This is a genomic window from Kribbella sp. NPDC006257, assembly GCF_040613535.1.
GTDB lineage: Bacteria > Actinomycetota > Actinomycetes > Propionibacteriales > Kribbellaceae > Kribbella.
The window spans coordinates 54,036-100,048 of the sequence record NZ_JBEXSJ010000031.1 but is presented as its reverse complement, the minus strand read 5'-3'; the positions used below and the strand labels follow the sequence as shown (position 1 = coordinate 100,048).

Here is a 46,013-nt window from a genome sequence, read left to right as displayed (position 1 = left end):
GCCGGACCCCGGGCGGGTGCCGGACCCCGGGCGGGTGCCGGTCCCCGGGCCGGGTACCGCAACCGGGGGGGGTGCCGGAGCCGGGGGTGTGTGGTTAGGCGGCGGGGGTTCGGCGGCGGGGGTGGTCGGTGGGGGGTGCTTGGCCGGTGAGGCGGGCGTTTTCGGCCATCCGGTCGAGGCGTTCGCGGCGGCCTGGGGGGAAGGTGACGATCATGATGACGAAGGCGAAGAGGGCGGCGCCGATGATGATCCAGCGGAGGTTGTGGCTCTTCTTGGTGGTGTCGCTGTCGGCGGCCGAGTTCTTCGGGGTGGTGGTGGCCGACGGCTTGGTGGCGCCACCCTTGGCGGCCGGAACCGACATTTGGTAGACCGCTGAGCCCTTGCCTTCGCTGCCTACCAGGACCGAGTCGGTGCCGTCGGGGCCTACCGCGACCGATTCGCCCTGGGCCAGCGGGGTGGCGGCGCGGCCGACGACCTTGGGCGTCTCTCCCCAGGTGACCCGGGCGATGTCCACGTAGCTGCGGAGGACCACGGTCTGGCCGTCTGGCAGGAAGGTGCCGTCGGTGACGCCGGCTGGTCCGTCGGCGAGCTTGGTCAGCTCGTTGGTGCCTTCGCGGGAGGCTTCGTCGGGGGCGGCGTAGAAGCCGCCGAGGCCCTTCGCGACCTTGGTGACGAAGAACATCTGCTTGGTCTCCGGCGCGATCAGCAGCGTCTCCGCATCGTGCGCGCCGTCGGGGTACTTGAAGTCGTAGCGGTGGAACTTCACGTTGGTGGCGTCCGCGAGCTTCATCGGCTCGGGGATCGTGTACACCTCGATCATGTCCCGGTTGGCCTTGTTGTCACCGATGTCGGCGATGTAGATCGTGCCTTCGCTGTCGACTGCGATCGCCTCGACGTCCTTGACCGGAGCCTTGAAGCTGAGCTCCGCCTTGACCTTGCCGCTGGCGTTGATGCCGAAAACGCGGGCGGTGTCACCGGAGTCGTTCACCGTCCACCACAGGCCGACATACTTCTGGCTCTTCGCCAGTCCCGAGGACTCGTCGATCCGCTCGTCGCGGATGGTGAACAGCTTCTTCGGCTCCGGCGGCGGATCAGCCAACGGCACCTGCACCGCGACCTGCTGCCGAGCAGCCGCCTGCTGAGCCGCGGCCGGCTGGCGAGCGAACTGCCGGGGAGCGGTTTGCTGGAGGGTGGTCGCCGTGGCCGAACCGGCGGGTGCCGCGGCACCTGCCAGGCTCAGCAGGGTCACGGCGGTCACGGTCAGGGCGTTTCGCAGCAAGCTCAGAACACCGCCTCGCGGTTGGGATCCAGGACCAGCTCCGCCAGCCTTGGTGTGACTTGCCACTCGCCGGTCAGCGCGGCGTACTCCGCCCGGACCTCCGGACCCACCGGCGCACCCGTCCGGGCAGCCCGCAGCAGCAGATTGCGCGGCGTGTGTTCACTGTCCACGAACTGCACCACCTCTACCCGGTAACCGACCTGACGCAACACGGCTGCTCGCAGCGTATCCGTGAGGACGTCAGCGAACCGCTCACGAACGATGCCATATCTGGTGAGAAGTCCGTAAGGCGGCGGTGGTTCGACGCTCTTGAGCTGCTTTTGGATGTCGTGGTGGCAGCAAGGTGCCGCGAGCACCAGCGGCGCCTGCCAGCCGACCGCTCGGGCCAGCGCGTCGTCGGTGGCCGTGTCGCAGGCGTGCAGCGCCAGCACCACGTCCGGCGGTGTCTCCAGCTCGGCCTCCGCGATCGTCGCGTCGACGAAGCGCAGATGGTCCTGCCAGCCGAGCGCGGCGACGCGGCGGGTGTTCCGCAACCGGGCGGCCGGCGTGCGATCGATACCGGTCATCCGCACGTCGTGACCGGCCTCGGTCAGCAGGTGGTACGCCGCGAGCGTGAGGTACGCGTTGCCGCAGCCGAGGTCGACCACCTGGAGCGGCCGGCCGGCCGGGATCCGCCTGGCGGCCAGTGCCTCGTCGACCGCCGGCGCCAGCAGCTTGCAGAACTCGTCGATCTGCTTGTACTTCGACTGCCGCGACGGCTTGACCCGGCCGAGGTGGTCGCTGATCCCGAGCTCGATCAGGAACGGCGCGGCCGGATCGAGAGCACGCTGCTTGACCCGGTCGTGCCCGGTCTTCTGCTCGTGGCTCTCGGCCTGCCGGTGCAGGAGCGACTTGCCCTTCTTGGTGTAGCGCAGCCGCAGGGTCTCGTCGGTCGTCTCGACATGCCAGTTCCCGTACGGCGCCTCGAGCAGGCTGTCCACCGACTCGGCCGCGACCGTCCCGGCCGCCGCGTTCCGGGTGTGCGCCTGGCGCTCGTCGTACTCGGTGATCTGCAGGTGCCGGACCCCCTTGAGGTCGACGTACCGCAGTTCGACCCGCTGGTACTGCGGGGCGTCCGAGCCCCGGCGGCGGCCGGAACCGATCGCCCGGACCAGCGTCTCCGGAGCCAGCAGCGCGCCACGGATCACGTCCCGTGGGCCGGAGCCGTCGTCCGGCTCGCCGATGGGGTCGCCCGGACCCGACTCTGCCTGCATCGCGCCATTGTCGCTGACCGCTCCAACCGATCACAAAACGGTATCGCCGACCGGCGTCAAGAGCCCACGCCAAAGCACCGGCACCGGATCCCCGGAAGCCGGCGGCAGGGTTGCGCCGGGGCCGGATGGCGGGCGGCCAGGTCATTGCAGGGTCTCGTCTTCGGCGAGCAGGTTGAGGGTGCGCAGGCGGGCCTCGATGCCGCCGGGCTGGCGACCCAGTTCCTTGACCAGGACGTCCTTACCGACACCGTCGTTGAAGAGCTGGGTGAGGCGTTCCTCGTCCTCGGGGACCCAGCGGCGGAACGCGTTCGGATAGGTCTTGCGGGCCTCCTCGATCCGGCGGCCCATCGAGCGGGAGTCGAGCATCTCCAGCGACTGGATCCGGCCCTGGCGATGCCGGCCGACCTCCTCGCCGTCGCGCCAGAACACCACCACACCGTCGTCGAACGTCATCAGATCGGCGGGCACGTCGCAGTAGTCCGTGTCCTCGAGTGTTACCCGCAGCATGGCTGCCTCCTGCTCTCCGCGGCGCCCGGCCCCGATGACCGTGGTCTTTACCGCTCACCGGAGAAGATGCCGCGATCGGGCCGCCCCAGAAAGGCGACTTCCAAGCCTGTGGACAACCAATCGCAAGATCGGTTTGCAAAATCTCTTTGCAAACCGATTTTGCAGTCCTAGACTCACCACCATGAGCGAAGACGCAAAGAAGACGGTCGAGCTGGACGCCCAGCTCCTGCGCACCCTGGCCCACCCGATGCGCAACCGGATGCTCGGCCTCCTCCGCGTGCACGGCCCCGCCACCGCGACCACGCTGGCCACCCGCCTCGGCGTGAACACGGGAGCAACCAGCTACCACCTACGCCAGCTGGCCGAGGCCGGCCTGGTCGTCGAGGACGACACCCGCGGTAACGCAAGGGATCGCTGGTGGAAGTCCGCCCACCAGGGCACGGAGTTCGACAAGAGCCAACTGCTCGAGGAGGAGCCGGAGCTCGCCCTCGGGTTCCTGCACGGCGTCGGACAGATTTACGCCGAGAACATGTTCCAGGCCATAGACGCCCTGCAGACCCAGACGCCCGAGTGGCGCGAGGCGACGCTCATCTCCGACTACTTCTTCCACCTCTCCGCCGCCGAGACGCAGCAGATGCTCACAGAGGTGCTGGCCGTGCTGGAGAAGTACCGCACCGAAGACCTCACTGCACCGATCCCCGAGGGCGCCAAGCAGGTCACCGTCCAGATCCAGGCCTACCCCCGGGAAACCCGATGAGCACAGTCACCGAAGCACCAGAACAGACCACAGCAACCCCGCGTACGCCGTACCGGGTGCCCTTGATCGCCTATCTGGTGGCCAACGTCGTATCGCTCTGCGGCACCAGGGTGAGCGCCATCGCGATCCCCTGGTTCGTCCTGGTCACCACCGGCTCACCGATGAAGACCGGCTTGGTCGCGTTCGCCGAGATGACCCCACTGGTGCTCTGCAAGGCGTTCGGCGGCCCGCTGATCGACCGGATCGGTGGCCGAAGGATCAGTGTCAGCGCCGACCTCGCCAGCACGTTTGTCGTCGCACTGATCCCGCTGCTGCACACCCTTAACCTGCTGTCCTTCCCCGCTCTCCTGACACTTGTGGCCATCGCGGGCGCTCTGCGCGGTCCTGGCGATGCTGCGAAGCACACGCTCGTCCCAGACATCGCCGCGGCCGCCAAGGTCCCGCTGGAGCGAGTGACCGGCCTGGAGAGCACGACGGAAAGGCTGTCGGGCTTCATCGCCTACGGCATCGCCGGTGGACTCATCACGCTGGTCGGCACGGTCAACGCCCTCTGGGTCGACGCCATCTCGTTCGCCGTCTGCGCAGCCCTGATCCGCATCTGGGTACCGAAGCCCACCGAAGCCACCAAAGCCGTCAAAGCCACCGAAAGCACCGAAGATGACAAGCCCAGCTACCTCGAGGAGCTCAGAGAAGGCTGGCAGTTCCTCCGCAAGGACAAGCTGATGATGCCGCTGGTCGTGATGATCGCCGTCACCAACCTGCTGGACGCTGCGATAGGCGCAGTACTACTTCCCGTCTGGATCAAGGACCACGGCTTCGGACCCGGTCACACCAGCCTGATCCTGCTCTCGTTCGGCATCACCGCGACCCTGTTCGCACTGCTGGCGTCCGCGATCGGCAACAAGCTCCCGCGCAAGGTGGTCTTCACAGTCGCCTTCCTGATCTGCGGTGCGCCCCGCTTCGTCCTGCTGGCCTTCGATGCCCCTGTGTGGTCCGTGATGCTCGTCTACGCGATCGGCGGTATCGGCGCCGGCTTCATCAACCCGGTACTCGGTGCGCTCTTCCTGGAGCGGATCCCGCGGGACATGCTCGGCCGGGTCAGCTCACTGAGCAACGCGATCGCCTGGACCGGCGTACCGCTCGGTGGTGTCGTCGCCGGAGCAGCGATCGCAGGGATCGGTCTGGTCCCGGCACTGCTGGCAGGAGGTTGCCTGTACTTCGTGGCGACTACCGCACCGGTTCTCATCGGCCGCACCGAGAACTGGGGCGGCCGCCCGACTAGGAAGGATCGCCAGGGTCCAAGGGGAACCGTGGAGCGTCCGGATCTGGCGGCAGCCCCCACATCTTCGGTGTAACGGCAGGAGCCGCTGCCTGCCTGAGCCGGTTGCGTTCAGCACCGAGCAGTCCGAAGAGAATGAGGTCGAGAGTCATACCACCAACAGCAGCGAACTGCGTCCCGGCGAACTGGAACACCTGAGTCACCAACAGCGAGACCAGCACAGCAAGCTCGAACAGCCGTACTGCGCGCACGCGATCGCCACGACGCAACCGCCATCCACCCCGGACGGTAAAGGTTGCCGAGAGCAAACTTCCCGCAGCCACCCCGAGCACCGGAAGATCCGTCAGCAGCCGGCCGTCGTTGAACCGGATCCCGGCCGCGATCGCGGGCGCACCGATCGCCTGCACCACCAGCACCGCGACGGCGATCGTCGGCGCGTAGGGGTGCGTCGCAAGCCGCTCGAACCCACGCTGCACAGCACGCCAGGCGATATCCACCGGCGCCGCGAGCTCCACCTCGTCAGGCGGACACGCGAGCAGCAACGAACGGGTCTCGGACCACGCCACGACGCCTGGATCGACACGGTTGAGTTGCTCGGTCGCCTCTGCGCTACGACGCTTGGACAATCCACCGGCGACGCCCTCGACGGCATGGTCGACCACATTCGCCAACCGCTCGCGCGGGTCGAGCGGCCGGCGGTTGGTGAAGAACCTCGACGCCAGCACGATCAGCACGAACACGACGTACACGATCGCTGCGGTCGGTTGGTAGAAGTAGTTGTTGTCCGAGGTGATGAACTTGCCGACCTCGTCGATGAACAGGCCGAAGCCGACGCCGCCGACCAGCGCCGCGGCCGGCCGCACCACCGGGCCGACGTACGCGAGCAGCAGGAAGATCGCCACCAGCATCAGCAGGCCGCCGGGCAGCACGTGCGCGATGTGCAGGCCCTTGCCACCGATCTGCGGGTAGCCGCTGAGGCCGAGGATCAGCCGGGTGATCAGCACGGTCGAGACGCCCGAGACCACGAAGGTCGTCAGGTGCTCCCCGGTCCGTACGTTGCGGACCAGCCCCGCCCGCATCAGGTACGCCGACCGCTCGTTCGGGGTGCTCATGGCGCAGAACGTTAGCGGTCCCGCGGTCACCGCACGATGGCAGCGATCACCACGATGGCGACGAGAGCCAGCAATACGACAGAAGTGACGAGCCGTCGGGTCCGGGGGTCCACTGGCTCAGGCTAGTAGACCCCCGACAAAGACACTCAGGCCAGTGGGTAGTTGCCGACCAGTACGCCCGTTGGATCGACCTTCTGCTTGATCTCTCGGAGGCGGGTCAGGTACTGCTCGCCGATGGAGTCCGCCAGTGAGTCCTCTGCACCCAGGAACGACGGCGGGAGCTTCCCCGAAGCCCAAGGCGCCAATGCTTCCTTCAAGGCATGTAGAGCCGCCACAGCCGGCTGCTGCAGTTCAGGGGTCGGCACGATCGCCAGCCCGTTCAGCACGTACTTCGCTGCCGGGTCCACCGCCGCGACACCGGCATGACGGGCTTCTGTGCTCGCCCGCAGGTGCCTGATCTGTGCCTGGAACACCAGCGAAGGCCCTCCCACCTGCTTCAGCAGCGTCCCGATCAGCTCCGGCGTCAACGAGTCGAAGCTGATCGGCACGACCGCGCAGGCCGTTGGCTCGTCAGGCTCCTGGGTGATCCCCGCGATTGACCCAGAAGTCTGTGGCGCGACGCTGTCGACCACGGCGGTCCCGGCGGCCCGGATCGGCGCCAGGGCGGCTTCGAGGGCGGCCGGGTGGAATGGCGCCGCGGCGTCGATCATGCAGAACGACTGCCCGCGGATCGGCTCCGGCATGAACGGTGCGTCCGGGAAGTGGGTCAGGTAGGCCCACAGTGTGACGTGATCGGCAGCAGTAGCCGTCGCCGACGCGTACGCCGTGAGCACAGCCTCCGCCTGGTCGATCGGGAACATCAACCGGCCAGCGGTGATCTCCGGTGCTTCGAACAGCTCCACCTCCACCGACGTCACCACCCCGAAGTTGCCGCCGCCACCGCGCAGCGCCCACATCAGGTCGGAGTCGGTCGTGTCGTCGATCCACCGCCGCGAGCCAGAAGCATCCACCAGCTCCACAGCACGTAGAGACCCTGCACCCGAGCCGTACGGCCGCGAGAACCACGACAGACCGCCGCCGAGACAGAAGCCGACCACCGAGACATCGCCGGTCGAACCCAGCAGGCTCGTGAGGCCGGTGCCGTCCAGAGCGGTCTGCAGGGCACCGAAGCGCACTCCTGCGCCAACCCGGGCGATCCGTGCCTCCGAGTCGACCCAGATGTCGTCCAGTGCGTTGGTTCGCAGCACGATCGTCCCGTTCAGGGACTTGGTCGCGCCGTGGCCGCCGGCCTGAGCGGCCACCCGCAGGCCCCGGGCAGCAGCGAAGGTGACGGTGTGTTCGACGTCGGCCGGCCCGGCGGCTTCGACGACGGCCAGCGGAAGCTGGTCGATGGACAGGTTCCAGGCAGTCCGCACGGACTCCCAGTCCGGATCACCGGGTCCGACGACCCGTCCGGCAAGTGATTCACGCAGTTCTTCGATCATGTCCACAACGGTCCCTGGCACCGCGGACCGGCACCATCCCATGTTTCTGGGGGTCGATCTCCCTCAGATCACTGGGTAGCCGCCAACCAGTACACCGAGTGGGTCGACGTTCTGCTTGATCTCTCGAAGCCTCACCAGGTCAGGCTCCGAGATGGAGTCCTGCAACGAGTCCCCCGCGCCCAGCGACGACGGCGGCAGCTCCCCTGCATGCCAAGGAGCCATTGCGTCCTTCAGTGCGAGCAGTGCTTCCCGAGCGGGCTCCTCGTACTCCGGAAGCGGCACCGGCGCCCAGAGCAGAGCGCAGTACTGCGCAACCGGGTCGGCAGCAGCCACACCGGTATGGCCGATGTCGTCGCTTGCCCGGAGATGGCGGATCTGCACCTGGAAGATCGGTGACGGCTGCCCCAAGTGCTTCAACAGCATGCCAAGTACTTCGGGGCTGAGCTCGTCGAAGGTGGTGGACCCGATCAGTAGCGAAGCCGGATCGCCCGGCGCCGGCGCTATCTCCCCTAGCGAGCCCGGCTCGTGCCTGCGAACCGTGTCGCCCACCGGCGTACCAGCAGCGCGGATAGGAGCCAGCGCTGCCTCCAGCGCAGCTGGTTCATAAGGTGCGATCGCATCGACCATGCAGAACGACTTGCCGCGTACCGGCTCCGGCACGAACGGCACGTCCGGGAAGTGGGTCACGTAGGCCCACAGCGTGACGTGGTCGGCAGCAGTAGCCGTTGCAGCTCCGTACGCCGTGAGCACAGCTTCCGCCTGGTCGATCGGGAACATCAACCGGCCTCCGGTGATCTCTGGTGCGGCGAACAGCTCCACCTCGACCGACGTGATCACCCCGAAGTTGCCGCCACCTCCACGGATTGCCCACATCAGCTCGGGGTCGGTGGAGTCGTCGATCCACCGCCGGGAGCCGGAAGCATCCACCAGCTCCACAGCACGTAGAGACCCTGCACCCGAGCCATACGGCCGGGAGAACCACGACAGACCGCCGCCTGTGCAGTAGCCGACCACCGAGATGCCACCGCAGGACCCAGGCAGCCCAGTGAGCCCGGTTCCGTCCAGTGCCGATTGCAGGGCACCCCACCGCACCCCTGCACCGACCCGGGCGATCCCCGCGTGCGAGTCGATCCAGATGTCGTCCAGCTCGCTCGTCCGCACCAGGATCGTGCCGTCGAGTGCCTTGGTCGCCCCGTGGCCACCGGCTTGAGCAGCGACCTTCAGGTCGTGCGCCGCCGCGAACGCGACGGTGTGCTCGACATCACTCGCGTCAGCAGCCAGTACGACGGCCAGCGGTTGCTGGTCGACGGCCAGGTTCCAGGCAGTCCGGACGGACTCCCAGTCGGAGTTGTCCGGGGTGACGACCCGGCCGGTCAGGACTTCTCGCAAAGGCTCGATCATGCTCATCAGGCTCCTGGCACCGCCTGATGAGCGGTATCCCAGTTTCCTGGGTTCCGCTTCCCCAGGTTGCGGTACGCCCCGGCCACGATCTTCGTCAGCTCCATGCTGACGACGGTCGCCCGATCGGGCGCCGCCCGGTATCCCAAGGTGCAGGGGACTTCGGTTCCCAGAAATCTGGGGTGTGTCGGCAACGACCGGGAGCGCACACTGGTCCGGTGAAGACCTACCACGCCGAATCCGCGCGCGCGGGCCTGCAGGCCGCGGCCGCCGCCGGACTGCCGTGGGACGAGTTCTGCCTGGTCGCGACCGAGTTGCTCGCGCGCGCGATCCCGCACGACTCGGTCTGCCTGGGCACCGCCGATCCGGCCAGCCGGATGCTGACCGGCCGGGTGAAGGTGAACATGGGCTCGGACGAGTCGCAGCGGATGACCGTGGACGAGACAGCCTTCATGCACTACGAGTACGGCGTACCGGACTACAACCACTTCGCCGAGCTGGCCGACCGGCCGATCGCGGTCAGCATCCTGGCCGAGGCGACCGAGGATCAACCGATGCAGAGTCCGCGTTACCGCGACCTGCTCTCGGCCGGCGGATTGACCCAGGAGTTGCGTGGAGTGGTCCGCAGCGACGGCGCGATGTGGGGCTTCTACACGCTCTACCGGCAGGCCGGCCAGAGCGGCTTCTCCCCGGCCGAGGCCGACTTCATGCACCGGATCGAGAGCATCCTGGCGGCCGGCGTACGGCGTGGGCTGATCGCCTCGACCGTCACGGGCCAGGTGCCTGCCGGGACGTCGGCCGCTGTCGTCATCTTCGACGGCACCGGTGCGGTGCTGTCGGCCACCCCCACCGCCGAGGAACGGATCGCCGAGCTCGGCGGTGATCTCTGGTCGCAGCTGCCCGCCCCGGTCACCGCCGTCCGGGTCGCCTGTGCCGCGGCGTCCCGCGGCATCGGCCACCACGTCCCTGCGCTGCGGATCCGCAGCCGGAGCGGCGAATGGCTGTCGTTGCACGCGGCCCCGATCCGCGACCGGGACGGCCGCACCGACCAGATCGCGGTCACCATCGAGACGGCCGGCGCGGCGAAGATCATCCCGTTGATCGTGGCCGCCTACGGGCTGACCGATCGCGAGCGGGACGTCGTACAGCAAGTCCTGGAGGGTGCCAGCACCAACCAGATCGCGGCCCACCTGCACCTGTCGCCGTACACGATCCAGGACCATCTCAAGACGATCTTCGACAAGGTCGGCGTGGCCAGCCGGCGCGAGCTCTCGTCGCAGATCTTCTTCGGCCAGTACGCCGCGCGGATGGGCGACAACCTCGACAGCACCGGATGGTTCGCCGGATGAAGGCCTACCACGCGGAGTCGGCGTACGCCGGGCTCGCGGCGGCCGCGGACGCCGGGCTGTCCTTCATCGAGTTCGCTCATGCTTCCGTCGACCTGCTCGAGCGGGCGATACCGTTCGACTCGATCTGTATCGGGCTCGCGGATCCGGCCACCAGCCTGCTCACCAGCCGGGTGATGATCGATCTCGACCATGCCGACGAAGGCATCTTCGTGCAGTACGAGTACGAGATCCCCGACTTCAACCATTTCGCCGACCTGGCCCGCCAGGAAGTTGCCGTCGGCATCCTTTCCGAGACGACCGCGGCCGCCGGCCGGCACAGCCCGCGACAGCGGGACTACCTGCCGCCGATCGGTCTGGAGCACGAACTGCGCAGCGCCGTCCGCAGCGGCGGCCGGATGTGGGGTGTGCTGACTCTGTACCGCGCGAGCGGACGGGTCGGGTTCTCCCCCGCCGAGGCCCGGTTCATGCACCGGATCGAGACCACGGTGGCCTCCGGACTCCGCCGCGGGCTGATCGCGTCGAGCGTCGACCGCGCCTCCACCGACACCGCCGCCGCGGTGATCATCTTCGACGCCGCGAACCAGGTCGTCTCAGCGACGGCCACCGCCGAGGAGCGGATCGCCCAGCTCGGTGGAAATCTGTGGACCGAGCTGCCGACCGTCGTGCAGACCGTCGCCGCCGCGGCCCGGGCGCATACCGCCGGCGCGCAGCAGGTCGCCAACCTGCGGCTACGCACCAGAACCGGCGAATGGCTCGCCCTGCACGGTACGCCGATCCGCGATCGCGACGGCCTGACCACCCAGACCGCCGTCACCATCGAGACGGCCGGGCCGGCCAAGATCATCCCGCTCATCGTCGCCGCCTACGGGCTGACCGATCGCGAGCGGGACGTCGTACAGCTCGTACTCCGCGGCGACAGCACGAACCAGATCGCCACCGCGCTGCACATCTCGCCGTACACGGTCCAGGACTACCTCAAGTCGGTCTTCGAAAAGGTCGGTGTCTCCAGCCGCCGCGAACTCAGCTCCCGCATCTTCTTCAGCCAGTACACCAACCGCTTCGGCGCCGACATCAACCCCGACGGCTTCTTCGCCGATTAGGTGCGTACTCCGATCCGTTGGGTTGTCAGCAGGGGTTCGGGGCGGTGGACGCCTCGGGGGTGGTAGGCGAGGGCGTCGGAGTGGCCGAGGTAGTCGGCCAGGAGCCAGATGATGGCCAGCCACATCTCGGTTCCTTGGAGGCCGGGGATGGCGTGGTCGTCGGAACCATTGGGGGCGAAGGCGAAACCGGCTCCGTCGGTCCAGTGGTCGAGGATGGTGGTGAGTTGGTGCTCGGCCCAGCGTTGCCCTTCGGCGCGGGCGAAGTCGGTCTGTTTGGCGGCCAGCCAGAGTGGGTGGATGACGTCGAGGACGTTGCAGGCGTTGTAGGCGTTGCCGGTGAAGTGGCGGCTGTCCTGGGTGTGGGTGAGGACGGTTTTGATGGTGGCCTCGGGGTAGGGCAAGGGGAGGCCGAATTGGGCGTAGGTTCCGCGGGTGAGTCGGTAGAAGCCGTTGACTACCTGGAGCCAGCCGTTGTCGGGGTCGGGTTGGCCCCACATGCCGGTGGCTGGGTCGGCGTTGAGGGTGAGCCAGCCCATCAGGGTGGCGAGAGGGCCGGGATCGCTGTGGTCGTTGAGGTTTCGGGCGATCGCCGTACCGAGAGCGTCGATGCCGGCGCCTGCACTCCAGGCATTTCTTGCCCAGGGCAACTGAGCTAACTGGTCCTCCGTGAAGGCCGTGTCAATTCGGCGCTCGAAGCAACTACCGAGGAGCTGGAGGGCATAGCCGACACAGAGGACGTGATAGTTGGTGGGGCCTTGGAGGAGGTCACTGTCGTCTTGGAGAGGGCGGAGCCGGCGTACGAGGTCGTCGCGGGTGTGGCCGTCGGGGGTCCGGCGGAGGAGGAGGTCGGAGATCTCGATCGCGTCGCACCACGGGCGGATCGTGGGCGGGTGGTCGAGGCCGGGACGGTCGACGAAGCGTTCGCCGTCGTAACAACGCTTGAGCAGAACGCTCGTCTGCTCACGCGCCCGGGTGGCGAACGCCGCTAAGCGATCCGAAAGATGTTTTGTTGGGTTGGCTTCTGTGGTTCGTCTGTCGCGGATCTTGCGGGCTGGGTTGCCGACCATGACCGACCATTCTTCGACGTCTTTGGTGACTACTGCGCCGGCGCCGATGATGCTGTGCGGGCCGATGGTGACGCCGTCGACGATGATGACGTTCGAGCCGATCCAGACGTCGTCGCCGACGGTGATGCCGAGGGCGGTGTGCGGCTGCTGGAAGATCGGCCGGTCGGGTGCGGTGCCGTGGTTGAAGGCGATCAAGGAGGCGTGTGCACCGATCCGGACGCCGTCGCCGAGGGTGATCCGGCCGCGCACCACGGCGTACGGATTGATGGTGGTGTCGGCGCCGAGGGTGATCTTGCCGGTGACATAGGCGTGGGCGGCGATGTAGGAGCGCTCACCCATCTCGAGCCGGTCGCAGAACACCGCGGCGGATTCCGCGACGAAGGCATCCGGCGCCAACTCGACGGTGCCGGCCAGCGAGCTCCGGCGCGCGACTTGCCGGGCGCGGTCCTTGTCGGAGGCGGTGGCGGAGTACTCCCAGGGCAGGAAGTCGAGGCGTTCCGGCGGTTCGGCGGTCATTGGAGAACGCTATCCAAGACCCGTGACAGGCCGCAGGTGGCGACCGGTGAGCGGACGGCGCTGCTAATGTCCGGGGCATGCGGGGTGGAGGCACGAGATGACGGCAACCGGATCCAGCGACGGCGAGAACGCCGCCCTCGACGGTCCGCCGAGCAGCGGTGGTCGCCGGAGCCAGCGCGTCACGATCAGCGATCTCGCCCGCCGCCTGGACATCTCCAAGGCCTCCGTCTCGTACGCGCTGAACGGCCGGTCCGGCGTCAGCGAGGAGACCCGGCAACGGGTGCTCAGCCTGGCCGAGGAGCTCGGTTTCCACCCGAACTCGGCCGCCGTCGCGCTGTCCGCGAGCCGGACCCGGACGATCGGCATCGTGATCGCCCGCGACCCGGCACTGATCTCGACCGAGGCGTTCTACATGCGCACGCTGGTCGGCATCGAGCAGTACCTGAACGAGGTGGACTCCTCGCTGCTGCTCCGGCTGACCGGTGAGCACGGCGAAGATCTCGACGTACTCCGGCGCTGGGGCCGGCAGGGTCGCGTCGACGGATTCATCCTGTTCGACGAGCTGAATGACGACCCACGTGTCCCGTTGCTGAAGGAGCTCGGCATCCCCTGTGTCGTGGTGAGTTCGAATGCGCCCGACGACGGCGTCGGGCGGCTGATCAGCTCACCCGAGGAGACCGTGCTGCTCATGCTCGACCACCTGGCCGACCTGGGGCACACCGAGATCGCGCACATCAGCGGTCCGTTCACCTTCGTCCACGAGCAGCTCCGGGTGCGCCTGTTGCGCGAGCACGCCCAGCGGCGCGGCATCCGGGTGAATCACCTGGAAGGCAGTTACGCCTACGAGAACGGTGCGGCGCTGACTCGTTCGCTGTTGACGGGCGAGAACCCGCCGACCGCGCTGGTCCTCGGCAACGACCTGATGGCGGTCGCGGCTCTGCGGGTGGCGATGGATCTCGGGACCAAGGTGCCCGAGGAGCTCTCCATCGTCGCCTGGGACGACTCGCCGCTCTGCGAGCTGGCGCGCCCGGGGATCACCGCGATCGACCAGCAGACGATGGAGCGCGGCCGGATGGCGGCCGACCTGCTGTTCCGGATCGCCGCGGGCGAATCCGGCCTGCACTGGCAGACCCCACCCGGCGTACTCCGGGTTCGCGACTCCACGGGCCCCGCCCACAGCTAGGCCCAAGCAGTGACGCAGCGCGAAATTGCGCTCACGGTCCGCTAATCTGGCGCGCGTAGTACATGTGCCAGATCACGGAAGCCTAACGAACCCGGCTCGGCTGAACCGGTTCGGGTTCACATACTTAACCGGTTAGGCCACTATGGGGCCGACCAGCCTCCCGCTGTCGGCCGGAGGCTCGATGGGACGAGGGAGTCCGACGTGAGACTGCGTTCGTTAGTAGCCGCGGTAGCGGTGTCCGCCTTGGGAATCAGCCTGGCCGCTTGCGGTGGGAACGACTCCGGCGACAACTCGAATGGCGGTGGTGGTGGAGATCAGACGCTGACCTACTGGGCCAGCAACCAGGGCACCAGCCTGGACAACGACAAGCAGGTGCTGACCCCGGTCCTGCAGAAGTTCACCCAGGAGACCGGCATCAAGGTGAACCTGGAGGTGATCGGCTGGAACGACCTGCAGACCAGGATCCAGACCGCGACCACCTCCGGTCAGGGCCCGGACGTGCTGAACATCGGCAACACCTGGGCCGCCTCGCTGCAGGCGACCGGAGCATTCCTGCCGTTCGACGACGACGCGATGAAGGCGATCGGAGGCAAGGACAAGTTCGTGCCGACGGCCCTGGCGACCGGCGGCAAGGAAGGCGAGCCGCCGACGTCCGTCCCGCTCTACGGTCTCGCGTACGGCCTGTACTACAACAAGGCGATGTTCGCCGCCGCCGGACTGCAGCCGCCGAAGACCTGGGAAGAGATGGTCACCGACGCGCAGAAGCTGACCATCCCCGCGAAGAAGCAGTGGGGCATGGCGCTGGCCGCCGGCAGCTACACAGAGAACGTGCACTTCGCGTTCATCAACGCCGCTCAGAACGGCGCCGACTGGTTCGACAAGGACGGCAAGCCCACCTTCGACGGTGACGGCAACGTCCAGGGTGTGCTGCGCTACCTCGACCTGATGCAGAAGGACAAGGTCGCGAACCCGTCGAACGCGCAGTACGACAACGGCACCAAGTCGGTGAACGACTTCGCGACCAAGAAGGTCGCGATGGTGATCAACCAGAACAACGCCGACTCCTCGATCGTCGCCAACGGCATGAAGGCCGGCGAGTACGGCGTGGTGCCGTTCCCCGCTCCGGCCAACGCGGCCGCTCCGGTCGCCAGCCACGTGGCCGGGATCAACCTGTCGATCTTCAAGAACACCAAGCACAAGGACGCGGCGCTGAAGTTCGTCAAGTACATGACGGACGCGACCACCCAGACGACGCTGGGCAAGCCGTTCTCCTCGCTGCCGGTGCTGAAGGACGCCAAGCCGGTGTTCACCACCGACGCAGCCGAGGCCGCGACGTTCCAGGACATCTACAACACCAAGTCGAAGCCGCTGCCGCTGGTGCCTGCCGAGGACCAGTTCGAGAGCACCGTCGGCAAGGCGATGAACGGCATGTTCGGCAAGATCGCCACCGGCGGGACGGTCACCGCCGACGATGTGAAGGCCGCACTCAAGACCGCAGGGGATCAGGTGGCGGCGGGTAGCTGATGTCGGTCGCCACAGCTGAGAAGACAACTCCTGCCGCCAAGGCAAGGAAGCCCGGGCCGGATCGCCGGCCCGGGCTGTCCCGGAAACTCCCCTACCTACTGCTCGCCCCCGCGGTTCTGCTCGAACTGCTGATCCACATCGTCCCGATGCTGGTCGGCATCTGGATGAGCTTCGTCAAGCTGACGAAGTTCTTCATCGCCAACTGGTCGGCCGCGCCGTGGGCCGGCCTGAAGAACTACAGCGTCGCGGTCGACGTCCACAACGCCGTCGGTGAAGGGCTGCTGAAGTCCTTCGGCGTCACCGTCGTCTTCTCGCTCGTCACCGTGGTGCTGTCGTGGTGTCTCGGGATGGCGGCGGCGGTCGCGCTGCAGCCACCGTTCAAGGGCCGGAGCGCGATCCGCACGTTGTTCCTGGTGCCGTACGCACTCCCCGCGTACGCCGGCATCCTGACCTGGAACTTCATGCTGCAGCGCGACACCGGCGCGGTGAACCACATCCTGGTCGACAACCTCGGCCTGGCGTCGGACCGGCCGTTCTGGCTGCTCGGCGGCAACGCCCTGACGTCGCTGATCGTGGTGGCGCTGTGGAAGCTCTGGCCGTTCGCGTTCCTGACCTTGATGGCCGGGCTGCAGAGCATTCCGCGGGACGTCTACGAGGCGGCCTCGGTGGATGGCGCCGGGTCGGTGCGGCAGTGGCGGAACATCACGCTGCCGTCGCTGCGGCCGGTCAACCTGGTGCTCGTGCTGGTGCTGTTCCTGTGGACGTTCAGCGACTTCAACACGCCGTACGTGCTGTTCGGTACGGCGCAGCCGCCGGCCGGGGACCTGATCACGTTCCACATCTACAACGCGTCGTTCCTGACCTGGAACTTCGGCTCGGGTGCGGCGATGTCCGTGCTGCTGCTGATCTTCCTGATGATCGTCACCGGCGCCTATCTGATCGTCACCGGACGGAGGTCACGCCGTGCGTGAGACCAGAGGATTCAAGGTCTACCGGGCCGTCGTACTGACCGTGCTCGGGCTGTTCGTGCTGCTGCCGCTCTACGTGATGGTGACGTCGTCGCTGAAGCCGCTGCGCGATGTGCAGGGCGCGTTCACCTGGTGGCCGTCCAACCTGACCATCGCGCCGTTCGTGGACATGTGGAAGACGGTGCCGCTGGCCCGGTACTTCGTGAACAGCACGATCGTGTCGGTGGCGGCCACGGTCTGCTCGGTGGCGATCGCGATCCTGGCCGCGTTCGCCGTGTCGCGGTTCCGCTTCCGGGGCCGGACGGTGTTCACGACCACGGTGCTGTCGACACAGATGTTCCCCGGCGTGCTGTTCCTGTTGCCGTTGTTCCTGATCTTCGTGAACATCAACAACTCGCTCGGGGTGCAGCTGGTGGGGACCCGGCTCGGGCTGATCATCACGTACCTGACGTTCAGCCTGCCGTTCTCGATCTGGATGCTCGCCGGGTACTTCGACAGCATCCCGCGCGAGCTGGACGAGGCGGCGCTGGTCGACGGTTGTGGGCCGATGGGGGCACTTGCCCGCGTAGTACTGCCTGCTGCCAGGCCGGGAGTGATCGCAGTGGCGATCTACTCGTTCATGACGGCCTGGGGAGAAGTGCTGTTCGCTTCAGTGATGACAACGGAGTCGAACCGGACACTGTCGGTCGGTCTGCGGCAGTACTCGACGCAGACCAACATCTACTGGAACCAGATCATGGCCGCGGCGCTTGTGGTCAGCATCCCGGTAGTGATCGGCTTCCTGCTCGCCCAGCGACACTTCGTCGCCGGCGTCACCGCAGGTGCCGTGAAGTAGCAACTAGGTGTCAGGGCATCCAGGATGCCCTGACACCTAGTACGTCGACGGGCCTCAGCGGGGGAAGGCTGTTGCGCTGTCGACTGTGAAGCTGACGGTCCAGGTGCTGACTAGTTGCCCGGCCGTGGTCGCGCTCACCCTGGTCGGTGGGTCGCACAGGACCTTGTAGCCACCGATCGTGATCGGGCCGTTCGGGCACTTGTCGAGGTTGCCGGTCAGCCAGTTGCGGACCGCTCCCTGCGTCTTGGTCTCCCCCGGCAACAGGTTCGAGAGCAGGCCCGGGGCAGCCTGCTTCAACTGGCCGATCACCCGCTCGCGGCCGGCGTCGTTGTTCCCGGCCGCTTTGCTGAAGACGGTCACGCTGAGGGTGGCCAACTGGTCCAGATCCGCGGCGGCCGCGGTCTGGAGCGACACCTCCGAGCTGTCGGTCCGGCAGGCGAGGTCGCCGCCGTCCTTCTCGCATTTCGCGCCCTGGACCTTCAGCGCGTCGGCCACGCTGGTGACGGTCGCTCGCGGGAAGCAGTACAGCCCCGCGGCGGCCGGCTCGCAGGGCACCGGTCCCCCACGGCCCGCCGCCGTACCGGTACTGCTCGGCCGCGGTGTCGGCCGCTCGGAACCGGCGAAGCTGGACGCCTCGTCGCGGTCCGACTCGAACCGCAGGATCACGAACAGCAACACCACCGCGACCACGACACCGGCGAAGACGCTCAGATACAGCCCGGTACGCGTCGGCCCGACCGGCCCGGTCCGGCCGTACTCACCTCGGTTTTCCCCCATCGGCCGCACCCTACGGCCTCCGGCCGCCTCAGGTGAAGAGTTTCTCGCCCCAGTACGAGCCCGGGGTGACGCCGCCGGGGCAGGCGAAGATGCCGGAGCCGACGTGCCGGATGTACTCGTTCATGGTGTCGGAGCGGGCCAGCTGGTTCTGGATCGGGATGAACTGCTTGCGCGGATCCCGCTGGTAGGCCAGGAAGAACAGCCCCGCGTCGAGCCGGCCGAGGCCGTCCGACCCGTCCACGAAGTTGTAGCCGCGCCGCAGCAGCTCGGCACCGTTGTTGAACTGCGGATGCGCCAGCCGGACGTGCGAGTCCTTGGGCACCTTGAGCGAGCCGTCCGAGGCCTTCGCGGCGAAGTCGATCGCGTCGAACTCGTCGGCCTTGCCCAGCGGTGCGCCGGTGCCCTTGCCACGGCCGATGATCGATTCCTGCTCGCCCAGCGACGTCCGGTCCCAGATCTCGATCGTCATCCGGATCCGCCGCGACACCAGGTACGAGCCGCCGACCATCCAGTCCGGACCGTCCTCGGGCTGCACCCACAGCTGCTGCTCGAGCTTGTCGGTGTCTTCCAGCTTCAGGTTGTTCGTGCCGTCCTTGAACCCGAACAGGTTCCGCGGCGTGCTCTGTGCCCTGGACGTGGAGGAGGTCCGGCCGAACCCGAGCTGCGAGTAGCGCACCGCGACGGTGCCGAACCCGATCCGGGCCAGGTTGCGGATCGCGTGCACCGCGACCTGCGGATCATCCGAACAAGCCTGTACGGCGATGTCGCCGCCGCTGCGATTCGGGTCCAGGTTGTCCCCGATGAAATGCGGCAGGTCCACCAACGCGGCCGGCCGCTTCGCCTTGATCCCGAACCGGTCGTTGCCCGCGGCGTCGACGAAGAAACTCGGGCCGAAGCCGATCGTGATGGTGAGCCGGGCCGGCGGCAGGCCGACCGCTTCCCCGGTGTCCTCGGGCGGCGCCTCACCAGGACCGTTCACCGCGCCGTACTGGCCGATGTCGCGACCGGCCGTCATCAGCGCCGCGGCAGCCGTCCACTCCTTCAGCAACGCGATCACCGCCTCCCGCTTGGTCGCGGTGACGTCGAACGTCGCGAAATGCAGCCGGTCCTGGGCCGGGGTGACGATCCCGGCCTGGTGCGGCCCGTGGAACTCCACCGGACCGGTGTTGTCTGCCGCCTGCGACTCCTCGGTCGAGACGGCCGAGTGCACGGCGTACCCGGCCACGCCGGTCGCTACCGCCGCACTCGCGGCTCCGAGCAGGCCGCGGCGCGAGATGCCCTTCCGTTCGGTCGTCATTTCTTCGCGATCACTCCGGCGACCTTGCTGACCGGCTCGGCCAGCGCGTCGACGACGGTTCCGAGCTGCTTCTTCTCGGCCTCGCTCGCGGTGTAGGGCTTGAAGCCGGCGTCGGTGCGGTACTTGTCGAGCGCCGCGAAGACGGCCTTGAAATTCGTGTCCAGCGTGGTGACGAGCGTGGCGTCCCGCTTCTGCAGGGCCGGACGGAGCGCCTGGATCGCGGCCTGCGAGCCCTCGACGTTGGCCTGGAAGTCCCACAGGTCGGTGTGCGAGTAGCGGTCCTCTTCACCGGTGACCTTGCCGGTGGCGACCTCGTCCAGCAGTTCTTTGGCGCCGTTGGCCAGCTGCAGCGGGGTGAGCTTGACGACCTTGGCCTTCGCGACCACGGTCTTCACGTCGACGAGCAGCTGGTCGGCGTACTTCTCCATGCCCTTGGTCGTGTTGGAGACCCAGAGCGCCTGCTCGATCCGGTGATACCCGGTCCACTCGGTGCCCGGCTCGACGTCGTTCACGCGCGCGTCGATCTTCGGGTCCAGGTCGCCGAACGACTCCGCCACCGGCTCGATCCGCTCCCAGTAGGTGCGGGAGACCGGGAACAGCGCCTTCGCCTTGGCGACGTCGCCGGCCTTGACCGCGGCGACGAACTCGGTGGTCTTCTGCTCCAGCGCGATCGCGTTCGAGTTCACGTACCGCGAGTAGCTGTCCACGGCCTGCTTCAGCGCGGTGTCCTCGTCGACCTGCGCGGCGGCGTCACCGGTGACGGTCAGGTCGCCACGGATGCCGTCGCCGACCATGCCCGGCTTGCAGACCGCCTGGTACTTGCCGGTCGGCAGCTCGACGATCAGGTCCCGCTTGAGGCCCGGGCCGATGTTCTCCACCTCGCCCATCACCCGGTCACCTTCGGCGTACACGTAGAACTCGGTGACCTTGTTGCCGCCGTTGGAGACCGAGAAGGTGCTGGTCCCCGACTTCACGTCGGTCCGGCTCAGCGCGCACTCCGAGTCGGTCGCCTTGACCGCCACCGGACCGGTGGTGTCGCCGGGCTTGGCGGCCGGAGTCTCCTTCGCGCAGCCGGTCACTGCTGCGAGCAGCAGTACTGCGCAGGCTCCGGTGGCCCGGCGGGCCGTGATGGTGAACATTTGGAGGTCTCCTGGACGGGGGTGAGGGGTGGAACAGGGGGCAGTTCAGGCCGCTTTGGCTGCCTGGACGGAAACGGCAGGCGGCGTACTGCGCTTGACCGGGCGCAGGTAGAGCACCAGCACGGGGACGAGATAGGCCAGCCAGGCGAGCGCTTCGATCACGGTCGGGGCCGGGTTGAAGTTGAAGATGCCCTTGAGGACAACGCCGTACCAGCTGTCCGGGGGGATCACGTGCGAGATGTCGAAGGCCAGATGCCCCAGGCCGGGCAGGATGCCGGCCTCCTGCAGGTCGTGGAAGCCGTAGGCGAAGATGCCGGCCGCGACCAGGATCAGGATTGCGCCGGTGTAGTTGAAGAAGGTGCCGAGGTTGATCTTCACGGCGCCCTTGTAGATGCCGAAGCCGAGGCCGACCGCCACCGCGAGGCCGAGCAGCACGCCGATGAACGGCGTCGCCGTGGTCGCGGTCGCGGCCGAGGCGTAGACGATGAAGGCCGTCTCGATGCCCTCCCGGAAGACCGCCAGGAAGGCCAGTACGACGACCGCCCGCGACCCCACTTCGAGCGCGGCGCCCATCCGGTCGCGGAGCTCCTTCGCGATCGTCCGGGACGCCTTGCGCATCCAGAAGATCATCCAGGTGACGAAGCCGACCGCGACGATCGACATCACCCCGCCGATCGTCTCCTGAGTGGTGAACGATTTCGCCGTCAGCGCGGTGATGAACTGCAGCAGCGCCCAGCCGAGCGCCGCGACGCCGATCGCCGAACCGACGCCGATCCAGAGCAGTCTGAGCCGATCACGATGCCCCGACTTCACCAGGAAGGTGGCCAGGATGCTGACCACCAACGAGGCTTCAAGGCCTTCGCGGAGGCCGATCAGGAAGTTGGCGAGCATGGCGGAACTCCAGGGCATTAGGTACGGCTAACCTTCCGAAGGCTAGCCTAAGAACGCCCATTCGCCCACTGTGTCGTACGCCGCACCACGGCTGGGGCCCTCACCGAGCCGCGATGAGATCAATTGCACATGGTCAGCGGTCCAGACCGGTCCCTCGTAGCCGTCGAAGATCCGCACCCAGCGCGCCACGTCCATCGGCTGCCGCATCCTGGCCAGCGTCAGATGCGGGGTGAACTTCCGCCCGTCCACGGTCACCCCCGCCTTGTTCGCCGCCGCCCGCGTCGTCATCGCCAGATGCGGCAACGCGTCCGCCTCGTCCCGTACGCCGGTCCACAACACCCGCGCGTCCGCCACGCTCGGGAACGCCCCGCTCCCCCTCAGCTGAAGATCGAACGGCTTCTGCCGCTTCGCCGCCGTCTCCAGCCGCTCCGCCAACTCGTCCGTCTTGTACTCCGGCACCTCCCCCAGAAACGCCAGGGTGATGTGCCAGTTCTCATCCGCCGCCCACCGAACATCCTCATCCGGAAACGCCCGCCGAGGCTCCACAAACTCACTCAAATGCTCAACAACCTCAACACCCGGCACCAACCCCACAAACAATCGCATCCACCAACCCTATTCCCCGCCGCCAACCACATTCCCCCACCTCCCCACCCCAATCATCGGTCCCTTGATACCCGGCGTGTCTGCGTTCATCGGTCCGAAGTTGCCGTCGTACTCGCCGCCTGACCGCGACTCCTCGGGACCGATGAACGGCGACACGCCGGGTATCAAGGGACCGATGATTGGGGTGGTTGGCAGGCGGCGAAGGAGGGGGAAGGGGGAGACTGAGGCATGGAGGAGCGGAATTTGCCGGCACCGTGTGTGGTGGTGTTGGTGGGGGCGGGGGCGGCGGGGAAGTCGACTTGGGCTGCGGAGAGGTTTGCTGCCGAGTTGGTGGTGTCCAGTGATCGGTTGCGGGCGTTGGTGGGGGCTGGGGAGGACGATCTGGCGGCCAGTGCGGATGCGTTCGCGTTGCTGGACGAGGTGGTCAGGCAGCGGATCGGGCGGCGGTTGACGACCGTGATCGACACATTGGGGCTGGACAAGGCTCGGCGGGTCAAGTGGCTGGAACTGGCTCGGGCCCAAGGGATTCCTTGTGTTGCGGTTGCGTTCGATACTCCGGCGGCGGAGTGCCGGCGGCGTAATCGTGAACGGAGCAAGCGGATTCCGGCCGATGTGCTGACTAGTCAGTTGAAGAGCTGGACGGCGGCGAAGAAGGAGCTGCCGGAGGAAGGTTTCGACGAGGTACTCATGCCGCGCGCGATCCGCGTAGTACCGGAGGCGTTTGTGGGGGCTGCTGAGGCGGTGCGGCGGCAGGAGGAAGCGCCGACGCGGTTGCGGTTCGGGTTGCAGTTGAGCAGCTACACGCACAAGGGCGGCCGGAAGACCACTGGTGAATGGATCAAGGAGATCGGGACCAAAGCCGAGGCGGCCGGGTTCGATGCGATTTATGTGATGGACCATTTCCGGCAGATTCCGCAGGTCGGGCGGGCTTGGGAAGACTTCCTGGAGAGCTGGACCACGCTGGCCTACCTCGCCGCCGCGACCGAGCGGGTGCAACTCGGCACGCTCGTCACGGGGATCACCTATCGCAACGTCGCGCATCTCGGGAAGATCGTTGCGACGCTCGACGTACTGAGTGGTGGTCGTGCTGTCTGCGGTCTCGGGCTCGCGTGGTTCGAAGCCGAGCACAAGGCTTATGGGTGGGACTTTCCATCAGTTGGTGAGCGCTACAAGCTCCTGGAAGACGCGTTGCAGTTGCTCCCCGTTTTATGGGGACCAGGCAACAAACCCTGGCAGGGCAAGGTTCTCGACGTACCGGAGACTGCTTGTTATCCACGCCCGCTCCAGGATCCCCTACCGATCCTGGTCGGTGGCAGCGGCAACCGCACACTCAGGCTCGCCGCCCGGTACGCCGACGCGGTGAACGTCTTCGGCGACGCGACCAAGGTGCGCGAGCGAGCGGCGTACCTCAAATCTCAAACGGACAGAGACATCCGCATCACACAGCTGTCGACCACCCTGGTCGGCAAGAACCACCAGCAGCTCACCAAGCAGATCGAGCAATACAGGCCGCGCAACCAGGACCCCGCGCGCTACGCCGCCACCGTCAACGCGGGCACGATCGACGATCAGATCGGCCGCTTCCGCGAGCTCGCCGAGGCCGGCGCGAGCGAAGTGATGCTCAGCCTGCTCGACCTCGACGACGACCTCAGTCCGCTCGACACCATGGCCGAGGTGATCGCCGCCTTCCGATAACGCCGGGGAGCGGGGGACACCCGGGATGGTCGGTAGACGTCCCCAAAGCACGCGAATAGTCGCAGCCGGATCCGGCAAGGTGTCCGAGGTACCCGGATGGTTTTCGGCGTCCTCCCCAAACCCGCCCGGAGGGCCGTCTGCGTTTCGGGACCGATGAGCACCGACACGCCGGGTATCAAGGGACCGACGATGGGGCTAGGTGAGTTTCAGGGTGAGCAGGGCGTTCTCGATTAGTTCGGGCATTGCGGGGTGGATCCAGTACTGGCCGCGGGCCATCGTGTGGGCGTCCAGGCCGAAGCTCATCGCCTGGATGACCGGCTGGATCACCGTCGGCGCCTGCGGGCCGATCACGTGACAGCCGAGGATCAGACCGGTGTCGGGATCGGCCAGGATCTTCGCGAAGCCGGTGGTGTCCTCCATCGCCCAGCCGTACGCGATATCGGCGTACGCCTCGCGACCCACGACGTACGGGACGCCCTGCTCGATCGCCTGTTCCTCGGTGAGCCCGACCGACGCCACCTGCGGCGATCCGAACACGGCGTGCGGCACGAACCGATGGTCGGCCTCGATCCGGTCCTCCGGATGCAGCAGGTTGTGCTGCACGACGCGCGCCTCGTGATTGGCGACATGCTTCAGCTGGTACGGCGAACAGAGGTCGCCCAGCGCGTAGATCCCCTCGGCCGCCGTCTGCTGGAACTCGTCGACGATCACCCGGCCGTCGGACTCCAGCTCGACCCCGGTGACCTCGACGTCGAGGAGATCCGAGTTCGGCTGCCGGCCGACGGCGACCAGCAGCTCGTCGACGACCACTTCCTCCGCACCGTCCGGGCAGAGCGTCTTGACGACGATCCCCTCGTCACTGCGACGAACGTGGATCGTCTCGTGCAGCGTCTTGACCGCGTAGCGCTCCTTGGCGATCTCGGTGTAGCGGGCGGCGATCTCGTGGTCCTCCCGCCGCAGCATCAGATCGGAGCGGGCGAGCAGCGTCACCTCCACGCCGAGCGACGAGAAGATGTGCGCGAACTCGGCCGCCACGAAACCGGCGCCGATGATGCCCAGCCGGCGCGGCAGTTCGTCGAGCCGCATGATCGTGTCCGAGGTGTGGAAGCCGGTCTCTTCCAGCCCTGGGATGAACGGCACGATCGGCCGGCTGCCCGCGGCCAGCACGAACCGGTCCGCCGTCAGCACCTCGGTCGCGCCGCCGTCATTGGCGGTCACGGTCAGCTCACCCTTGGCGGTGAACCGGCCGGTGCCGTGGTACAGCGTGACGTTCACGTTGTTCGGGTGGTGTTCGCGGTACTCCGCGCCGCTGGCCGAGATCGGGTCGATCCGGCCGAAGATCCGGTCCCGGATGTCCGGCCAGCGCACTCCGTCCAGCGTCTCGTCGACGCCGAGCCGGGAGCTGTGCGAAGGAGTCGCGGCCAGGTCGGCGGTGTGCACGAACATCTTGGTCGGGATACAGCCCACGTTCAGGCAGGTCCCGCCGAAGATGCCGCGCTCGACGATCGCCACGGTCCAGTCCGCGAACTGCTTCGTCACGATCGTATTGCCGGAGCCGGTCCCGACGACCACCAAGTCGTAATGAGTCACGCCCCATTGTGCGCATGTCCCACCAGCAGAACCCACCACCGGCCATGATCTGGGCCCTTACCGCCTCAGCGTCCGGCTCGGCGGTACGCACGTTTCCGGTCGGTCGTCTGCGCAGTAGCGACAAGCCGCCCCGCTTCGACGAGCTGCGCCAGATACCGCCGCACCATGGCACGACCAAGTCCGGTCGCCTCTGCGACCTGATGAGCGGTCAGCGTCTGGCCATCGGCGAACAGCTGCTGAATCTCTGCGCTCCGGCTCGGCCGGCCGGCCCGGCTCTGGCCCGGTGCGGGAGCAGGGACATCGTCCAGCAGATCATCGAAGAGCGACCGATCACCTTCGGTGAGGTTCTGGCGCAGCGCATACCTTGCGTATTTCCGGCCGCCGGTGGAAAACACCAGGCCGCGGTCGACCAGGTCGCGCAACGCCGTCGTCGCTTCATGTCTCTCCAGTCCTAACCGCCGAAGTGTGGCGTTCGTGACCTCATGCCCCTGGCGCATCAGGGCCAGCGCGACCCGCTGTTCATGTCCGAGCCCCGGCGCCCGCAGTCCGCTGAGCCAGTTCACCGTCTCCTCGTCCAGAACGGTTGCCCGCGGCAACGTCAGTTCGAAGGACGACAGAGTCGGCCGGAATTCCGGCGGATCCATTCCAGCCCTGCGCAACTGAGCGATCATCGTCGGGATGCCACTACCGCGGTTCTCACAGACAACCCGATCGGTACCCGGTACGACGACATCCTGCAGGAGACGCGAGAGCCTGCTGTTCCGATTCGACGTCATCCCATCCAGGCCGAGTTCCTCCTCGGTGACGGTGCCGAACAGTCCGCCTGGGTTGCGGATGACCAAGCGATCGGCGTACATCTCGATCTGAACCTGTGTGGCCCGCCCGACGGGGCTGTAGTCACGGTGCATCAAGGCGTTCACTATCGCCTCCCGGAGCGCCTCCGTGGGATACTCCGGCACGTCCAGGCGGCCGACGCCGTCCACAACCGACCGGTGAGCCATGTTGGATCGAAGAGCGGACAACGCCTCCTCGACCATCGACGGGATGGAACCTTCGATGGTGCGGTTGTCGATGAACCGGCGACCGCCGTCGTCAACCTGGTCCATTCTCGTACCCGGGACCACGACAACGCTGATCGCCAATTGGGCGAAGAACTGCTGCGGGTAGGACCCCAGCGCGAGCAGACCGGCCAAGGTTGGACGTGGTGAACCTTCGTCATCAAGCCTCACCACGTGGAGGCGAAGCAGCGCATCCGCGTCCGGGACGGCAGCGAACACCCGTGGTTGATTGCGCCGGACACGACTCAGCAGCAGAGTCACTGCGTCGCGATCCAGATCACCGAGGGTCGCGTCCGCCACGATCTCGTCGTCCTCGAGTGGCTGACCGCGATTGGCGAACAGTTGCTGGATCTCGTACTGCGTCAGCCGGCGGTCCCCATCACCGCCACGCAGGTAAGACCCGGTCGCCAGACCGCGAGTTGTCACGTAACAAGGCTTCAGTCGTCCATCCATCTCAGGGACGTCCGCCACCACGACATAGGCACCCTGAACCCGCATGATCTCGATGTCAGCGCGAACCGGTGGCGTCAGTTCGTCACTGCAGCAGGAAGCGAGGTCGTCGCGAATTTTGGCGGCATCGAAATCGGCCACCGGACCGAACCCGTCCTCTTCGGCCAGTCCGAGGATGAGCAGTCCGCCATGGCCGTTGCTGAATGCACTGAGCGTCTCTCGCACACTCCGAGGAAGCCCGCGCTGACTTGCTTTGACCTCGACGGAGGCGAAGTCGCTACCGATCTCCCGAAGCTCCTCCACCAGGGATTCGAGATCTTCAGCATCCAACATCCGCGCACCCCGATACATAGAGTCTACTTACTATTTGTAGAGTCTACATACCGAAGGTGGGCCGAGGGTCATCCTCGCTTACGCGACCTGGGCCTTCTTGGCCGGGGCGTCGGTGAGGGTCGCCTTCTCGCCGAGGAGGTCGGTGGTGGGGGTGAGGATCTCCAGCCGGGGGCGGGGCAGCAGGTGGGGGCGGATCGCGAGGCCGCGGCGGCGGGAGAAGTAGAGCACCGAGGCTGTCGTCCCGAGGATGGTCAGGCTGCCGCCGACGATCAGCGAGAACCGGGCGCCGAACTCCTGGCCGACCCAGCCGATGAACGGCGAGCCGATCGGCGTACCGCCCATCAGGACCGTCATGTAGAGGGCCATCACCCGGCCGCGCATGGTCGGCTCGATCCCCAGCTGCATCGTGGCGTTCGCCGCGGTCAGCATCGTCAGTGCGGTGAACCCGACCAGCGGGAGCACCACGGCGAAGGACAGGTACGTCGGCATCAAACCGCTGACGATCACCATGCCGCCGAAGGCGAGGGCGGCCCCGATCACCAGTCGGGCCCGGGTGCGGACCCGGCGGGCCGCCAGCAGGGCGCCGGCCAGCGAGCCGATCGCCAGGATCGAGCCGAGGATGCCGTACTCCCCCGCGCCCTTGTGGAACGCCTGGGTCGCCATCAGCGCGGACGTCATCTGGAAGTTCAGCCCGAAGGTGCCGGCGAAGAACACCGCGACGAGCACCATCATCAGGTCGGGGCGGCGCCACAGGTACCGCATCCCGTCCCGGATCATGCCCTTCTCGCGGGCCGCCACCTTGGGCGTGTGCAACTCATTGGTGCGCATCAGGTGCAGCGACAGGATCACCGCGGCGTAGCTGAAGCCGTTGATGATGATGACCGGTCCGGTCCCGATCCAGTGGATCAGCAGGCCGGCCAGGCCGGGGCCGATCAGCCGGGCGGCGTTGAAGGAGGCCGAGTTCAGGCCGACGGCGTTGGACAGCTCGTCCTTGCCGACCATCTCGACCACGAACGCCTGCCGGGTCGGGGCGTCGAACGCGGTGCCGATGCCGAACAGGAAGGCCAGCGCGTAGACGTGCCAGGTCTGGACGATGCCGGTGACGGTCATCGTGCCCAGGATCAGCGCGATCGTGCCCATCGCGACCTGGGTGATGGTCAGCACCTTGCGCTTGGGGAAGCGGTCGGCGATCAGACCGGCGTACGGCGAGATCAACAGGGCAGGGAGGAACTGGAGACCGGTGACGATCCCCAGCGCGGTGCCGGAATGGGTCAGCTCGAGGACCAGCCAGTCCTGGGCGACCCGCTGCATCCAGGTGCCGACGTTCGACACGATCGCACCGGAGGCGTAGAGCCGGAAGTTGCGAACTTTGAAGGCGCGGAAGGTCGGGCTCATCTGGCCGCCAGCCGCTCGAGAACAGGTGCTGCCTTGCGCAGGATGTCGCGCTCCTCAGGGGTCAGTTTCTTCAGCTTGGTCTGCAGCCACTCGTCGCGGCGCCGCCGGTTGGCCTGCAACAGGGCGTGTGCGCTCGCGGTCAGCTCGACCACGATCTGGCGCTTGTCGGTGTCGTGCGGGCGGCGGACGACCAGGCCCGCCTCCTCCATGTTCGACACGATCCGCGTCATCGACGGCGGCTTGACCTGCTCGTGGGCGGCCAGCTCGCCGATCGTCATCGCGTCGTGCTTGCCGAGCGCACCCAGCACGCCGAGCTGGTTGGCGGTCAGGTCCGCGCCGTCCACCCGCTGCCGCCGCAGCTGGCGCGACAACCGGAGCGTCGACGACCTGAGCGCGGTGGCCAGGCCGACGTCGCTCTTCACCTGCTGGGCAACTACCTCGGGCATATCGTTAGCATAACTCATTACCTTTGCTAACAAAAAATATTTACCACTCATTCCACCAAGTGGTACGCCGCTCACCGGGGTGGGGCGCTAAGGTTCTGCGGCATGGGGACACCTGCGGAGTTGGCGCGGTACGAGCAGCGGTTCCGGCGGGCGGGGTTGCCGTTGTTCATCGAGGACTTCTCGCCGACGCACGACATCTTCACCCGCGCCACCCCGCTGCTCGGGTTGGTGTTCCTCGCCGAGATGCTCGGCGCGACCTCCTTCAAGTGGCCGTTCTGGGTGAACCTGCTCGCGGTTCTCGGGGGCCTGGCCGTCCTGATCGCCGGCTTCGCGCTCCTCAACAAGCTCCGCGGCCGCCCGTTCTGGTCGCTGCCGACCCGCTTCGGCATCCCCGAGCTCGCCACCTTCGTCCTGCTTCCCGCACTGCTGCCGGTGCTCTCGGAGTTCCAGTTCCGCCAGTTCCTCGGCGTTGCCGCGGGCAACTTGTTGCTGATCGGCCTGGTGTACGCCGTGGTCGGCTACGGCCTGATCGGTACGACGATCGGCGGTCTGCTGCGGCTCGGCACCGAGCTGGCCGGCTCGGTCGCCAGCCTGGTCCGGGCTCTGCCGCTCCTGCTCGTGTTCTCCCTGGTGCTGTTCATGACGGCCGACATGTGGCAGGTCTTCGCCGGTATGCCGGCCGCCTTCATCGGCTTCGTCGCGATCGCCTTCGCGCTGATCAGCAACCTGTTCCTGATCCTCCGGCTGCCGCAGGAACTCGACCGGATCGAGCGGGACGCCAAATCCGAACCGCCACTGCGAAAGATCCAGCGGCTGAACCTCAGCATCAGCCTGATGATCCGGCAGTGGATGCAGGTCCTGGTGGTGAGCAGCGGCGTCGGCCTGTTCTTCGTCGCCTTCGGTCTGCTCGCGATCAGCCGGCATGTCTACGAGCTGTGGGGAATCAGCCCCGGCAGCTGGTCGCACCAGTTCGTCCTGCTGGACCACCCGCTGCTGCTCAGCGCGACCCTGGTGAAGGTTGCCTCCGGCATCGCCGTCTTCACCGGCCTCTACTACTCGATCTCGCTGATGACGGACGCCACCTATCGCGCCGAATTCCTGGACGCCATCAGCGCGGAACTCCGGGAGTTGTTCACCGACCGGATCCGGTACCTCGCACTCCGCGCCGAGGTACTCGAGGAGACCCGCAACTGAAGTAGGTAGGCCTGCCGCGAAAGATGAGCGCTCCGCCTGGAACCTGCTGGTCTCCCAGCAGCCCACCGCCGTCGTCCACGTGGCGTCGGTCGAGGACGTCCAGTCGACGAACCGGATCGCCCGCCAGGCCGGCGTCAAGGTCACCGGAAATCACCCGCTGCAGGCTTAGGCGGAGCGGACCCGGTGGAGGTCGAGGGAGCGAGCCATCGCCGCGGCCTCCTGCCGGGTCCGGGCGTTCAGCCGGGCCAGGATGGCGGACACGTGGCGGTCGACCGTGCGGACGGAGAGCACCAGTTCGGCGGCGATCTGCGGGTTCGTCATGCCGTCCGCGAGCAGCACCAGTACGTCGAGTTGCCGCTCGGTCAGGCCGGCCGGGTTCTGCCTGGTCCGGGCCTGCACGCCACGCGGGATCCTCACCACCCCCAGCTCCTTCAACCGCCGTCGCGCCAGCGCCATCGCCGGCCCGGCGCCCAGCCGATCCAGGATCTGCAGCCCCTGCAGGATCGACTCGGTCTCCCCCGACTCGACCAGCCGCAGGGCCTCTTCATATGGGTCACCCGATCGGCCCCAGCCACGCGGCAACTTCTCGAGCAGCTCAGTCATCGCCGGTACGCCGGCCAGCCGGGCGAGCTCCTGCTTGATCGACAGCACCAGGTCCGGCCGATCGTTCAGCCACGCGTACTCCGAGTAGGCAGCCGAGGCGTACGCAAGACCGGTCAGCGACCGTTGCTCCAGCGCCCGTTCCCAGGTCTGTACGACGAGGTCGCGCGCCTCCGGGTCGCCGCGCCGGGCCAATAGCCTGCCGAGGGCGGCCCGGCTCATCACCGACAGCATGCCCTCGTCGTCGACGGAGTCGAGCAACCGGCGCAACCGCTGCTCGGCGGCCTGCCATTCGCCGCGTCGCAGGTCCAGCAAGGCCTCGTGGACCTCGAGGTTGTAGGCGTGCGAACCGAACCCGTGCTCGCGCACGAACTCGAGCCCGCGGTGCAGACAGTCCTCCAGCTCCACCCACTCGCGCCGGCGGTAGAGCATCTCGGCCAGGTTGGTGTAGCCGCGGGCAACGGCCTCGTAGTCGCCGGTCGTCAAGCCCAGCGTGATGCTGGTCCGCAGCGAAGGCAGTCCGGTCGGCGAACCCAGGTCGCACCAGGCCAGCCCCAGGTAGTTGTGGCAGAGCGCGTCGATGTCCGTGCGGCCGGCCTCGACCGCCAGCTCGTGGGCCTCCTCCAGCAGCGGTACGGCGTCCTTCGGCGAACCGGTGAGGACCAGCAACATCCCGCGGCTCGCCTTCGCGGCCGACTGGACCGACGTCGATCCGGTGCCGTCGGCAACCTCGATCGCCCGGTCCACAGTCTTGATCGAGCAGTCGGTCTCGCCTGCCATGTAGAGGCAGCGGGCCTGCCGGATCAGCGACTCGGCCAGCTCGACCGATTCGCCGAGCTGCTCGAACAGTTCCACCGCCCGGCAGCCGGCCTCGACGGCCTCGGCGAACTTGTGGGCGATGTGGAGCTCCCAGGCATGCGCGTCGATCAGGGCGGCTCTCGCGGGTAAGGCCAGCCGTTCGGCGTACGGGAGGACTGCTTCGAGGTGGGCGAGGGCCTGGCGATGCGATCCGGCCCGGCTCGCCTCTTGGGCCGCTCGCGGCGCGTGTTCCAGGAGCAGCTCGATGTCGCCGGCTTCGAGAGCGTGATGGACCAGCTGGAACCTGTGCTGGTCGCCGCAGCGGAGCATCAGCTGCAGGATGTGGGCGTTCAGCAACCGGCGATGCACCGGCGGCAAGGTCTGCTCGATCGCCCGCCGGGTCAGTTCGTGGCGGAAGGCAACGACATCGCCGTGGGTCTCCACGACGCCCGCCTGCTCGGCCTGGGTCAGCCCGTTCAGCCGGTACTTGATCACTTCGGCGATGTACTGCACCGGAATCGGCGCCGGGACGACCGACAGCTGCTCGACCACAGCCAGGCTCTCCGGGTCGAGCCGCCGGAACCTGGCCAGGACCGCGTCGACCACGGTCGCGGGGATCGTGTCGGCCGGCGCCGCGAGCACTTCGGTCAGGTAGAACGGGTTCCCGCCGGTCAGCTCATAGAGTTCGGCCGCGTCGCGTCCGGTGCCGTTGGCGATCGCCCGAACCGCCTCCAGCGACAGCGGCGGCAGCGCGATCCGGTGCAGCCGGACGTCGGTGAGCGCTCCGAGCCAGGTCCGCAACGGGTGCCGAGGATCGAGCGAGTCCTCGCGATAGGTCAGGACGACGACGGCCGCGGTCAGCCGGTCGAGCCGGCGGACGAGGTACCTCAGGAGATCGAGAGTCGCGTCGTCGGCCCAGTGCAGGTCCTCGACGATCAGCACGGTCGGCCGGGTGAACTCGGCCAGGATCGCGTCGAACGCGGACTTTGGATCGTCGGCAGCCAGCGCCCGCTCGAGCGGACCCGCAGTACGGCGGAACGCGTCGCGCAGGGGCTGCAGGGGCGGCGGTGCGAGGAAGTCGTCGCAGGAACCGGCCAGCACCCGTACGCCGGGGTCGATCGCGCCGGTCAGTTCGCGGATCAGACTGGTCTTGCCGACGCCCGCCTCGCCGGTCAGCAGAACGGTCGAACTCTGCCCGCCCCGCGCCGCCTCGACGATGTCCAGCAACTCCTGGACCTGGGCATCACGCTCTACCAACTCAACCGCAGACTGCCTCACTCCGAACCCCCGGGTATCGGCGGGCGACCCGTCCCCCGAGTCGTACCTCGTCGCCGACCCTACCCAGCCCTTTCTTCGAGACCAAGAAAAAGGCAGCTGATTTAGCAGACAACTAACACACAGTAATCGGTTTCCCGGAACCGGTCCGCCCTACGGTCCCGCCGAGCGGAACTTTCGGGCCGATTCCGGGACAAACCAGGAGAACATTTCACTTATTGTCACCGTCAGGTGAGCCAGTCACCCAGCGGGCCGATCGCGAAGTAGACGACGAACAGGGCCGAGACGACCCACATCAGCGGGTGGATCTGGCGGGCCTTGCCGCGGACCACCTTGAGCAGCGTGTAGGAGACGAAGCCGGCCCCGATCCCGGCCGAGATCGAGTACGTGAACGGCATCAGGATGATGGTCAGGAAGGCCGGGATCGCCACCTCGAGATCGTCGAAGTCGATCCCCTTCACCTGCGTCATCATCAGGAAGCCGACCAGCACCAGGGCCGGCGTGGCGGCCTCGTACGGCACCAGCGTGACCAGTGGCGCGACCACCATCGAGATCAGGAAGCAGACCCCGGTCACCACGCTCGCCAGCCCGGTCCGGGCTCCTTCGCCGACGCCCGACGCGGATTCGATGTACGACGTGTTGCTCGACACCGACGCCGCTCCGCCGGCCGCGGCCGCGATGCTGTCGACGATCAGGATGCGCTGCGAGTTCGGCGGCGTACCGTCCTTGTCGAGCAGTCCGGCCTCGGCGCCGATCGCGGTCATCGTGCCCATGGTGTCGAAGAAGTCCGCCAGCATCAGCGTGAAGATCAGCAGCAGGGCCGTGACCACGCCGACCTTGTCGAACGAGCCGAACAGGTTGAACTCGCCGATCGTGTCCAGGTTGGGCTTGGTGAACCAGTCGTCCGGCAGCTTGGGAACGCTCAGCCCCCAGCCGCCGGGGTTGTCGGCGGTCCGGCCGCCGACCTTGAAGATCGCCTCGACGACGATCGCCAGCACGGTCGCGGCCAGGATGCCGATCAGGATCGCGCCCTTGATCTTGCGCGCGTACAGACCGATGACGAGGACCAGGCCGACCACGAAGACCAGCACCGGCCAGCCTCGAAGGTTGCCGCCGACACCTAGTTCGACGGGCGGACCGCCGGCCGCGGCAGGACGGCGTACGAATCCTGCGTCGACAACGCCGATGAACGCGATGAACAGGCCGATGCCGACGCTGATCGCGACCTTCAGCTGCAACGGGACCGCTTCGAAGACAGCCTTCCGGAAACCGGTCAGCACCAGGATCAAGATGATGATGCCCTCGATCACGATCAGGCCCATCGCGTCGGCCCAGGTCATCTTGGTCGCGATACTGAAGGCGACGAACGCGTTCAGGCCGAGGCCGGTCGCCAGCGCCAGTGGGAAGTTCGCGACCACCCCCATCAGGATGGTGACGATGCCCGCGACCAATGCGGTGGCGACGGCAACCTTCGCGATCGCGGCGACCGGGTCGGTACCGCCCCCGACGTACTGGCCGGTGCCGTCCTTGACGGTGCCGATGATGAGCGGGTTCAGCACGACGATGTAGGCCATCGTGAAGAACGTGACCAGTCCACCGCGGACCTCGCGGCCGAGCGTCGAACCGCGCTCGCTGATCTTGAAGAAGGTGTCGAGCGGACCTGCCCCGGGACGGGCAGTGGCTGCCTTTGACGAACTCATGCCCGAATGGTGCCAGTACAGACGACCGGTAGCGAGCAACTTGACGAAAAGGTTGTAGGACTAAGCCCTCCTCCCCTCCGCTTTCCTTCCTTCCCTTTGAACAGGACTAAGGTGGAGCTTGTGGCAGAGGAGAATGAGGGATCGGTTCCCAAGAAGAGAACTGACCCGACCAGTCAGCTGGCCCGGGGCGAGCTGATGCATGCCGATGTGAAGCCGCTGGACCTGTCGGGGATCCCGACCGTGATCTTCGGGATCGTCGCCTGGGCGGTCGCCTTCGTGGTGGTGCTGATCTTCCGCTCCGAGCTGAAGAAGGACGGCGACGAATGGTGGTTGTGGGTCACCGTCGCCGGCTTCGGGCTCGGCTGGATCGGGCTGGCCTACTGCCGTCGCCGCTGGGCCGCCATCCAGGCCGGCCATCGCTCAGAGCAAGAGGACTAGTAGTTCGCGGAAGCTTCCGCAGCGATCTCCGCGGCCGTCGGCATGGGGAACTCGTCGTCCTCCACCACGGTCTCGTCCTCCACCGCAGTCTCCTGGACCTCCGCCGTTTCCTGGACCTCCGCGGGTGCCTGGACCTCCGCGGGTGCCTGGACCTCCGCGGGTGCCTGGACCTCCGCGGTGGGCGCCTCGGCCGCGGTCGCCTGGACCTCGTCGTCCGAGTCGGGCTCGGCTGCTGCTTCGACCTCAGCCTGAACGGCGTCAGCCTCTTCAAGCTCTTCCCGTACGGCGTCCGCCACCGTCTCCATCGCAAGCTCGTCATAGCCGGTCGTGTCGAACGCGTGCTCCGTCGACGGGTGATCCGGCGCCTCGATGACGACGTCCGAATGCGCGCCACAGCCGTAGTCGTAGGAGACGATCCGGCCTTCGCCAGGAGCCATCTCGTTGGTGCAACCGCCGAACGCTTGACCGAGGCTGTCGTTCAGCCGGATCCAGTAGCCACAGGAGTGGCACTTGTACGGCACCGCCTGCGCGATCGGTGACGCCGGACCGAAGTCTCCGGCGTACCAGCGGTCCGCGGCTTCGTCCCGGCCCTCCTGCGACAGCACGCGCTCGCGACCCAGACCGAGCTCCTCGACAACAGCCAGTACGTCGTCCGGTGCGCCGGTGTCGGTGAAGCCGGGCTCGAGCCGCGGGTCGTCGGGCAGCGTCGGGAACAGGTCGCCGGGGCGAAGGTCACCCGGCTGGACACGCTCCGACCACGGCACCCACTCCGGCGCGACGATCGCCTCGTCGCCCGGCAGCATCACGACCTCGTTGACGGTGACCGTCTTCGCACGGGACGCGCGGGTCAGTGTCACCGCCCAGCGCCAGCCCCGGTAGCCCGGGTGGGTGGAGGCGAAGTAGTGCGTGACGAGGCGCTCACCCTCGACCAGATGACCGAGGTGCTCCCCGACCTGGGCGGCGCCCGCTTCGACGATCGCCGCCTCGCGGGCAGGTTCGACGGCCGCGACGCAGATGGCGTCGGGCTTGGCACGGACCGCTTCCGGAGTCTTGACGGGAGTCACAATCGGTCATTCTCGCACGCCGCCGGACCTCCTCCGAACCCTCGTCCCCAGGCAGGCTCTCGCCCTCCACCCGGTGGTTGTCCACACACTTCCGCGCCGCACCTGCGCTGTGTCCCCAGCACAAGGCAGGATGGTTCCATGGAAAGCCCAGACACCCGCCCACCGAGCAACGCTGGTGGAGTGCGTCCTCCGGGGGGTGAGGGGGAGAAGAAGAGTGCGGGTGAGCGGTTGGATGGGGCGGGGAAGAAGATCGGGTCTGCTGGGAAGAAGATCGGGCATGCCTCGAAGGTTGGGGCTGTGGGGTTTGCGGCGGTTTCCAAGAAGACTGCTGGGTTCACCGGGCGGGTAGGGAAGGCGACCGGGCGGAGGATCCGGGGGCTGACGGGGGCTCAGGGCGCTAGTGAGTCGGGGCTGTCTCGGCTGATTGAGCTCGGGGCGATCAACGCGGCGGGCGATACAGCTTTTGCGGTGTCGCTGGCGGGAACGGTGTTCTTCGCCGTACCGAGTTCGCAGGCTCGCGACCGGGTTGCTCTATTCCTTCTCCTGACGATGGCGCCGTTCGCGTTGATGGCGCCGCTGATCGGCCCGGTGCTCGACCGGTTCCGGCACGGCCGGCGCTGGGCGATCGGCGCCACCCTCGGCTTGCGCGCCTTCCTCGTCTGGGGCCTGGCCGGCTCGATCTCCGGCAGCTCTGCCTGGCTCTACCCGGCAGCACTCGGCTGCCTTGTCGCGTCGAAGGCCTACGGCGTCACCCGAGCATCCGCCGTACCGCGCCTGCTCCCCAAGGACGTCACGCTGGTAACGGCCAACTCGCGCATCTCGCTTGCAGGTCTCGCCGGCGCCACCGTCGGCGCCGGGATCGCAGGCGCGTTCGCCGCGATCGGACCGCAGTGGTCACTGCGCTGGGCAGCGTTCGTCTACATCGTCGGCCTCATCCTCGCGATCCGGCTGCCGAGCCGGGTGGACTCGCCCGCCGGCGAGGAGATGACCGGCACCGAGGGTCGCGACGCACGCCGCAAGGCGATCACCGCGGCAGTCGCGCGCGGTATCCGTTGCAACCTCGGGCTACGGTTCGTCTCCGGCTTCCTGACCATGTACCTCGCGTTCCTGCTCCGCGATCGTCCGATCGACGGGGTCAAGGGCGCGGTCGCCGCCGGTGCGGTGATCGCGGCCGCCGGGATCGGCAACAGCCTCGGCACCCTGGTCGGATCGTTGCTCAAGGCCCGTAAACCGGAGGCCGTCGTCCTGGTCGTGCTTTTCGCCGACGCGATCGTGGCGATCTGTGTCGCGGTGTTCTACGGCCTGCCGCTGCTGATCGCGCTCGGCCTGGTCGCCGGCTTGTGCAGTTCGCTCGGCAAGTTGTCGCTTGACGCGATGATCCAGCGTGATGTTCCCGAATCAGTCCGTACGTCGGTCTTCGCACGTTCCGAAACCGTTCTGCAACTCGCCTGGGTGATCGGCGGCGGCTGCGGCATCCTGCTGCCGCTCATCCCCCGCCTCGGATTCGGCTTCCTCGCTGCCGTCCTAGCGATCGTCGTTTTCCTGGTCATCCGCCACAAGCCAACCCCCGTCCCACCCGGTCGCCCCTCCCATCCCCCGGCTCCCCGAGACCCCGCTCCCCACCACGACACCCGCCCGGTCCCCCACTCCCCCGCACCGGCCGACTCCACCGGAACCACCCGAACCATCCTCACCACCGACCCCGAATCCATCGCCGAACGCCGCACCCGGGCCCCCCGAGCCAACAACCCCCGCTACTCAGAACCCACCGTCGAACTCCACCTCGACCCCAACCAAACCCCCACCCAGAACCTCCGCCCCACTCACCCCTCAGCCGAAGAACCCGACCGAAGCAGTCAGCCTAAAAAGCCGGCTGTCGGGCGGTGGTGGAGTGGGCAGGCGGAGGATGACGAGACGGTGGTGGAGGAGCAGCCGTGGGCGGTCGAGCCGACGCTGGAACGGAAGGCGGGGCCCTTCCGGCGTCGCCGGTCGGGCCCCGAAGCCGGCTCAGGCCGCCGGCCACCTCGCTGATCAGCTGACTGCGGCCATCGGCTCGTTGCCCTGAGCAACTGCCGGCTCTGCGCTCTCGCCGGGGAGCTCCGCGCTGTCCTGGGTCACCGTCGACCCTTCGGTGGGCTCTGAGGTGGGGTGGGTGGCGCCTCGGAGGAGGACGGTGACGGCTGCGGCGGTGGCTAGTAGGAGGATGGCGCCTACGGTGGCGACTACGTTCATGCTGTGGCTGAAGGAGTCGCGGGCTGCGTCCAGGACGACCGTGCCGAGTTGGGTGGGGAGGTGGGCGGCGATTCCGCTGGCGGCCGGGAGACCCTCGCGGATGCCGGAGGTGACTTCCGCGGGGAGGCCGGTCGGGAGGTGCAGGTCGCTGCGGTAGGCCGCCGTACCGATGCTGCCAAGGATTGCGATACCGAGCGCTCCACCGAACTCGCTGCAGGTTTCCATGATCGCCGACGCCGAACCGGCTCGCTCCGGCGCCACCGCGCCGACGATCGCCTCGGTCACCAGCGACATCACCATCACCAGACCGGCCGCGAGCAGACCGGCGCCGACCAGCAGCACCACCAGCGACGAATCGACGTGCATCTGAGTCAGTACGCCGAACCCGCCGGCCGCAACAACGAACCCGATCCCCAGCACGTAGGCCCGGTCGATCTTCTGAGCCAGCACGGTACCGACCGGAGCAGCAGCACCAACTGCAACCGAGGGAACCAGCGACCACAGCGCAGCCTTGAGCGGGCTCATCCCGAGCACCAGCTGCAGGTACTGGGTCATGAAGACCGCGTTGCCAACCAGCGCCAGCGTGCCGATCGTGTTCGCAGCGAGCGCTCCACTGAACGCCCGGTTCCGGAACATCCCCAGCTCGATCATCGGGTGCTCAGCAGTCCGCTGCCGCTGGATGAAACCGACGCCGACGAGCAGACCGACCACGATGCTCACGATCGGCAGCGTCTCGACGCCGTTCGCGGCGAGCTCCTTGATCCCCCAGATCACCGGCAGCACGGACGCCAGCGAGAGCACCGAGCTGAACAGGTCGAACCGTCCCTTGACCGACGCCTTGAACTCGGGCAGCAGCACCGGAGCCAGGACGAGCAGCAGGATCATCGCCGGGGTGTTGATCAGGAAGACCGAGCCCCACCAGAAGTGCTCGAGCAGGAACCCACCGAGCACCGGCCCGAGCGAGATGCCGCCCATCATCACCGCGCTCCAGAACGCGATCGCCTTACTCCGCTGCGCCGGGTCGTGGAACATGTTCCGGATCAGCGCCAGCGTCGACGGCATCAAGGTCGCGCCGCCGATACCCAGTACGGCGCGAGCGGCGATCAACTGCTCAGGACTCTGCGAGTACGCCGCCGCGACCGAGGCGAGGCCGAACGCGATCGCGCCGAAGATCAGCAGCTTGCGCCGGCCGATCCGGTCGCCGAGCGAGCCCATCGTGATCAGCAGACCGGCCAGCACGAACCCGTAGATGTCGAAGATCCACAGCTGCTGAGTGGCCGACACACCGAGGTCCGAGGAGATGAACGGGACCGCGAAGTACAGCACCGACACGTCCATCGAGACCAGCAGCAACGGCAGTGCGAGTACGCCGAGCGCGATCCATTCCTTCCGCCCTGCCCGCTCCGTTGTGCTCATGAGAACCCCTCCAGCTATCTGTGTATGACGCACACTGTGTGCGCCATACGCAGACCATAGCGTGCATCTGTCTATGATGTAAACAGATAGACTCCAGAGAATTCCGGACGCGATCGAGGAGCACGATGATGGACGAGACGGCCGTGGAGCTACCGCGAGCGCTGCAGCTGATGTGGGGCATCGAGGGACCGGCCCGGCCGGGGCCGAAGCCGACCCTGCACATCAGCGACATCGGCCGGGCCGCGGTCAAGCTCGCCGACGCGGCCGGACTCGGCGCGGTCTCGATGGCGAAGGTGGCGGCCGAGGTCGGCTTCACCACGATGTCGCTCTACCGGTACGTCGACTCCAAGGACGAGCTGTACGCCGTGATGCTCGACGAGGCGTTCGGGCTACCGGACCCGATCGACCCGGAGCTGGACTGGCGGGCCGGGATCACGCACTGGGCGACGATGATCCGGGATGCCATCCACCGGCATCCCTGGATTCTGCAGGTGCCGCTGTTCGAGCCGCCGCTGTCCCCCAAGCAGCTGGTCTGGATGGAGGCGGGGCTCCGGTCGTTCGAGGGGACGCCACTCAGTCCGAACGACCGGCTGTCGTCGATGGTGCTGGTGAACATCTTCGTGCGCGGCGCGACCCAGCTGACCGCGGACATGTTCGTCACCGACGAGCGGACGAAGGAGCAGAACGATCAGCTCTACGGCCGGCGGCTGATGATGCTGGCCACGCCGGACCGGTTCCCGACGATTGCCACGACGCTGACCGCGGGCCTGATCGAGGACGGCGACACCGACGAGTTCGAGTTCGGCCTGGCCGCGATCCTCGACGGCATCCAGGCCCTGATCGACCGTAGCGCCGCGACCTGACCCGGGCCCTACGCATCCGCGCGCTGCGGGCCGCGACAGGCCCGGGCAAAGACCGCCGCCCGCGCTAGAAGCGGCGGGCGGCGGCGTACGTCGTACGGGGGATCAGACGTCGAGCTTGTCGGCCACTCCTCGCAACACGACGGCAACGCCACGAGCGGCCTTGGGATCGGGGTGCCGGCCGCGCCGGTAGCCCTCGCCGATGTTGTCGAGGAGCTTGATCAGGTCCTCGATCACCAGCTGCATCTCTTCCGGCTTCGGCCGCATCGCCTTCGCCACCGACGGCGGCGGGTCGATCAGCCGCACCTGCAGCGCCTGCTCACCCTTGCGCCCCTCGACGACGCCGAACTCGACCTTCTGCCCCGGCTTGAGGCTGGTCACTCCGGCCGGCAGCGCCTCCGCGCGGACGTAGACATCCCCGCCCTCCTCCTTGCTGAGGAAGCCGAACCCCTTCTCGGAGTCATACCACTTGACCTTGCCTACAGGCACGGGAACCTCTTCGATGTCAATCGTCGGAACAGGACGGAGGGGTGACCGGACAGGCTGCCCGGGCCGGTTACCCAGCGTACGTGAACCCGGGCGGCCGCGCCTCCGGGAAACTACCTGATGAGGCAACGATTCCGCACTACCCGGTCTCGTAAAGCGGCGCGGCGATGTTAGCGATACCGCTCCGGGTCGGCCAGCCGCTCGTTCATCGAGCCGGACCGGAACCCGCGCGGGTCGACCGCGGCGGCGGTGAAGCCCTGCGCCCGGACCGCCTCGATCAGCGGCGCGTGGTCCACCCGGCCGATCAGCTCCGCGTCGATCTCGATCGAGGCCGACTCCCCGAGGTCGCGGACCCGGACGTTCTGTACGCCGTACTGCGTGAGCCGGTCGCGCACTGCCTGCTCGGCCCGGTCGACCCGGACCAGCAGGTTCGGGGTGATCCGGATCCCGTACGCGATCCGGCTGGACAGGCACGCCGCGGCCGGCTTGTCCGACGTCTCCAGCCCCCAGCTGCGCGAGGCCTCCCGGATCTGCGCCTTGGTCAGCCGGGCATCGCGCAGCGGCGTGATCGCCCCGCGCTCGAAGGCGGCCCGGATCCCCGGCCGGAAGCCGGCGATCGCGTCGTCGGCGTTCGTCCCGGTGGCGATCGCCTCGATCCCGAACTCGTCCGCGATCGGCTGCAGCGTCTCGACCAGCTCCGCCTTGCAGAAGTAGCACCGGTCCCCCGCGTTGGCCTGATACCCCTCGCGGTCCATCTCGTGCGTGTGCGGAGTCACATGCCGTACGCCGAGCGTGTCCGCGAACCGCGCGGCCGGCTCGAGCTCGGCGACCGGCAGGCTCGGCGACACCGCGGTCGCCGCGACCACGTTCGCCGGGCCGATCGCGCGCGCCGCGGCCGCCAGCAGGAAGGCCGAGTCGGCGCCGCCGGAGAACGCGACCACGAGGCTCTCGTACCCGGAAAGCCTGGCCATCAACGCTTCCAGCCGTTGCTCGAGCACGTAGGCGTCCAGCCAGGCCGGGAACTCGGTCAGATCGTTGAGTACGACGTCAGCGCCGTACGCGCGCAACTCGTCGGCGGTGAACGGCCCGGTCGCGACGCCCACCGCGACCGCTCCCGCAGCCCTGGCTCCGTCGATGTCGGCGGTGTGGTCGCCGACGTAGATCGTGGCGTGGTGCTCACGCAGCGCAGTGCCCTTCTCGGCACCGTGCAGGTCACCGACCGGCTCATCGACGTCCAGCCCAAGGTGCTCCAGGTGCAGCTTCACACTCGGCGCATACTTCGCGGAGACGACCATCGTGCGACCGCGCAGAGCCCGTACGGCGGCCAGTGCCTCCGGGACGCCCGGCAGCGGATCGCTTCCGGTGATCGCGTGCGTCGGGTAGACCTCGCGGTACCGCTTGACCATCGCGTCGACCTCGTCCGCGGGGAACCAGTTCGCCATCTCCCAGGTCAGCGGCGGACCGAGCCGGCTGACCACCAGGTCGGTGTCGATCGGGATGCCGGTCTCCGCGGCCAGCAGGTCCCAGACGGCCTGGATCCCGGGCCGGGAATCGATCAGCGTCATGTCCAGATCGAACCCGACCACGAGCTCCGGCACGTCATGGGCGACAGGGGCGGATGACTGGATATCGGCGGTTGACACGTCCCCAACCCTACGTCCTCGCTCCGGCATCTCGCATGACGGACGGCCGCCTAAGTCGAGTAGTTGAGTAGGAATATAGATATTAACCACTCGACCCACAGGGGAGCCGGACATGACCACACAACTCGAGGCTGAGCAGCAGACCGTCACCGTCGACAAGGTGGGCAGCGCGCTCGGCGCCGTCGTCGGCGGGGTCCGACTGGGCGGCGATCTCACGCCAGAGACGGTCGCCCAGATCCGCCGGGCACTGCTCGTCCACAAGGTGATCTTCTTCCGCGGCCAGGAGCACCTGGACGACGACGGGCAGCTGGCCTTCGCCCGGTTGCTCGGTACGCCGACGCTCGCGCATCCGACCTCGAATGCCCTGGAGAACAACGAACACGTGCTGCCGATCGACTCCGATTACGGCAAGGCGAACAGCTGGCACACCGACGTGACGTTCGTCGACCGGGTGCCCGCGATCAGCCTGCTCAGGGCGGTCACCCTCCCGGCGTACGGGGGCGGGACCAGCTGGGCGAACACGGTCACCGCGTACGCCGGGTTGCCGGAGCCCTTGAAGGCCTTGGTCGATCGGCTCTGGGCGGTGCACAGCAACATCTACGACTACGCGGGCGCCAAGGACGAGACCCGGATCGGCGGGGTCGACGTGAAGGTCCAGACGCATCGCGAGCAGTTCGTCTCGCAACTGTTCGAGACCGAGCACCCCGTCGTACGGATTCATCCGGAGACCGGCGAGCGGTCGCTGGTGCTGGGGCATTTCGTCCGCCGGTTCGTCGGGTTGAGTGCCTCGGAATCGGCGCAGCTCTTCCAGTTGCTGCAGGCGCGCGTGACGAACCTGGACAACACCGTGCGCTGGCAGTGGCAGCCGGGCGACCTGGCGATCTGGGACAACCGGGCGACGCAGCATTACGGGGTCGCGGACTACGACGACCAGCCGCGCCGGCTGCACCGGATCACGCTCGCCGGGGAGGTTCCGGTGAGCATCGACGGGGTTCGCAGTACGCCGCGGACCGGGGACGCCACCCACTACTCCGCCGCTTGACACCTGCGGCCCTGATGTCCGGTCTATTGACATCAGGGCAGCTTTTGTAAACCCTAACCGGTATGGACTCCTTCGCCGAGCGGACCAAGCGGCGGTTGCGCGACGAACTGCTCGACGCCGCGTACGACGCGATCGTGGCCGGCGGGTACGACGGGTTGCGGATGGCCGAGGTCGGGCGGCGGACCGGAGTTTCCCGGCAGACGGTCTACAACGAGTTCGGCGACAAGTGGGGAGTGCTGCAGGCAGTCGCCGCGCGCGAGACCGAGCGGTTCCTGGTGCTGGTGAACGCCGCCCTCGCCGAGCACGCCGATCCCATCGACGGGCTTCGGGCCGCGGTCGAACGGGCGTTGCTGCTGGCCTCCGACAATCCGCTCGTGAAGGCCGCCTTGAGCGCTCCGGGCTCGGACCAGGCCAGTCAGCTCCTCACCACCCGCGGCCAGCAGGTGCTCGAGTTGAGCCATCAGCGGCTGGATGCGCATGTCCGGGAGAACTGGCCTGAGGTTGCGGCCGATGACGTGACGACCTGCGTGGACATCGCGTTGCGCGTAGTACTGAGCCACATCGTCAACCCCGGCGCGGCGCCTGCTGTGGTCGCCTCGCAAGTCGCCAAGGTGCTAGGTCCCTTTCTCAGTAGCTCCCGGAGGTAGTGATGACGAATCCCCTTCACCGGCAGGGTTTCAGCTCGTTGGCCGAGGGTGGGCTGAACTGGGACGCGTTGCCGTTGCGGCTGTTCGACAAGGGCAACGCCAAGTTCTGGAATCCGCGCGACATCGACTTCAGCCAGGACGCGAAGGACTGGGAGAACTTCACCGATAACGAGCGGGACAACGCGCTGATGCTCTGCGCACAGTTCATCGCCGGTGAGGAAGCGGTCACCGAGGATCTGCAGCCGTTCCTGCAGGCGATGGCGGCCGAGGGACGCTTCGGCGACGAGATGTACCTGACGCAGTTCTGCTTCGAGGAGGCCAAGCACACCGCGGTCTTCCGGATGTGGCTGGACGCGGTCGGCATCACCGAGGACCTGCATCGCTATGTGGAGAACAACCCTGGCTACCGGGCGATCTTCTACGAAGCGCTTCCTGTTGCTCTGAAGTCGCTGGCCAATGACCCTTCGCCGGCGAACCAGGTGCGGGCGTCGGTCACCTACAACCACGTAGTAGAAGGCACTCTGGCGCTCACCGGCTACCACTCGTGGAACCTGTTGTGCACCGGCCGCGGCGTCCTGCCCGGCATGCAGGAGCTGATCCGCCGGATCGGAGACGACGAACGCCGCCACATGGCCTGGGGCACCTTCACCTGTCGCCGCCACGTCGCCGCGGACGAGTCGAACTGGAAGGTCGTCACCGACACGATGGAGGAACTCCTCCCGCACGCCCTGGTCCAGATCCAGTGGGCGCTGGAGAACTCCCCCGAGCTCCCGCCCGAGATCGACCCCACCGCCTTGATGACGTACGCCGGCGACCGCGCCACCCGCCGCCTCGGCGCGATCGAGTCCGCGGTCGGCGCCGACGTGGCCGGCATCGACCTCGACTACTCCCCCGAAAACCTCGAGGACACCTTCGGCGCCGAAGACTCCGCCGCCCTCGCCGCGGTGCGGTAGCAACCGGACCGCCAACACTCACCTTCGACGCTCTCGGACTGGTTTCGCGCCCACGCTGAGCGTGGCGACCGCGCCTCTCGCCCGGTTAGTGAGTGTTGGCGGTCCGCCATCCGCCAACGCTTTCGGAAGTCAGCAGTTGACGGTGATGACGAAGTCGCCGGGGACCGCGCTGTCCCAGTTGGGGATCCAGAGCGCGACCTCGAGTTCGTTCGCCGCCAGGCCGAAGTACGTGACCTGCCCCGTCACCTGGCTACCTTGCGGGGTCACCTGGGCCGCACACTGGTCCACCGGCCGGTCGAACGCCACCCGGTAGTGCATGAATTCGCCCCCGAACCCGACCGCGGTGGCGTGCTTCTGAGCAGCGAAAGTGATGGCGT

General features: G+C 67.5%; 39 protein-coding genes (1 of these 39 only partly in view). 16 read left to right on the top strand and 23 right to left on the bottom strand.

Annotation, left to right across the window (positions count from 1 at the left end; translation table 11 throughout):
• Positions 1–94: 94 nt before the first annotated feature.
• The 3 genes from ABZ004_RS30510 to ABZ004_RS30500 all read right to left on the bottom strand — a co-directional run bounded on the left by ABZ004_RS30510 (position 95) and on the right by ABZ004_RS30500 (position 3,039).
• Positions 95–1,249 (bottom strand): hypothetical protein, encoded by a 1,155-nt coding sequence (locus ABZ004_RS30510; RefSeq protein WP_355684534.1) that lies wholly within the window; start codon positions 1,247–1,249, stop codon positions 95–97.
• A gap of 32 nt (positions 1,250–1,281) precedes the next feature.
• Positions 1,282–2,532, bottom strand: coding sequence for an SAM-dependent methyltransferase (locus ABZ004_RS30505; protein ID WP_355684533.1), 1,251 nt, complete (start codon positions 2,530–2,532; stop codon positions 1,282–1,284).
• 141 nt (positions 2,533–2,673) lie between these two features.
• Positions 2,674–3,039, bottom strand: coding sequence for a hypothetical protein (locus ABZ004_RS30500; protein ID WP_355684532.1), 366 nt, complete (start codon positions 3,037–3,039; stop codon positions 2,674–2,676).
• Positions 3,040–3,220: 181 nt separating this feature from the next.
• Here ABZ004_RS30500 and ABZ004_RS30495 point away from each other — a divergent pair, with 181 nt between their 5' ends.
• Positions 3,221–3,796 (top strand): helix-turn-helix domain-containing protein, encoded by a 576-nt coding sequence (locus ABZ004_RS30495; RefSeq protein ID WP_355684531.1) that lies wholly within the window; start codon positions 3,221–3,223, stop codon positions 3,794–3,796.
• Positions 3,793–5,151 (top strand): MFS transporter, encoded by a 1,359-nt coding sequence (locus ABZ004_RS30490; protein WP_355684530.1) that lies wholly within the window; start codon positions 3,793–3,795, stop codon positions 5,149–5,151. Before ABZ004_RS30495 ends, ABZ004_RS30490 begins: the two co-directional genes overlap by 4 nt.
• Here ABZ004_RS30490 and ABZ004_RS30485 read toward each other — a convergent pair.
• From ABZ004_RS30485 to ABZ004_RS30475, 3 genes are all read right to left on the bottom strand, one after another.
• The gene (locus tag ABZ004_RS30485; protein WP_355684529.1) at positions 5,075–6,187 is read right to left on the bottom strand and encodes a hypothetical protein; all 1,113 of its coding nucleotides are present in this window, start codon (positions 6,185–6,187) and stop codon (positions 5,075–5,077) included. The genes ABZ004_RS30490 and ABZ004_RS30485 overlap by 77 nt on opposite strands.
• A 146-nt stretch (positions 6,188–6,333) precedes the next feature.
• Positions 6,334–7,671 carry an FAD-binding oxidoreductase gene (locus tag ABZ004_RS30480; protein WP_355684528.1) on the bottom strand — a complete coding sequence of 446 codons (1,338 nt, stop codon included), beginning with the start codon at positions 7,669–7,671 and terminating at the stop codon, positions 6,334–6,336.
• A 63-nt stretch (positions 7,672–7,734) separates the two neighbouring features.
• Positions 7,735–9,078: an FAD-binding oxidoreductase gene (locus ABZ004_RS30475; protein ID WP_355684527.1), complete on the bottom strand. Its 1,344-nt coding sequence runs from the start codon at positions 9,076–9,078 to the stop codon at positions 7,735–7,737.
• A 209-nt stretch (positions 9,079–9,287) separates the two neighbouring features.
• Here ABZ004_RS30475 and ABZ004_RS30470 point away from each other — a divergent pair, with 209 nt between their 5' ends.
• Positions 9,288–10,418, top strand: a complete 1,131-nt coding sequence (locus ABZ004_RS30470) for a LuxR C-terminal-related transcriptional regulator (protein ID WP_355684526.1) — start codon at positions 9,288–9,290, stop codon at positions 10,416–10,418.
• Complete coding sequence (locus ABZ004_RS30465; RefSeq protein WP_355684525.1) at positions 10,415–11,518, top strand: LuxR C-terminal-related transcriptional regulator; 1,104 nt, start codon at positions 10,415–10,417, stop codon at positions 11,516–11,518. Before ABZ004_RS30470 ends, ABZ004_RS30465 begins: the two co-directional genes overlap by 4 nt.
• Here the strand turns inward: ABZ004_RS30465 and ABZ004_RS30460 are convergent.
• Complete coding sequence (locus tag ABZ004_RS30460) at positions 11,515–13,101, bottom strand: acyltransferase (protein ID WP_355684524.1); 1,587 nt, start codon at positions 13,099–13,101, stop codon at positions 11,515–11,517. The two genes, ABZ004_RS30465 and ABZ004_RS30460, sit on opposite strands and share 4 nt — an antisense overlap.
• 97 nt (positions 13,102–13,198) lie before the next feature.
• On the opposite strand from ABZ004_RS30460, the gene ABZ004_RS30455 reads away from it, so the two are divergent.
• The 4 genes from ABZ004_RS30455 to ABZ004_RS30440 all read left to right on the top strand — a co-directional run bounded on the left by ABZ004_RS30455 (position 13,199) and on the right by ABZ004_RS30440 (position 17,611).
• On the top strand, positions 13,199–14,284 hold the full coding sequence (locus tag ABZ004_RS30455; RefSeq protein WP_355684523.1) for a LacI family DNA-binding transcriptional regulator: 1,086 nt from the start codon (positions 13,199–13,201) through the stop codon (positions 14,282–14,284).
• Positions 14,285–14,518: 234 nt separating this feature from the next.
• Positions 14,519–15,808, top strand: coding sequence for a sugar ABC transporter substrate-binding protein (locus ABZ004_RS30450; RefSeq protein WP_355684522.1), 1,290 nt, complete (start codon positions 14,519–14,521; stop codon positions 15,806–15,808).
• Positions 15,808–16,779: a sugar ABC transporter permease gene (locus tag ABZ004_RS30445; RefSeq protein ID WP_355684521.1), complete on the top strand. Its 972-nt coding sequence runs from the start codon at positions 15,808–15,810 to the stop codon at positions 16,777–16,779. Before ABZ004_RS30450 ends, ABZ004_RS30445 begins: the two co-directional genes overlap by 1 nt.
• A complete protein-coding gene (locus ABZ004_RS30440) occupies positions 16,772–17,611 on the top strand; it encodes a carbohydrate ABC transporter permease (protein WP_355684520.1) in 840 nt (279 codons plus the stop codon). The genes ABZ004_RS30445 and ABZ004_RS30440 overlap by 8 nt, the downstream gene beginning before the upstream one ends.
• Before the next feature lie 54 nt (positions 17,612–17,665).
• Here the strand turns inward: ABZ004_RS30440 and ABZ004_RS30435 are convergent, their stop codons facing one another.
• From ABZ004_RS30435 to thpR, 5 genes are read right to left on the bottom strand one after another with little or no spacing between them, the layout of a single operon-like run.
• Positions 17,666–18,388 carry a hypothetical protein gene (locus ABZ004_RS30435; RefSeq protein WP_355684519.1) on the bottom strand — a complete coding sequence of 241 codons (723 nt, stop codon included), beginning with the start codon at positions 18,386–18,388 and terminating at the stop codon, positions 17,666–17,668.
• Between the two features lie 28 nt (positions 18,389–18,416).
• The gene (efeB, locus tag ABZ004_RS30430) at positions 18,417–19,685 is read right to left on the bottom strand and encodes an iron uptake transporter deferrochelatase/peroxidase subunit (protein WP_355684518.1); all 1,269 of its coding nucleotides are present in this window, start codon (positions 19,683–19,685) and stop codon (positions 18,417–18,419) included.
• Positions 19,682–20,824, bottom strand: a complete 1,143-nt coding sequence (efeO, locus tag ABZ004_RS30425; protein ID WP_355684517.1) for an iron uptake system protein EfeO — start codon at positions 20,822–20,824, stop codon at positions 19,682–19,684. Before efeO ends, efeB begins: the two co-directional genes overlap by 4 nt.
• 45 nt (positions 20,825–20,869) lie before the next feature.
• Positions 20,870–21,733, bottom strand: coding sequence for an iron uptake transporter permease EfeU (efeU, locus tag ABZ004_RS30420; protein ID WP_355684516.1), 864 nt, complete (start codon positions 21,731–21,733; stop codon positions 20,870–20,872).
• A gap of 24 nt (positions 21,734–21,757) precedes the next feature.
• Entirely contained in the window at positions 21,758–22,321 is a 564-nt protein-coding gene (gene thpR / locus ABZ004_RS30415) for an RNA 2',3'-cyclic phosphodiesterase (protein WP_355684515.1), read from the bottom strand.
• A gap of 228 nt (positions 22,322–22,549) precedes the next feature.
• On the opposite strand from thpR, the gene ABZ004_RS30410 reads away from it, so the two are divergent.
• A complete protein-coding gene (locus ABZ004_RS30410; protein WP_355684514.1) occupies positions 22,550–24,016 on the top strand; it encodes an LLM class flavin-dependent oxidoreductase in 1,467 nt (488 codons plus the stop codon).
• A 195-nt stretch (positions 24,017–24,211) separates the two neighbouring features.
• Here the strand turns inward: ABZ004_RS30410 and ABZ004_RS30405 are convergent, their stop codons facing one another.
• The 4 genes from ABZ004_RS30405 to ABZ004_RS30390 all read right to left on the bottom strand — a co-directional run bounded on the left by ABZ004_RS30405 (position 24,212) and on the right by ABZ004_RS30390 (position 29,288).
• Positions 24,212–25,606: a mycothione reductase gene (locus ABZ004_RS30405; protein WP_355684513.1), complete on the bottom strand. Its 1,395-nt coding sequence runs from the start codon at positions 25,604–25,606 to the stop codon at positions 24,212–24,214.
• Between the two features lie 65 nt (positions 25,607–25,671).
• On the bottom strand, positions 25,672–27,447 hold the full coding sequence (locus tag ABZ004_RS30400) for an ATP-binding protein (RefSeq protein ID WP_355684512.1): 1,776 nt from the start codon (positions 27,445–27,447) through the stop codon (positions 25,672–25,674).
• Positions 27,448–27,525: 78 nt separating this feature from the next.
• Complete coding sequence (locus ABZ004_RS30395; protein WP_355684511.1) at positions 27,526–28,842, bottom strand: MFS transporter; 1,317 nt, start codon at positions 28,840–28,842, stop codon at positions 27,526–27,528.
• Positions 28,839–29,288: a MarR family transcriptional regulator gene (locus ABZ004_RS30390; RefSeq protein WP_355684510.1), complete on the bottom strand. Its 450-nt coding sequence runs from the start codon at positions 29,286–29,288 to the stop codon at positions 28,839–28,841. Before ABZ004_RS30390 ends, ABZ004_RS30395 begins: the two co-directional genes overlap by 4 nt.
• 102 nt (positions 29,289–29,390) lie before the next feature.
• Between ABZ004_RS30390 and ABZ004_RS30385 the strand changes: the two genes are divergently transcribed.
• Positions 29,391–30,482, top strand: a complete 1,092-nt coding sequence (locus ABZ004_RS30385; protein ID WP_355684509.1) for a hypothetical protein — start codon at positions 29,391–29,393, stop codon at positions 30,480–30,482.
• Positions 30,483–30,647: 165 nt separating this feature from the next.
• Here ABZ004_RS30385 and ABZ004_RS30380 read toward each other — a convergent pair whose 3' ends face one another.
• Both ABZ004_RS30380 and ABZ004_RS30375 read right to left on the bottom strand, forming a co-directional pair.
• On the bottom strand, positions 30,648–33,158 hold the full coding sequence (locus ABZ004_RS30380; RefSeq protein ID WP_355684508.1) for an AAA family ATPase: 2,511 nt from the start codon (positions 33,156–33,158) through the stop codon (positions 30,648–30,650).
• 224 nt (positions 33,159–33,382) lie between these two features.
• A complete protein-coding gene (locus ABZ004_RS30375) occupies positions 33,383–34,855 on the bottom strand; it encodes an NCS2 family permease (protein WP_355684507.1) in 1,473 nt (490 codons plus the stop codon).
• A 120-nt stretch (positions 34,856–34,975) separates the two neighbouring features.
• On the opposite strand from ABZ004_RS30375, the gene ABZ004_RS30370 reads away from it, so the two are divergent.
• Positions 34,976–35,293 carry a DUF2530 domain-containing protein gene (locus ABZ004_RS30370; protein ID WP_355684506.1) on the top strand — a complete coding sequence of 106 codons (318 nt, stop codon included), beginning with the start codon at positions 34,976–34,978 and terminating at the stop codon, positions 35,291–35,293.
• Here ABZ004_RS30370 and ABZ004_RS30365 read toward each other — a convergent pair.
• Positions 35,290–36,357, bottom strand: coding sequence for a DUF3027 domain-containing protein (locus tag ABZ004_RS30365; RefSeq protein ID WP_355684505.1), 1,068 nt, complete (start codon positions 36,355–36,357; stop codon positions 35,290–35,292). The two genes, ABZ004_RS30370 and ABZ004_RS30365, sit on opposite strands and share 4 nt — an antisense overlap.
• A gap of 180 nt (positions 36,358–36,537) precedes the next feature.
• On the opposite strand from ABZ004_RS30365, the gene ABZ004_RS30360 reads away from it, so the two are divergent.
• Positions 36,538–38,388 (top strand): MFS transporter, encoded by a 1,851-nt coding sequence (locus ABZ004_RS30360; protein ID WP_355684504.1) that lies wholly within the window; start codon positions 36,538–36,540, stop codon positions 38,386–38,388.
• Here ABZ004_RS30360 and ABZ004_RS30355 read toward each other — a convergent pair whose 3' ends face one another.
• Positions 38,389–40,005 (bottom strand): MFS transporter, encoded by a 1,617-nt coding sequence (locus ABZ004_RS30355; RefSeq protein ID WP_355684503.1) that lies wholly within the window; start codon positions 40,003–40,005, stop codon positions 38,389–38,391. It abuts the gene before it with no gap.
• A 128-nt stretch (positions 40,006–40,133) separates the two neighbouring features.
• On the opposite strand from ABZ004_RS30355, the gene ABZ004_RS30350 reads away from it, so the two are divergent.
• A complete protein-coding gene (locus ABZ004_RS30350; protein ID WP_355684502.1) occupies positions 40,134–40,868 on the top strand; it encodes a TetR/AcrR family transcriptional regulator in 735 nt (244 codons plus the stop codon).
• Positions 40,869–40,970: 102 nt separating this feature from the next.
• On the opposite strand, the gene ABZ004_RS30345 is transcribed toward ABZ004_RS30350, so the two are convergent.
• On the bottom strand, positions 40,971–41,354 hold the full coding sequence (locus ABZ004_RS30345; RefSeq protein ID WP_355684501.1) for a cold-shock protein: 384 nt from the start codon (positions 41,352–41,354) through the stop codon (positions 40,971–40,973).
• A 167-nt stretch (positions 41,355–41,521) separates the two neighbouring features.
• Positions 41,522–42,994: an ATP-dependent sacrificial sulfur transferase LarE gene (gene larE, locus ABZ004_RS30340; protein WP_355684500.1), complete on the bottom strand. Its 1,473-nt coding sequence runs from the start codon at positions 42,992–42,994 to the stop codon at positions 41,522–41,524.
• 112 nt (positions 42,995–43,106) lie between these two features.
• Between larE and ABZ004_RS30335 the strand changes: the two genes are divergently transcribed.
• The 3 genes from ABZ004_RS30335 (at position 43,107) to ABZ004_RS30325 (ending at position 45,636) form a co-directional block, all read left to right on the top strand.
• Positions 43,107–44,036, top strand: a complete 930-nt coding sequence (locus ABZ004_RS30335) for a TauD/TfdA family dioxygenase (protein ID WP_355684499.1) — start codon at positions 43,107–43,109, stop codon at positions 44,034–44,036.
• A 62-nt stretch (positions 44,037–44,098) separates the two neighbouring features.
• Complete coding sequence (locus tag ABZ004_RS30330; protein ID WP_355684498.1) at positions 44,099–44,683, top strand: TetR family transcriptional regulator; 585 nt, start codon at positions 44,099–44,101, stop codon at positions 44,681–44,683.
• Between the two features lie 2 nt (positions 44,684–44,685).
• A complete protein-coding gene (locus ABZ004_RS30325) occupies positions 44,686–45,636 on the top strand; it encodes a R2-like ligand-binding oxidase (protein WP_355684497.1) in 951 nt (316 codons plus the stop codon).
• 129 nt (positions 45,637–45,765) lie between these two features.
• On the opposite strand, the gene ABZ004_RS30320 is transcribed toward ABZ004_RS30325, so the two are convergent.
• Positions 45,766–46,013 carry the 3' portion of a hypothetical protein gene (locus ABZ004_RS30320; RefSeq protein WP_355684496.1) on the bottom strand. 406 nt of this gene lie beyond the right edge of the window, so only the last 248 of its 654 coding nucleotides appear in the window; the start codon falls outside the window, past its right edge; the stop codon is at positions 45,766–45,768.

Excerpts from the sequence above, each read along its gene's own strand:
- ABZ004_RS30505 (WP_355684533.1), bottom strand. The coding sequence starts at position 2,532 with ATGCAGGCAGAGTCGGGTCCGGGCGACCCCATCGGCGAGCCGGACGAC.
- ABZ004_RS30500 (WP_355684532.1), bottom strand. The coding sequence starts at position 3,039 with ATGCTGCGGGTAACACTCGAGGACACGGACTACTGCGACGTGCCCGCC.
- ABZ004_RS30495 (WP_355684531.1), top strand. The coding sequence starts at position 3,221 with ATGAGCGAAGACGCAAAGAAGACGGTCGAGCTGGACGCCCAGCTCCTG.
- ABZ004_RS30490 (WP_355684530.1), top strand. The coding sequence starts at position 3,793 with ATGAGCACAGTCACCGAAGCACCAGAACAGACCACAGCAACCCCGCGT.
- ABZ004_RS30485 (WP_355684529.1), bottom strand. The coding sequence starts at position 6,187 with ATGAGCACCCCGAACGAGCGGTCGGCGTACCTGATGCGGGCGGGGCTG.
- ABZ004_RS30480 (WP_355684528.1), bottom strand. The coding sequence starts at position 7,671 with ATGATCGAAGAACTGCGTGAATCACTTGCCGGACGGGTCGTCGGACCC.
- ABZ004_RS30475 (WP_355684527.1), bottom strand. The coding sequence starts at position 9,078 with ATGAGCATGATCGAGCCTTTGCGAGAAGTCCTGACCGGCCGGGTCGTC.
- ABZ004_RS30465 (WP_355684525.1), top strand. The coding sequence starts at position 10,415 with ATGAAGGCCTACCACGCGGAGTCGGCGTACGCCGGGCTCGCGGCGGCC.
- ABZ004_RS30460 (WP_355684524.1), bottom strand. The coding sequence starts at position 13,101 with ATGACCGCCGAACCGCCGGAACGCCTCGACTTCCTGCCCTGGGAGTAC.
- ABZ004_RS30455 (WP_355684523.1), top strand. The coding sequence starts at position 13,199 with ATGACGGCAACCGGATCCAGCGACGGCGAGAACGCCGCCCTCGACGGT.
- ABZ004_RS30445 (WP_355684521.1), top strand. The coding sequence starts at position 15,808 with ATGTCGGTCGCCACAGCTGAGAAGACAACTCCTGCCGCCAAGGCAAGG.
- ABZ004_RS30435 (WP_355684519.1), bottom strand. The coding sequence starts at position 18,388 with ATGGGGGAAAACCGAGGTGAGTACGGCCGGACCGGGCCGGTCGGGCCG.
- efeB (WP_355684518.1), bottom strand. The coding sequence starts at position 19,685 with ATGACGACCGAACGGAAGGGCATCTCGCGCCGCGGCCTGCTCGGAGCC.
- efeO (WP_355684517.1), bottom strand. The coding sequence starts at position 20,824 with ATGTTCACCATCACGGCCCGCCGGGCCACCGGAGCCTGCGCAGTACTG.
- efeU (WP_355684516.1), bottom strand. The coding sequence starts at position 21,733 with ATGCCCTGGAGTTCCGCCATGCTCGCCAACTTCCTGATCGGCCTCCGC.
- thpR (WP_355684515.1), bottom strand. The coding sequence starts at position 22,321 with ATGCGATTGTTTGTGGGGTTGGTGCCGGGTGTTGAGGTTGTTGAGCAT.
- ABZ004_RS30410 (WP_355684514.1), top strand. The coding sequence starts at position 22,550 with ATGGAGGAGCGGAATTTGCCGGCACCGTGTGTGGTGGTGTTGGTGGGG.
- ABZ004_RS30400 (WP_355684512.1), bottom strand. The coding sequence starts at position 27,447 with ATGTTGGATGCTGAAGATCTCGAATCCCTGGTGGAGGAGCTTCGGGAG.
- ABZ004_RS30395 (WP_355684511.1), bottom strand. The coding sequence starts at position 28,842 with ATGAGCCCGACCTTCCGCGCCTTCAAAGTTCGCAACTTCCGGCTCTAC.
- ABZ004_RS30390 (WP_355684510.1), bottom strand. The coding sequence starts at position 29,288 with ATGCCCGAGGTAGTTGCCCAGCAGGTGAAGAGCGACGTCGGCCTGGCC.
- ABZ004_RS30385 (WP_355684509.1), top strand. The coding sequence starts at position 29,391 with ATGGGGACACCTGCGGAGTTGGCGCGGTACGAGCAGCGGTTCCGGCGG.
- ABZ004_RS30375 (WP_355684507.1), bottom strand. The coding sequence starts at position 34,855 with ATGAGTTCGTCAAAGGCAGCCACTGCCCGTCCCGGGGCAGGTCCGCTC.
- ABZ004_RS30355 (WP_355684503.1), bottom strand. The coding sequence starts at position 40,005 with ATGAGCACAACGGAGCGGGCAGGGCGGAAGGAATGGATCGCGCTCGGC.
- ABZ004_RS30350 (WP_355684502.1), top strand. The coding sequence starts at position 40,134 with ATGGACGAGACGGCCGTGGAGCTACCGCGAGCGCTGCAGCTGATGTGG.
- ABZ004_RS30335 (WP_355684499.1), top strand. The coding sequence starts at position 43,107 with ATGACCACACAACTCGAGGCTGAGCAGCAGACCGTCACCGTCGACAAG.
- ABZ004_RS30330 (WP_355684498.1), top strand. The coding sequence starts at position 44,099 with ATGGACTCCTTCGCCGAGCGGACCAAGCGGCGGTTGCGCGACGAACTG.
- ABZ004_RS30325 (WP_355684497.1), top strand. The coding sequence starts at position 44,686 with ATGACGAATCCCCTTCACCGGCAGGGTTTCAGCTCGTTGGCCGAGGGT.